This window comes from Paracoccus sp. NFXS7 (assembly GCF_040148865.1).
Classification (GTDB): domain Bacteria; phylum Pseudomonadota; class Alphaproteobacteria; order Rhodobacterales; family Rhodobacteraceae; genus Paracoccus; species Paracoccus marcusii.
This window is the reverse complement of the sequence record NZ_JAKEKV010000005.1, coordinates 168592-226262: the sequence shown is the minus strand read 5'-3', so window position 1 is coordinate 226262 and position 57671 is coordinate 168592. Positions and strand designations below refer to the sequence as shown.

The following is a 57671-nucleotide window of genomic DNA, read 5'->3' as shown; positions in this document are numbered from 1 at the left end:
CCATGAATGGATGGCCAAACCCAACAAAACCTCCGCCCCCTAAGAACGGACCCTTGCCGGTGAAGCCCTTCCGCGCCTATTTCCCGATCCTGTCCTGGGCCCGCAGCTATGACCGGCGGACCCTGTCGGATGACCTGCTGGCCGCCGTGATCGTGACGATCATGCTGATCCCGCAATCGCTGGCCTATGCGCTGCTGGCGGGGCTGCCGCCCGAGGCGGGGCTCTATGCCTCGATCGCGCCGATCATCCTCTACGCGGTGTTCGGAACCAGCCGGGCGCTGGCGGTGGGGCCGGTGGCGGTGGTGTCGCTGATGACGGCGGCGGCGATCGGCGCCATCGCCGAACAGGGCACGATGGGCTATGCGGCGGCGGCGCTGACGCTGGCCGGGCTGTCGGGGGCGATCCTGGTGGTGATGGGGGTGCTAAAGCTGGGGTTCCTGGCGAACTTCCTGTCGCATCCGGTGATCGCGGGGTTCATCACCGCATCCGGCATCCTGATCGCGACCAGTCAGCTGGGCCATGTCCTGGGCATCGGTGCCGGGGGCCATACCCTACCGGAAATGGTCGTGTCGCTGGTCCGCGGCCTGCCACAGGTCAACCCGGTCACGGTCTGCATCGGCGTGACGGCCACGGCCTTCCTGTTCTGGGTCCGCCGCGGGCTGCGGCCGCTGCTGCGCCGCATGGGCCTGGGCGCGCGCGCCGCGGACATCGCGACCAAGGCCGGGCCGGTGCTGGCCGTGGTGGTCAGCACGCTGGCCGTCCGGTGGCTGGGCCTGGACCAGATGGGCGTGCGCATCGTGGGCACGGTGCCGCAGGGCCTGCCGCCGCTGACAATACCGCCGCTGTCGGCCGATCTGATCGGCATGCTGCTGGTTCCGGCGGCGCTGATCTCGGTCATCGGGTTCGTGGAATCGGTGTCGGTCGCGCAGACCCTGGCCGCCAAGCGCCGCCAGCGCATCGACCCCGACCAGGAGCTGATCGGCCTGGGGGCGGCGAACCTGGGCGCGGCCTTCACGGGCGGCATGCCGGTCACGGGCGGGTTCGCGCGGTCCGTCGTGAACTTCGACGCGGGCGCGGCGACCGCGGCGGCGGGGGCCTTCACCGCGGTGGGCCTGGCGGTCGCCGCCGTCGCGCTGACGCCGCTGATCTATCACCTGCCCATCGCAACGCTGGCTGCGACGATCATCGTGGCGGTGCTGTCGCTGGTCGATCTTGCGATCCTGCGCCGGGCCTGGGCCTATTCCCGCGCCGACTTCATCGCGGTGGCGGCGACGATCGTGGTGACGCTTGGCGTGGGGGTCGAGGCGGGCGTGTCGGCGGGCGTCATCCTGTCCATCGTGCTGCACCTGTACAAATCCTCGCGCCCGCATGTGGCCGAGGTCGGGCTGGTCCCCGGCACCCAGCATTTCCGCAACATCCTGCGCCACGACGTGCTGACCGATCCGGCCCTGGTCACCCTGCGCATCGACGAAAGCCTGTATTTCGCCAATGCCCGCTTCCTGGAGGATTACGTCGCCGACCGCGTGACCCCCGATTGCGAGGTCAAGCACGTGGTGCTGATGTGTTCGGCCATCAGCGACATCGACCTGAGCGCGCTGGAAAGCCTGGAGGCCATCGCCCACCGCCTGGCGACGATGGGCGTCACGCTGCACCTGTCCGAGGTCAAGGGTCCGGTCATGGACCGCCTGAAGACCTGCGATTTCCTGCAGCAGCTGACGGGCCGGGTCTTCCTGTCGCAATACGACGCCTGGACCGCACTGCACACAGGGGCCGAACCGGCCCGCCGGGTGATCAGAACCGGTTGACCGGAACCTTGAGGTAATGGTGGCCGTCATCCTCTGCCGGGGGCAGGCGGCCGCCGCGCAGGTTGATCTGCAGCGCCGCCATGATCCGGTCGGGCAGGGGCAGCGTCGCGTCGCGGGCGTCGCGCAGGGCGATCCAGTCCTCGCGCCGGGTGCCGTCGCGGACATGGCGGTTTACGGCCCGGTGGCGGGCCACGGTCGCCTCCCATTGCGGCACGTCGCGGTCCTTGGTGCCATAGTCGTGGCCCACGAACAGGCGCGTGTCGCCCGGCAGAGACAGGATCTCCTGGATCGACGCCCACAGCTGACCGCTGTCGCCGCCCGGGAAATCCGCGCGCGAGGTGCCGGCATCGGGCTGCATCAGCGTGTCATGGGTAAAGGCCGCATCGCCGCAGACATAGGTGACCGAGCCGAGCGTGTGCCCCGGCGACAGCATGACCCGGATGGACAGATCGCCCAGGGCGATCGTCTCTCCGGGTGCCAGCAGGCGGTCAAAGTCGCGGGCCGGATCAAAGGCCTGGGGCAGATTGTACAGCCCCGCCCAGATGCGGGCGATGTCGCCGACCCGGTCGCCGATGGCTGTGGGCGCCCCCGTCCGCCGCCCCAGCTGCGCCGAGGCCATGACGTGGTCGGCATGCGGATGCGTGTCCAGCACCCAGGCCACCGTCAGACCCTGTTCGGCCACCAGCGCCAGCACCTGGTCCATGCTGCCGGTCGAAAAGCGGTAATGCTTGGGGTCCAGGTTCCAGACCACGTCGATCAGCGCGGCCTGTTTTGTGGCCGGGTCGGCGCAGACATACTGGATCGACCCGGTATCGGGTTCGTAGATGCCCCAGACATCCGGGCTGTTGGCGCCGGTGGATGGGGAATGGCGGACGACGCGGTCTTTCAGCAGGCTCATGCGGGTGCCCTCAGGACGGGTGCGGATTTCAGGCGGGCGCCGATCCAGAGCCCCAGGATCATCGCCGGAACGAAGGCCAGGGTGCCCGGCGCCAGCAGCGGCAGGGCGGTCAGGGCGGGGCCGGGGCAGAACCCGCCGATCCCCCAGCCCGCGCCGAACAGCGCCGCGCCGGTCAGCAGCGGGCGGTCGATCCGGCGGTTGGTCGGCACGTCGAAGGTCGGGTTCAGGACCGGCGCCGCGCGCCGCCAGACCAGCCGATAGCCGATGAAGGCGGTCACGGTCGCGCCGCCCATCACGAACGCCAGGCTGGGGTCCCACGCCCCGGCCAGGTCCAGAAAGTTCTGCACCTTGGCCGGATCGGCCATGCCCGACACGATCAGCCCCAGGCCAAAGACCAGCCCGGCCAGAAATCCCCACAACGCGCGCATCACAGCCCCCCGATCACATGGCGCAGCACGAACACGGTGACGAACCCCGCCGCCATGAAGGTCGCGACCGCCGCCAGAGAGCGTCCCGACAGCCGCGCCAGCCCGCAGACCCCGTGCCCCGAGGTGCAGCCCGACCCAAGCGCGGTCCCCGCCCCGACCAGCAGTCCCGCGACGATCATCAGCCCCAGGTTCGCAGGCACCGTCTGCATGACCGTCCCGCCCAGGGCCAGGATCGCCAGCGGCGCGGCCATCAGCCCCAGCACGAAGGCGATCCGCCAGTCGCGGTCGCGCGCGGCGCCTGGCAGGGCCAGCGCGCCTTGGGTAATGCCTGCGATGCCGGCGATCTTTCCGAACAGGCCCATCACCATCACGGCGCTGATCCCGATCAGGATGCCGCCGCCAAGCGAGGCCCAGGGGGTGAAGGTCGTTTCGGTCAGCATGTCGGCCTGTCCTGTCAGCGGGGATTGCGCCGGTGGGCGCGTCTGCTAAGCTGTATATTCGATTTCTCTAAATAAGTCAAAGCTAATATATTGGACGACCTCCCCGATCCCTCCGTCGTGGCGCTGCAGGACATGGCCGACCACGTCGCGGCGCGGCTGGCGCTGGTCGCCAATGCGAAACGCCTGCTGATCCTGTGCGAACTGGCCAAGGGCGAACGCCCGGTCGGCGCGCTGCAGGCGGCGGTGGGCCTGGGCCAGTCCGCGCTGAGCCAGCATCTGGCCCGCCTGCGCGAGGCCGGGATGGTCGCCACCCGCCGCGAGGGACAGACCATCCACTACCGCATCAGCGACCCCGACCTGGACGTGCTGATGCAGGCCCTCTATGCCGCCTTCTGCCAGCCGCGTCAGGACGCGCCCGCCCGGTCCGATCAGGAATAGGCGCCTGCCGAATAGGTCAGCTCATAGCTGTGGCTGTAGAGTTCGAACACGTTGCCGAACGGGTCCTCGACATAGACCATCCGATAGGGTTTTTCGCCGGGGAAATATTCGCGCACCGGCATCCGCTGCCTGCCGCCCGCGGCGATGATGCGGGCCAGAAGCCCCTCCAGGTCGGGGTCCTGGATCGCGAAATGGAACGTGCCGTGGCGGCGAAAGTCGAAATTGTCGGCAGCGGCGTGGTTGCCCGCGAACTCGAACAGCTCGATCCCGATCCCGTCGCCGGTGGACAGATGCGCGATGCGCAGACGATCCCAACCGGGGCCGAAGACGTCGGTGCACATCACGCCGATGGCGCTGTCATCCTCGGTCACGGTGCTGGGCTGCATCAGCACATAGAATCCAAGGACGCCGGAATAGAACGCGACGGCCGCGTCCAGGTCGGGGACGGACAGGCCGATATGGGAAAAGGTGCGGGGGGTGGGGGTCATGGCAGTCTCCTGTGTCTGGTCCATCCGACCTAGACAGGCGATGCCCGCTTGTGAAATTATCATTCCTCATGATGATCCATACGAAACGTTATCTACGATGCTGAACGCCACCTGGATCGAGACCTTCACCGTCCTGGCCGAGGAGGGGCATTTCACCCGCGCGGCGCAGCGGTTGAACATGACGCAGCCGGGGGTGTCCCAGCATCTGCGCAAGCTGGAACAGCAGCTGGGCCAGCCGCTGATCGTGCAGTCGGGCAAGGGGTTCACGCTGACCGCCGCCGGGGCGGGCCTGCGCGATCTGGGGTTGGCGCGCCGGGCCCAGGAACGCGCCCTGCGCGAGGCGATCGCCCCGGACCGGCCGGATGCCGGGCTGGTGCGCGTCGCCTGTTCGGGCAGCTTTGCGATGCTGTTCTATCCGCATGCCATCTCGCTGATGCAATCCGCTCCGCACCTGTCCATCCATGTCGAGGCCGCGCCGCAGGCACGCGTCCTGGAGGGGGTGCTGGACGGGCGGTTCGATTTGGGGGTCACCGACCGCGACCCGCGCCATCCCCGCATCGCAGCCGACCGCATCGGGCAGGAGGAGCTGTGCCTGGTGCTGCCCGCGGGACATGCGGTGCCCTCGGGCATGGCCGACCTGCAGGCGCTTGGGCTGATCGATCACCCGGATTGCCACCGTTATGCCGATGATCTGTTCGCGCTGAACTTTCCCGACGAATTCGACGGCGCCGACAGGCTGCGCGTGCGCAGCCGCGTGAACCAGATCGGCCAGATCCCGGCGCCGGTGGCGCAGGGCGTCGGCTATACGCTGCTGCCGCGCAGCGGGCTTGCGGCCTTTTCTCAGGCGGACCGCCTGCGCATCGCGGTCCTGCCGCAACGCCGCCACCACGAATTGTGGACGATCATCCCCCGCGGCCATCCGCCAAGCGCCCGTCTGGACCGGGTGCTGGCGGTGATCCGGGCCCTGGCCGCCGATCTGGCCTGAGCGGCGGCCAGGGACGCGCGCCTCAGGCGGTGCGGACCCGCCCGGACACCAGCCGCCCCTTGTGGAACGTCGCGTGGCGGGCCGAGCATCGGGCCACCGTCTCGGCCGAACAGCTGGCCGCGGTCAGAACGAACCCTGCGGCGTCGCCGACGGCGGGCCAGACCCGTTCGCCATGCGCGTCCAGCGGCAGGACGTCGCCCGTGGCGATCCACAGGGACCGCGACAGGCTTTCCTCGTCGCTGCCCGCGTAAAGCTGGGCATAGAGGTTGGCCTTGTCGACCATGTCTCCGGTGCCGAAGGGCGACCAGTGGTCGATGACGCTGTCGGTGCCCGCCATGATCGCCACCCCCTTGTCGCGCAGGACCTGCAGCGGCATCACCGATTTCCCGATCGGCACGCTGGTGGCGACGCTGATCCCCTGCGCGGCCATGCGGCCCGCCAGTTCGTCCAGCGCGCCTTCGTCCATTTTAGCCAACGCAAAGGCGTGGCTGAAGGTCACCCGGTCGCGCAGCGCGGCATTCGCCTCGACCGTGTCGACCATGTAATGCAGCGCGGCGATGCCGGCCGGGGTCGATTCATGGATGTGGATGTCCACGCCCTTGTCGTGGTCCAGCGCGATCTGGAACATCGCGTCCAGCGATGCCTCCATCGCGCCGTCGACATTGGTCGGGTCAAGCCCCCCGACATGCGTCACGCCCAGGTCCATCGAGTCCCGCATCAGCCCGTCGACATCCGAATTCAGCAGGCCGTGCTGGGGAAAGGCGACGATGTCGCAGTCGAAATCGTCCCTGCGCGCGGCAAGGGCCAGGTTCAGGTGCTCCAGGCTTTTCAGGCCGCTGACCGGGTCGATGTTGCAATGGCTGCGCGCCGTCGTCGTGCCGTGCGACAACAGCAGCTGGATCAGCTGGTCGGCACGCTCCTGCGAGGTCGGCAGCAGCTGCGGCAGCAGCACCTCCTCGCGCGCGATCATGTCCATGATGGTCTTGCCCTTGCGCGGCAGCGGGGCCTGCCAGGGGCCGCCATAGAAGGTCTTGTCCAGGTGGATGTGCATGTCGCGCATGGGTGGCAGCGCCAGCATGCCCTGGGCGCTGTAGCGGGGCAGGGTGCCGGTCGGCGCGTCATGGATCGCGGCGATGCAGCCGCCCCTGATCTCCAGCGTATGGGTCCGGGTCCGAGTTCCGACCACCGTGTCGCCGTCGCGCTCAACGCCCGTCTCCAGCAGCACGTCGGTCAGCAGGTAGTGATCATGCGGGATGTCCGACACGCCGGTCTGGTCCGGCGCGGCGGCATGGACGGGGGCAAGCCCAAGCGTGGCGCCCGCCGTCATGATGCCGCCGGTGCGGCACAGGAATTGTCTGCGGTTCGTCATCGTCTTTCCCCTTTGCTGGCGGTTCGGGAAAATCTAGACCGGCACAGGCGTATCAAGAAATTAAATGTTCAAATAGGATTCATGCATGAATCGGATGATCGATCCCCGCCTGCTGCGTGCCCTTGTGGGCGTGATCGACCATGGCAGCTTCACCCGCGCCGCCGAACAGCTGAACATGTCGCAATCGACCATCAGCCAGCAGATATCGCGGCTGGAGGATCAGCTGGGCCAGCCGCTGCTGGACCGCGACGCCCGCCCCGTTCGCATGACCGCGGCCGGAGAGCGGCTGACCGGGTACGCGCGCCGCATTCTGGCGCTGCAGGATGAGGCGACGCTGGCGCTTGGCGATCCGTCGGGCAGCGTGTCGCTGCGCATCGGGCTGGCCGAGGATATCATGACCCCCGACATGGCCCGGCTGTTCGCCGATTTCTCCGCAACGCACCGCCGGGTGCGGCTGGACGTGACCGCGGGCCTCAGCCTTGCCCTGACGCGCGGCTATCGCGACGGCGATTTCGACATCATCGTGATCAAAGAGACCGCGCCCGAACCCGACTGCCGCGCCAGCGTCCCCGAACCCATCGGCTGGTTCCAGGGGCCGGGCGCCCCCGACGCACCCGATCCGCTGCCCTTCGTAACCTTTCCGCCGGGGGGCCTCTATCGCGACCAGATGTTCCGCCGGGCCGAGGACCTTGGACGGCGCTGGTACGTGGCCTTTTCGGGCAGCAGCCTGTCGAACGTCGTGACCGCGGTCGAGGCCGGTCTGGGCATCTCTCTGCTGCCGGTGCGGGCGGTGGTCGGACGCGATCTGCGGCGCAACACGCTCTTTGGGGCGGAACCCGCGATGGTCGCATCGCTTTACGCATGGGAGACGGGCGGCATCGCGGCCCCGCTGGTCGCCGCGATGCGCGACATGCTGGCACGACGCTGAGGATTTTGGCGGATCAGGCGGTCGTCCGACGGACGATGGCGGGGCCGACAGGGACCGATCGGAACGAAGGCCTGGAAACGACAAAGGAACATGCGGTGTCGAATGACGAAAAGATCAGCCCCCCTCTGACAGAGCTGAACATCAACACCACCACCGGGGGGTTCTACAACGGATTCTCGATCGCGGTGACGGTGCCGGCCAAGATCATCATCTCGGTCATCGTTGTCTGGGCCATCTTCTGGCCGATCCAGTCGGGCGCGATCCTGACCGGGCTGAACGGTTTCATCCTGCAGAACTTTGCGGCCTGGTACACCTGGGTCGTGGCGTTCTTCATCGTCGTCTGCCTGGCGCTGGCGGCATGGCCGGCGGCCGGGCGGCTGAACCTGGGGCTGGACGACGACCAGCCGGAATTCACCCGGTTCTCGTGGTTCTCGATGATGTTCGGGGCGGGGATCGGCGTGGGCATGCTGACCTGGGCCGTGGCCGAACCGGTCACGCATCTGGGCACGACCCCGGAATCGATCATGGGCCTGACCACCCCCGGCGGCGCCGACAACGTGGCGATGGCGTTCAAGTGGTCGTTCCTGCACTGGGGGTTCAGCGCGTGGGCATGCTATGCGGTCTGCGGCCTGTCGCTGGCCTATTTCAGCTATCGCCGTGGCCTGCCGCTGACCATCCGGTCGGGGCTGACCCCGCTGTTCGGTCAGCGCCTGTCGGGGCCGCTTGGCCATGTCATCGACATCGTGGCCGTGGTCGCGACCATCCTGGGCGTCGCGCAGACGCTTGGCTTCGGCGTCGATCAGCTGGTCGCGGGGCTGGGCCGGATCGGCATCGGCGGGCTGGCGGATGCGGACGGGGCCGCGACCACCACCGGCATCGTCGTCGCGCTGCTGGTCATCATGGGGCTGTCGACGCTGTCGGCGCTGTCGGGCGTGGGGAAGGGCATCAAGTGGCTGTCCAACATCAACATGGTGCTGTCCATCATCCTGCTGGGCTTCCTGATCATCTTCGGGGCGACCTGGTTCGGCTTCAACGCGATGTTCACGGGGCTGTGGCACTATGTCGTCGCCCTGCCGCAGATGAGCGTGAACGTCTTCCGATCCGACGGCGTCGAAGGGTCAGAGGCGTTCCTGCTGGCCCAGTGGCAGGGTTGGTGGCCGGTGTTCTACTGGGCGTGGTGGATCGCCTTCGCGCCGTTCGTGGGGCTGTTCCTGGCGCGGATCTCGCGCGGGCGGACGGTGCGGGAATTCGTGCTGGGCGCGCTGATCGTCCCGGCGCTGATGTGCTTCGTCTGGTTTTCCTGGGCGGGTGGAACGGCCATCGACCTGGAAATGAACGGCGGCGCCAACGGCGTGATCTTCGATGCCGCGAACGGCGACAAAATCTTTGCGATGACCGAGTTCATGCTGGCCCCGATCGGGGACTGGCTGGCCTGGGGCATGGCGGTGCTGATCGTCGTGCTGCTGCTGACCTTTCTGGTCACCTCTGCGGATTCGGCCGTGCTGATCGTGAACACCATCAACGCCGCAGGCGACGAGGGGCCGAAATCCCGGCCGCATGTCCTGTTCTGGGGCGTGGCGCTGGCGATGGTCGTGGCCGGGCTGCTGATCTCCGGGGGGACGACGGCGATCCAGACGGCGATGGTGATCGGCGCCCTGCCGTTTTCGGTCGTCATGGCGCTGATGGCGGTCGCTTTGCTCAAGGCGATCTACAACGACACGCGCCGCGAGAGGGCGGGCGTGCCCTCCACCCATGACAAGATCGAGGGCGCGACGGGCAACGATGCGCCCGCAGGCCTGTCGGCATCGTCCAACTGATCGACGTGACACGTCTGGACGCCGCAGTCGGGGCGTCCAGACGTGTCAATGGTACTGGCTTGCGTCAGAATGTGGCGGATTAGGCGGGTCGAGAACGCCGAGGTTGTTGTCATAAGCGTCTGTTGGTGCATACGATTGTGCGTCCAAGTCCAACCGTTCATCAAATGCTTTGCGTCCAGTAGCCTCGCGGTCGGTGAGCATGGATACTGTCGGTCAAACCGTTGGGAATGAATTTTGATAAGGCGAAGCTCCGTCACGAGCCTGATCCGCACCCGGGTTCTGCTGCCTCCCGTCACGTATTGCGGCAACGTGGCTGGCCGCGCACGTCATTCGTCGAGCTCGACGCGGGCCGCTGTCCTGACGATGCAAGCCTGTTCGATGAAGGCCGTTTCGACCGGCAGCTTGGACGGCACGATCGGGCAAAGCACCGATATGATGGCGAGCTAGAACGACAGCATCGCAGGCAATTTCCGGCATCCAGTCCAAGCATGCGAACAGTCGAATGCGCACTGACAGCGAAAAACACTGGCCCTCCCCGCGGGCGGCATCGCCTTGCCGAAAGCGGCACCGGTTCAGCGCATCGTCAACGGACGCTGTGGCATTAGGTCAGGCGGCCCCGGCGGCGACGGGGGAGGGGAAGACCGGGTTGCCGGTCTCGCGCTCGATCCGCGCGGCTTCGGCCAGCAGGCGTTCACGGACCGCGCAGGCGACCTCCCACGAGGTGTTCGGGTCGCGGCACGGGATGCTGAACCAGACCAGGATCCCGAAGATGTCCTGATCGGCGACGGTGACGCTGGAATCGTCCAGATCGCCCAGGTTCTGGCCGATCTCCAGCGTGGCGACGTGGTTCAGAACCTCTTTGAACGTCCGGCGCAGCATGTCGATATCCGCCCGCGGGTCCAGCTTCAGCTTGAGCACGCGCAGCATCGCCGGGTCCTGCAGGGTCCAGTTCGAAAACGTCTCGGACGCAAATTCCTCGACCGGGACGATCAGGCGGGTGCTGTCCCAGTTGCGCAGCTGGACAAAGGTCATGTTGATGCGTTCGACATGGCACAGCTCTCCCTTGTAGACGACGCGGTCGCCCACGCGCGCGGACTGGTTCAACGCGATCTGCAGCGAGGCCATGATGTTGCCCAGCACGTTGCGCGCGGCAAAGCCCAGGACGATGGTCAGCGCCCCCGCCGATGTCAGCAGCGACAGCCCCAGATTGGCCGCCAAGTCGGCAGAGGAGAGGACGACGCCGGCCCCGATCAGGAACACCACCACCACAAGCACCCGGCGCGCGGCGTTCAGGCGGGTCGCGAGGATGCGGGCCTCGGCCTGTTCGGCGGCGGTCAGGTCCACGTCCTCTCCGGGGGCGACCAGGCCGTTCAGCAGGGCCTCGACGCTGCCGACGATGAACAGCAGCAGCGCCGTGACCACGCCCGTCGCGATGGCCGGCGTGACGAAGACGTCGATGCGGCCCGAAAAGACGAAGATGTTGCCCGTGACCCACCAGACCAGCGCGGTGACGCTGGCGATGATCAGCGGCTTGGACGATGCCGCCAGGATCCCGGTGGCGATCTGCCCGCGGGCGTGATGGCGCAGCACCTTGAGCGTGCGGTGCACGATCCAGCTGAGCAGCACCGCGGCCGCGATCAGGATGGGCAGGCCGATCCACTCCCATCGCATCAGGCCGCCAAGCGTCTTTTCGCGCATGTTTGGCGGCAGGGACAGTTCGAACCGGGACGGGCCGTAATCGGCATGCAGGGCAGGGACGTCGCGGACGGTTTCGGCGGGAAAGACCCAAAGGGGCTGGTCGGCTCCGTCGGGCTGGACGCGGTTCAGGCGGATCTCGGCCGGGACGGGGTCCATGGGCAGGTCGCGCAGCAGCAGCGACCGGCGCGGCGATCCGGCCATCGCCTCGGTGTCGCCGCCCTGGCTTTGCAGGGCGTCGGGGCGGTCCAGCAGGGTCGACCAGTCCAGGACGACCTTGCGGTCGATCACGTCGTACAGCTGATGGGCCAGGCGCGGCCCAAGCTCGGCCTGCCGATCGACCGGCAGTCCGCCCAGATCCAGCAGATGCGCCGCCGCCTCCCAGTCCTCGTCCTCGGCCGCGCGCAGGAAGCTGGCCATGGTGGCGCGGGGCGTCTCGCGGTTGATCCGGTCCGGCGGCGTGCCAAGGCCGAAGTTCAGGACGGACGTCTCGAACGTCGCGTCCTGCGCGGCCGCGGGACCAAGGGACATCGCGACCAAAAACACCAGCGCAAGAGATCGCAGAAGCGGAAGCATGGGCATCGTCCATTCCGTGGAACAGGTGACCCCGAATGCCGGGGCAGGGGTGGCATCGGACAGGGCCTTCGGGAAACGACTGTCCCCGGATCGGGGCGCCCGGGCAAGGGGCACGACGATCCGGGGACGCGGGTCCGGTCCGGCAATGCCTGCCGGCGGCCGCAAAGGGCGTCAGGTCTTGAGCACGACCTTGGTCCAGTCGTTCTGGTTCCAGCGGAACCCCTCATAGCCCTTGGCGGCCTCCTCCAGCGGCAGGCGGTGAGAGATCATGAAGGTCGTGTCCAGCTCTCCCTCCTGGATGCGGCGCAGCAGGTCCTGGGTATAGGCCTGCACATGGGTCTGTCCGGTGCGCAGCTGCAGCCCCTTCTGCATCAGCGCGCCAAGCGGGAACTTGTCCATGAAGCCGCCATAGACGCCGGGGATCGACACGCGCCCGCCCTTGCGTACCGCCATCAGCGCCTCGCGCAGGGCGTGGCCGCTGTCCGCACCGACGCCCACGGCCTGCTTGAGGTTGTCCATCACCGTGTCCAGGGCAAAGCCATGCGCCTCCATTCCGACCGCGTCGATGACCGCGTCCGCACCGATGCCGCCGGTCATCTCCATGACCGCCTCCAGCACCGAGGTCTGCTTGAAGTCGATCACCTCGGCCCCCATCCGGCGGGCCAGGGCCAGGCGGTTGGGATAGTGGTCGATGGCGATGACGCGGGCCGCGCCCATCAGCCGGGCAGCCTGGATCGCGAACAGCCCAACCGGGCCGCAACCCCAGACCACGACGGTGTCGTCGGCTTCGATGTCGGCATTGTCCGCGGCCATCCAGCCGGTGGGCAGGATGTCGGACAGGAACAGGACGTCGTCATCGTCCATGCCTTCGGGAATGACGATCGGGCCCACGTCGGAAAACGGCACGCGGACATATTCCGCCTGTCCGCCCGGATAGCCGCCCGTCAGATGGCTGTAGCCGAACAGGCCCGCTGCCGCATGGCCGAACATGGTTTCGGTCAGGTCCTGCTTGTCGGCGGGGTTCGAGTTGTCGCAGGCCGAGAACTGCGCCCGCTGGCAGAAGAAGCACGACCCGCAGGAAATGGTGAAGGGCACCACGACCCGCTGACCGACCTTCAGCGTGCTGCCGGGGCCGACATCGACGACCCGGCCCATGAATTCATGGCCCAGGATGTCGCCGGCCTGCATGCCGGGGATCACCCCGTCGAACAGGTGCAGGTCGGACCCGCAGATCGCGGTCGAGGTGACCTGGATGATTGCGTCACGGGGGTTGACGATCTGGGGGTCGGGCATCGTCTCGACGCGGACGTCGTGCTTGCCGTGCCATGTCAGTGCGCGCATGGATCAGGCCTCCTGTCTGCGGTTGAGGGGGGTGGCGATCTCGCCGGTCTCGATGAACATCTTCAGGCGCTTCAGGTCGCGGCGCCCCTGGATCGCGGGGTCCGCCTGGAACAGCTTGGCCACGACGCGGCCAAGCGCGCCCATCGGCGGCACATAGGCGATCAGCGCGGTGACCTCGGTGCCGCGATTGCCCGGCGCATCGCGAAACAGCACCCGGCCGGTGGTCTCGATGTCCGAGCCGTCGGTCGAGGCCCATGCGATGACATCGCCGGGGCGATCCTCGGTGATGCGGGTGCGCAGGGTGATGTCGCTGCCCGGGCCGCGCAGGGTCCAGCGGGTGACGTCGCCCTCGGTCGAGACGGCGTGGACGTTCTCCATCACGCCGGCCAGGTTCCCGAACTGGCGCCAGAAGGCATAGATCTCGTCGCGGGGGCGGGCGATGGTGACGGTGCGGCCGGTCAGCGCAAAGCGGCCCGACGGCCCGTGCTTGGCAGCGCGCCGGGGGGCGTTGTCGGCGGGACGACGTTCGGGCTGGCGGGTCAGCAGATAGCCGGTTCCGGCGGCGGCCAGGAAGATGCCCAGCACCGCGCCCAGACCGATGCCGGATGCGGGCGGCCGGGGCGTGTGGCGGATGTGGTCGAGATGATCATGATGGGGCATGACGGTCCTTTCCCAAAGCTGTGCGGCACCGATGGTCCGGCGCCGCGATCATGGTGTTCGGTCAGATGGCCCGCATGGGCGGCGTCTGGTTGCGGGGGCGTTGGTTCCGGCGATCCAGCAGGCTGCGTGGTGGCTGGACGCCGTCGGGGGCAGCGTTTGCGGCGGCGTAACGGCGCATCAGGCGCGGTTCCGCGACCTGCGCGCGGTGCCGGGAACCAGGGGTGGCGTGTCGGGACGACGATGCATGGGCGGGCCTTTCCTTGTGTTCTGGGCCCGTTATCGAGCAGGGGTCCAACAAGGGGATGGCGCGAATGTTCCAGCCCTTTGCCTCATCGCCCCGACGGCAGGTCACGTCACCCACGGCCCGGCAGCGGCACCCCCCTGTCGTGACAGCAGTCGGGGACAGGCCGGGCAGACACAGGTCACCCGTTTCTGTCCGATCGTCGGCGGCGGCGGAACGGTGCGACAGGGCAACGGTCGGGCAGGGCATCGATTGCGCAAGGAACCCCGGTCGCGGTGATCGCCTTACGTCTGCACAGATGACAGATTCGTGAGCTTGCGGACCTGCTTACCCTGCCCATTACAGCGCTGGAGAACCACGTGCCCCGTACCAAGACGACCCTTTCGACAGACCAGAAGGGGACAGCCTCTCCGACACGATTTTCAATGGCGGAATGGAAGCAGATCCTTGTTCGCGTGAAGAACGAGATCGCCAGCGACCACATTTCGGTCGTGTCGGCGGGCATCGCGTTCTATGCGCTGCTGTCGGTGTTCCCGGCCCTTGCCGCTCTGATCTCGATCGCGGGTCTGGTGCTGGACCCCGCCGACATCGCCAGCCAGCTGGACACGGTCATGGCCCTGATCCCGGAAAGCGCCGGGGCGGTGCTTCAGGAACAGGTCCTGAAGGTCACCAGCGGCGATGAGACGGCGACCGGCTTGGTCGCGGCCTTTGGTCTGGCCATCGCGATCTATGGCGCCATGAAGGGCGTCATGACCCTGATGGAGGGGCTGAACATCGCCTATGACGAGGAGGAGGGCCGCGGCTTCATCAAGCTCTATCTCAGCGCGCTTCTGATCACGGTATGCGCCATCCTGGGCCTGGCGGTCGCGATCGCGCTGCTGATCGTGCTGCCGTCGGTCATCGCCTTCCTGCCGCTGTCACCGACGCTGGAGACCGCCGCCGAATGGCTGAAATGGCCGCTGATGGCGGTGCTGACCATGATCGGGCTGGCGGCGATCTATCGCTTTGGTCCGTCGCGCGCCGATCCCAAGTGGCGGTGGGTCAGCGTCGGTGCCGTGGCGGCCACGGTCCTTTGGATTCTGGGCACCGCGGCGTTCTCGCTCTATGTCCAGAACTTCGACGACTATACCGAGACGTACGGGACGTTGGGCGGGGTCATCATGCTGCTGACCTGGATGTGGCTGTCGGCCTTCATCGTGCTGGCCGGAGCCGAGCTGAACGCCGAGATCGAACAGCAGACCTCCGAGGACACGACCACGGGTGCCCCCGAACCGATGGGCCAGCGCGATGCCGTCAAGGCCGACACCCCGCCGCCCGGTCACGGGACGCCCGCCACGTCGTCGGGCCAGAAGGCCATCGGCGTGTCCGGAACGGGTCGTGACGCAACGGATGCGCCGACGCCCAAATCGGATGCCATCATGGCGATCATCGTGCTGGGCGCCAGCCTGTGGCGGCTGCGCAAGGCGAACGCCCGCGACTGAGCCGCGGGCGTTCGGCCGGGGACGGGGCGACCCTTCACCTGGCCGGGGCGTCGGCCTCGTCGGTGGCGGGGGGGGCGAACTCGCTCAGCGCGGGACGCTTGCCGATCGTGATGTGGTCGATCTCCTCTGCGGCGAACCCGCGGATCAGGGCCGGGATCATCATCGAGACCAGCAGGAAGATCGGCAGCCCGACGACCGTGATCACCTCCTGCAGGGCCGTCAGCCCGGCCTCTCCTGCCAGCAGGATCAGCGTTCCGGCGATGGCGCCTTCGGCCAGGCCCCAGAAGACGCGCTGGCGGACGGGTCCGGGTTCCGCCGTTCCCGTGCACAGCATGTCCACGACCAGCGACGCCGAATCCGACGAGGTGGCAAAGAAGATCGCCACGACCAGCACGGCCAGCCCCTGCATCAGCGGTGCCCAGGGCAGTTCCGCAAAGAAGGCGAACATCGCCAGCGGGACAGATTCGCTAACGGCGTTGCTGATGCTGCCCGCGGCGGGGCCCATCGCGGCACGCGCCGCCTCTCCCAGGCCATCGATGGCCATCGCCTGCCAGCCGAAGATCGCGAACCAGATGACGGTGAACAGCGACGGCGCCAGCAGGACGCCAAAGACGAATTCGCGGACCGTGCGCCCGCGGGAGATCCGCGCCACGAACAGGCCGATGAAGGGCGACCAGGTGACCGTCCAGGCCCAGTAGAACACCGTCCAGTCGCCCTGCCAGCCCCATTCGCCGGTATCCATCCCGCCGCCGTGCAGCATGTCGTTCCAGAAGGCCAGGCGCGGCAGGTTGGACAGGTACAGACCGATCGTCTCGACGACGCCGCGCAGAAGAAACAGGGTCGATCCGGTCACCAACACGAACAGCATCAGGCCCACGGCCATGCCGATGTTGACGTTCGACAGCAGCTTCACCCCTTTGTCCAAGCCGGCGACGATCGAGATCGTGGCGACGATCGTCAGGCTGCCCAGGATCGCAAGGCGCAACCCGGTGTCGTTCGACCAGCCGAACAGCGCCGACAGTCCCGCCGCGACCTGCGACGAGCCGAGGCCGAGCGAGACCGCGACCCCGAACAGCGTGCCCAGGATGGAGACGATGTCGATCGTCTTGCCCACGGGGCCATAGATCCCCTCGCGCAGCAGCGGGTAGAAGACGGAACTGACCCTGACGGGCAGGTCATAGCGGTTGATGAAATAGGCGAAGGCCAGCCCGGGCAGGGCAAAGATCGTCCAGGTGTGCAGCGCAAGGTGATAGAGCGATATCGCGATGGCATCCTGGGCTGCGGCCAGGGTGAAGGGTTCGACCCCCGGCAAGGGCGGCGACTGATAATGGCTGATCGGCTCTGCCACGCCCCAGAACATCAGGACCGTGCCGATGCCGCCCGCGAACAGCATCGTGAACCACGAGAGGTTGGAGTATTCGGGCCGAGAGTTGCGCGGCCCAAGACGGATATGCCCGTGGCGCGACATCGCCGCATAGATCAGAAAGCCCAGCCAGACGTTCACCGCAAGAATGAAGAACCAGCCCAGGTTGGTCACGATCCAGGCCCGGCTGACGGAAAACGCGGCCCCGATGGGACCGGGCATCGCCACCAGCAGAACGACGAAGATCAGGCTCAGGCCTGCCGATATGAAGAAGATCATGGGATCGACCCGCAGGCCCAGATGCTGTGCCAGTCTTTTCATGCTTTGCCCTCTTGGTCTTGAAATACTGGGGTCAAGCGTTACGCGGGCGCATCGTTCCTGAGAAATCTGCACAGGCGCATGGTGCGCGGCGCGGAATTCCCCGGGGATTTCCCGGATCGAGTAAGATTTGCTCATCGCCTGTGCGGCAACTTTGGGCGGCGATTCTTGAAGGAGTCCGTTGCCTCAGGGTGGAGCGCGACATGCGGTAACACCTTGCGCATGACGGGGCTGACAGGGTTGCCTTGCGGTCTCTCGGTGCGGATCGAAGGTGTTGTCGTCGTGATGCAGATCGGTTGCGTCTGAAGCGGACAGAGCGCCCGATCTAGTGCATGACCACCATTTTCGTCCTGGCGTCATCCCGCGACGCGCACGGCATGAGCCTGACCAAGTTCGAAAGCACGCAGTCCAACGGATGGCGCCCGTCACCCTCAGGTTCACACAAGGACCGCACGGCACACGGCATCGCCGGAATGTCGCATTGCAACAAGGACATGTACCGGACAGGGCGTACAGGATGGCGACGATCAGCTTGCACATCGGGCGCTGCTGAAAAAACCGGCGACATGTGCCAACCCCTTAAAATTATCTTTACAGACTGAAATCACCACGGCATCGTCGGTTTATAAACCAGTTTACTAAACCGCTTTATAAGCTTTAGGGGACTCGCTTGGCCAATCTTCAGGATGTTGCGACAGCGGCTGGCGTCTCCAAGGCGACGGTGTCGCGCTATCTGAACGGCTCGCTGGAACTGCCCGAACGGACCGCATCCCTGATCGATGCGGCGATCCGCACGCTGAACTATACGCCCAATCCCCATGCGCGGCGCCTGAGCCTCGGGCGATCGGACACGATCGCCCTGATCGTTCCCGACATCTCCAGCCCGTTCTTTGCCGCGCTGGTCGGCGCCGTCGAGGCCGAGGCAAGCGACATGGGGTTGGCACTGGCGCTTTACGCGACGCTGAACTCTCCGGAACGCGAACTCTCCTATCTTGACCTGGTGCGCACCGGCCATGCCGACGGGCTGATCTTCGTCACCAACCATGCCGGCACCGACAGGCTGGCCCAGAAGATCAACCATCTTCCGCGCTGCGTGGTCGTGGACGAGGATGTCGTGGGCACGACCGCCCCCAAGATCTTCTGCGACAACCGTCGCGGCGGCTGGCTGGCCGGGCGTCATCTGGCGCAACAGGGCCATCGGCACGTGCTGTTCGTCGGCGGCGTCGACGAGATGGTCAGCGGCGCCCGCCGCTTCGAGGGCTTTTCTGCCGGGATCGCGGAGGTGTCGGGGCCGGATCATGCGATCGACCGGATCAGCGGGCTTTACACCGTCTCTGCCGGACGCGCGGCTGGCCAGGCCTTCGTCGCGCGGGACCCGGCGTCCCGTCCGACGGCCATCTTTGCCACGTCCGACGAACTGCTGATCGGCCTGTACGAGGTTCTGGCAGAGGCCGGCATTCCCATTCCGCAGGAGGTCTCGGTCGTCGGGTTCGACGACGTGGGGCCGCTGCATCTTTTCGCACCCGCCGTGACCGCGGTGCGTCAGCCTGTCCGCGACCTGGGCCAGCACGCGCTGAAGCTGCTGCTGGCGACGGACAATGCCGATCCGGCCAATCACCCGTCAGAGGTGCTGCTGGATGTCACGCTGATCGAGCGGAACTCTGTTGCGCCGCCGATCCGCCCCTTCCACCGCAACCCCAACAGCGAGGAATGACCATGACGACCCTGACCCGCCGCACCCTGGGTGCGATGATGACGACCGGCCTGATCGCTGCGGCCCTGCCCGTGCTGGCGCAGGACGGCAAGACCTTTGCGCTGGTCCAGATCAACCAGCAGGCGCTGTTCTTCAACGACATGAACCGCGGCGCGCAGGAGGCCGCCGATGCCGCGGGCGCCGAACTGCTGATCTTCAACGCGAACAACGATCCCGCGGCGCAGAACAGCGCGATCGAGACGTATATCCAGGAGGGCGTGGACGGCATCGCCGTCGTGGCCATCGACGTGAACGGCATCATGCCCGCGGTCCAGCAGGCCGTCGATGCCGGTATCCCGGTCGTGGCCATCGACGCCATCCTGCCCGAAGGGCCGCAATCGGCCCAGATCGGCGTGGACAACGCCCAGGCCGGCGCCGACCTGGCGGCCGTGGTCAACGACGCGCTGCCCGAAGGGTCCACACTGGGCATCGTGGGCGCGCTGAACTCGTTCATCCAGAACGTGCGCATGGACGGGTTCACGGGTGCCCTGGACAGCGCCAAGGTCAGCATCGCGGGCACGGTGGACGGCCAGAACGTGCAGGACACCGCCCTGGGGGCGGCCGAGAACCTGATGACCGCCAACCCGGACCTGACCGCCATCTATGCGACGGGAGAGCCCGCACTGCTTGGCGCGGTGGCGGCCGTGGAAAGCCAGGGACGGCAGGCCGACATCGCCGTCTATGGCTGGGACCTGACCGCACAGGCGATTGCCGGGATCGATGCGGGCTATGTCAAGGCGGTGATCCAGCAGGACCCGGCAGGCATGGGCGCGGCGGCCGTGACCGCGCTTGGCACGCTGGCGGATGGCGGCACGGTCGAGCCGGTGATCTCGGTCCCCGTCACCATCGTCACGCAGGAGAACGTCGAACCCTATCGGGCCGCGTTCCAGTGATCGCAGCGGTCCATCAGTTCAGGCAGGGGGATCATCCCCCTGCAGGTCACCCCGCGATCCTGTCCCTGCAGGGCATCACCAAGACATTCGGGTCGCACCAGGCGCTGCGCGGGGTGGACCTGGACATCCGCGCCGGCGAATGCCTTGGGCTGATCGGCGACAATGCCGCCGGCAAGTCCACGCTGTCCAAGGTGATGTCGGGCACCTATGTCCCGGATGGCGGGCAGATCCTGCTGGACGGCAGGCCCGTGCGCTTTTCCACGCCGTCCGAGGCGCGCGCGCAGAAGATCGAGATGGTCTATCAGGACCTGTCGCTGTGCGATCACGTCGATGTCGTCGGAAACCTGTTCCTGGGCCGCGAGCTGAAGCGTGGCCCGTTCCTGGACCAGCCGCGCATGCTGGCCGAGGCCGAACGCATGCTGGCGGCGCTGGAGATCCGCATCCCGCGCCTGACCGCCAAGGTGGAGAAGCTGTCGGGCGGTCAGCGCCAGGCCATCGCCATCGCACGCGCCGCCAGCTTCGACCCCAAGGTGCTGATCATGGACGAGCCGACCTCGGCCCTGGCCGTGGCCGAGGTCGAGGCCGTGCTGGCCCTGATCAACCGGGTCAAGGCGCGCGGCGTCGCGGTGGTGCTGGTCACGCACCGCATGCAGGACCTGTTCCGCGTCTGCGACCGCATCGCCGTCATGTACGAGGGCACAAAGGTCGCCGAACGCCTGACCCCCGACACGAACCTTCAGGAACTGGTCGACCTGATCGTCGGCAAGGGAGGCCATTGATGGCTGTCTATACCGAACGCAAGGCCGGGTCACCCCTGGCCGATTTCGTGGGCGAACATGCGCAGGTCCTGTCCATCGCGATGTTCTTCCTGCTGTGCATGGCCATCTTCGGGATGGCCAGTTCGACCTTTCTCAGCGCGGGCAACCTGCTGAACATCCTTCGTCAGGCGGCGCCGATCCTGATCGTGGCGGTCGCCATGACCATGGTCATCACCACCGCCGGGATCGACCTGTCGGTCGGATCGCAGGTCGCACTGGTCAACGCGGTCTGCGCCATCGCCATCGGCGCGGGCCTGCCCTGGCCGGTCGTCGTGCTGCTGATGCTGGCCTTGGGCGCGGGGGTCGGCGCGGTGCAGGGTTGGTTCATCTCGTACCAGGGCATCCCGGCCTTCATCGTGACGCTGGCGGGCCTGTCGATCCTGCGCGGCTTTGCGCTGTACCTGACCGAGGGCTATTCGATCCCCATCACCGACGTGCCGGGTTTCTTCTGGCTGGGGCGCGGCACGCTGGCGGGCTTTCCGGTGCCTGCGCTGATCGCCTTGCTGATCGCGGGCCTGGGCTTTGTCGTGATGCTGCGCACGCAATATGGGCGGCAGGTTATCGCGGTCGGGTCCAACATGGAGGCCGCGCGCCGCGTGGGCATGCCCGCCAAACGCGTGCTGGCCTCGGTCTATGTGGTGGCGGGGCTGGCCTCGGCGGTGGCGGGGATGCTGATCGCGGCGCGGCTCGGCTCCGGGTCGTCGAACGCCGCGCAGGGGTTCGAGCTGCAGGTCATCGCGGCGGTGGTTCTGGGCGGGACGTCGCTGATGGGCGGCAAGGCCTCGATGCTGGGCACCGTCCTGGGCACCATGACCATCGCGGTGATCGGCAACGGGCTGATCCTGCTGCACATCTCTCCGTTCTTCACGCAGATCGTGACGGGCGCGATCATCCTGGTCGCCATCTGGCTGAACACCAAGCTGTTCGACCGGGGCTTCCGCTTCGGGAGGGCGCGCGGATGAGCGACCTGTCCCCCTGCCATGTCCGGTCGGGCCAGGTGATGACCGTCACCGGCCCGATCCCCTCGGCCAATCTGGGCCACACGCTGATGCACGAGCATCTGCAGAACGACTGTCGCTGCTGGTGGAACGCGCCCACGGACCCGGCGCGGCAATATCTGGCCGACAGCCCTGTCGGCATCGAGATCCTGTCCGAACTGCGTCAGGACCCCTTCGTGAACCGCCACAACATCGCGCTGGACGACCCCGACCTGGCGATCGCGGAGCTGCGCGCCTTCACCGCCGCGGGCGGGCGCAGCGTGGTGGACCCGACCTGCCGCGGCATCGGGCGCGACCCCGCGACCCTGCGCCGGATCGCGGCGGAGACCGGGCTGAACATCGTGATGGGCGCGGGCTATTACTTGGCCAGCTCCATGCCCGACACGGTGGCGCGCCTGTCCATCGATGACATCGCGGATCAGATCGTGGCCGAGGCACTGACCGGCACCGACGGCACGGATGCCCGCATCGGCCTGATCGGAGAGATCGGCGTATCGTCCGATTTCACCCCCGAGGAGGAGAAATCGCTGCGCGGCGCGGCCCGCGCACAGGCGCGCACCGGCCTGCCGCTGATGGTGCATCTGCCGGGCTGGTTCCGCCTTGGGCATCGGGTGCTGGACGTGGTGGAATCCGAGGGCGCCGACCTGCACCACACGGTGCTGTGCCATATGAACCCTTCGCACGCCGATCCGGTCTATCAGGCGACGCTGGCGCAGCGGGGCGCGTTCATCGAATTCGACATGATCGGCATGGATTTCTTCTATGCCGATCAGGGGGTGCAATGCCCATCCGATGATCAGGTCGCCCGCGCCATCCTGGGCCTGGCCGAACAGGGGTTTCTGGACCGCATCCTGCTGTCGCAGGACGTGTTCATCAAGATGATGCTGACCCGCTATGGCGGCAACGGATACGCCTTTGTCACCCGCCATTTCCTGCCGCGCCTGATGCGGCACGGCCTGTCCGCCACGGACTGCGACCGGCTGATGGTCACGAACCCGCGCCGCGTCTTTGACGCCACCTTCTGACATTCGCGAAAGGAACGACCCATGACAACCCGCGTGCTTTTGGTGGGCGAAAGCTGGACCACATCGGAAACGCATTACAAGGGCTTTGACCAGTTCGGATCGGTCCGGTTCCATACGGGCGCGACGCCCCTGCTGAACGCCATGAAGGACAGCGATTTCCGGATCGACTACATGACCGCGCATGATGCCGCCGAAGGGTTCCCCTTCGAGATCGGCGGTCTGGCGGATTATGACATCGTGATCCTGTCCGATATCGGCGCGAACACCTTCCTGCTGCCGCCCGATGTGTGGCTGCGGTCGAAAGCCGTGCCGAACCGGCTGCGGATGCTGCGCGATTGGGTGGCGCAGGGGGGCAACCTGCTGATGATCGGGGGCTACTTCTCGTTTCAGGGGATCGACGGGCGCGCGCGCTGGCGGGGCACCGCGGTCGAGGACACGCTGCCCGTCACCTGCCACCCCTGGGACGACCGGGTCGAGATCCCCGAAGGCGCGCAGGCCGACATCCTTCTGCCCGACCATCCGGTCATGGCCGGCATGCCCGCCGCATGGCCGCCGATCCTGGGCGTGAACGAGGTGCTGGTCCGCGACGGCGCCACCATCGTCGCGCGCCTGCCCGAGGATCAGGGCGGCCACCCGCTGCTGGTGCTGGGCCAGCACGGGCAGGGGCGGACGGCGGCCTGGACGTCTGATGTGGGGCCGCACTGGCTGTCGCCCGAATTCTGCGATTGGCCGGGCTATGGCACGTTGTGGAAGAACCTGTTCGGTTGGCTGGTCGCGCGGTGACCCGATCAGTCGCCCGCCAGGATCGCGCGCATCGCGCCCGTGTCGGGAAAGGCGCTGACGGTGCCCGCGCGTCCCACCGTCCAGGCCGCCGCGATGGCCGCATGGCGCAGCGCGCGCGCGTCCAGGGGTGCGCCCCGCAGCGCGGCCGAGGCCAGCGCCACCGCCATGAAGCAGTCGCCAGCCCCGGTGGTGTCCACGACCACGCAGGGGGATGCCGGCGCGTCGATCCGTGCGCCGGGACGGACCAGGGCCGCGCCGCGCGCCCCAAGCGTCAGGACGACCTCGGCAACGCCCTGCGCCAGCAGCGCCGCGTCACCCCCCAGCATCGCGGCCTCGTCCTCGTTGACGAAGGCGCAATCGACCAGAGGCCACAGTTCGGCCACGTAATCCTGCATGGGCGAGGGGTTCAGCGCGGTGCGCATCCCGCGCGCCCGGGCCGCGCGCAATGCCGCGCCGGTCGTCGCCGCACCCAGATTGCCCTGCAGGACCAGCAGATCGCCCGGTGCGGCCTTTTCCAATGCGGCGATGGCGTGGTCCGGGGTCATGGCACCTGCCGCGGCACGCGTGGTGATCACGGCATTTTCACCATGACCGGCCATCAGGATGATCGAATTGTCGGTCGCCACGCCGGGCAGGGCGATCAGCTGCGCCATCACCGGCTCGGCCGCCAGGCGCGCCGCGATCTCGCGCCCGCGGGCGTCTTGGCCCACCGCGGCGATCAGGTGACATGCCAGCCCGGTCCGGGCCATTGCAACCGCCTGATTGACCCCCTTGCCGCCCAGATCCTGCGACAGCGCCTGCCCGAAGATCGAGGCACCCGGTCTCGGAAAGTCGTCGACCGATACGGTCTCGTCCAGCGCCGCGTTCCCGATCACGAATGCCTTCATCACCACTCTCCGCTTTCTTGAAAGGTCAACCCATGACACTGATTTCCGACCGACCCGCAGGGGCCATCCGCGACATCTTCGGACGAGACAAGGCCTTGATCGGAATGATTCATTGCCCTGCCTTTCCCGGTGCGCCGCGGTATCGCGGTGCGTCGATGGACGACATCTACGATACCTGCATGCGCGATGCGGAACGTCTGGTGCAAGGGGGAATGCACGGGTTGATCGTCGAAAATCACGGCGACATTCCCTTTTCCAAGCCCGACGACATCGGCCCCGAGACCCCGGCCTTCCTGTCCGTCGTGACCGACCGCATCAAGCGCGCCTTCGGCCTGCCCATCGGCATTAACGTGCTGGCGAACGCCCCGCTTCCGGCGCTGGCAACCGCCGTGGCAGGGGGCGCCGATTTCATCCGCGTGAACCAATGGGCCAACGCCTATGTCGCGAACGAGGGCTTCATGGAGGGGCGCGCGGCAGAGGCGCTGCGCTACAGGTCGCTGCTGCGCGCCGAACATGTCCGCATCTTCACCGACGCGCATGTAAAGCACGGCAGCCACGCCATCGTGGCGGACCGGTCCATCCCCGAACTGACGCGCGACCTGGGCTTTTTCGACAGCGACTGCATCATCGCCACCGGCCAGCGCACCGGCGACAGCGCCAGCATGGACGAGATCGACGAGATCGGCGGCGCGACGCATCTGCCGCTGCTGGTCGGCTCGGGCGTGACCGAGGACAATATCGTGGCCATCCTCGGCCGGACCAATGGCGTGATCGTGGCGTCGTCGCTGAAGGAGGGCGGTGTCTGGTGGAATCCCGTCGAGCCGGAACGTGTCCGCCGCTTCGTCGCCGCCGCCGAGGCCGGGCTGTGACCCTGTCCGAGCGGATGCTGACCGAGGAGGTCGCGGCGTTCGACGCGATGGTCGCCCATCCCTTCGTCCGCGATCTTGCGGCAGACACCCTGCCGGACGCGGCCTTCGACCGTTATCTGCTGATCGAGGGGGCGTTCGTCGAAACCGCCATCGCGATCTTCGGTTATGCGGTCGCCAAGGCCAGCGACCTGCAGGACCGACGCAAGCTAATTGCGTCGCTGGATGCACTGGCCCATGGGCAGATGGACTATTTCCGCGACGCCTATGCGCGCCGTGGACTTGCTCCGGATCCGGCCCTGCAGGCCGACCCGCGTGTGGCGGGGTTCCGCGACGGCATGCTGGCCATCGCCCGCGATGGCGACTTCGCCGACATCATCACCGCGATGTTCGCCGCCGAGTGGATGTACTGGACATGGTGCACTGCGCATCGAGACGCCGCGCTGACCGACCCCATGCGTCAGGACTGGATCGCCCTTCATGCGGCACCGGAGTTTCGCGCCCAAGCACAGTGGCTGAAGGAAAAGGTGGATGCCTTTGGGCGTGATCTTCCGGAAGCCCGCTCCGCCGAACTGGTGGCCCTGTTCGGCAAGGTCCAGCGGCTTGAGGTCGCGTTTCACACTGCGGCTTACGATATTGAGGATCAGTGAGTAGGGCGAACGGCATCAGGCGTCACGGCGCGATACGGCTCGACAATGGCAGGCGGGTGTACCGCCAAGCTGTCGGCATTGCCTGTGCCGAATGTGTGGGATCAGACGGTGCGGGGGCGATCCTCGGTAGGATTGCCGCGCGGGAATTGAGAACCGTGATGACCTAGGTAATTGAGAGGTAACTGTCGTTTCCACGCGTCACGCATCCCAACCAATTTTCGTTCGGCACCTTGATGCCGATCAGTTCAAAATGTGACATAAGTCAGATTATCAGAGGTGATGGCCTAACTCTCATGGCAGCGACCGGCAAGCGGATCCTGACGCATGATGCCGAGCCACTGCGCCAAGCGACGCTGAGCGATAGCGTCAAACCAACCCCGCCCTGTCCCATACCGGGGGTCTACGGTCGGCACTGGACGGCACGGCAGTGGCTGCTCGGGTGGTGCACCCCCGCACAGCGCAGGTCGAAGACCGGCACGGCAACTGGGCCAAGCTGGCTGCACGGTTCTTAGTCCATGTCGATCCAGGCGCTGCATCTGCCCATGTCATTCGTACCGTGATGGGACTGATCTTTTTGTACACGCGAGCCAGGGGCGAGAGGATTACTTCGACGTGAAGACCAGGTGCGATTATCATCCGGCAGCCGTTAGGTTGGTCGGATACCCGGCCCCCTGCCCTAATACGATGAAATCATGCTCTCGGGCCCCTTTTCCCCGTTGGCAAGACCAGCCTGACGTACCAGATCGCCGCCGCCAGCATCCACGTTTTCGGCGCGCCTTGAACGAACTGTCGTAACCGTTAGAACGGTATGGCAAGTCCGGTCAGCAGCGACGTCTGCGGATCACAGCGGTTTTGCACGATCATCTGTGCCGGTCATCGGCGCAAGGTATCCGGACCAATTCGACTGTCTCGGCAGTATGCCTGCCTTCATGCCATCTCAGGCGCTGTGTCGGATGACCAGTTCGCCGGTGAACTTGCGGTCCAGGTTCCTCGAATCCGCGCTTTCCAGGACGTCGACAAGGTAACCGGCCATCTCGGCAAGCGGCTGACGGTATGTGGTCAACTGATAGTGCGGGCTGGCGGCCTGCGGTACGTCGTCGAAGCCGACGACCGCGATGTCCTGGGGAACGCGCAGTCCCAGCCTGTAGCGGATCGTGTCGATGGCACCCAAGGCCAGGGCATCGTTCTCGCAGACGATCACGTCGGGCAGATCAGCGCCCTTGCGGCCGTGCAATGTCCGGAACGCGATCTCGGCCGACAGGATGGGATCGTAGCGCGGCACCGAAACCGTCTCGGGCACGTGGCCGAACCGGTCCTGCCAGACCAGGGCGAAGGTCTCCTTGCGCAACAGATGCGCCGACGCCGTGTTGGGCCCGGCGACATACAGCGGGCGGCGATATCCTTTGGCAATCACGTAATGCGCAATTTCCTTGGTCGCGATCTCGTCGTCCACGGCGATGGAGATCGTGTCGGGGTTGCGGGAGGTCCGGGCAAAGATGATCAGCTTCTTGAAGCGATGCGCCCGATGGGCCGCGGCCAGCACGTCGTCGTCGAACTGGATGCCAATCAGGATCGTGGCGTCCACCCGCCGCTGGCTGGCATTGATCAGCGCCGGGGTCGTGTCCTCGCGGTCAAGCGTGTTGACCAGCAGCGTGTCCAGGCCCCGTCCCCGCAGCGCCCGGGTCAGGCAATCCATCATCACCAGCTTGTGCGGGTTGGCAAAGTCATCGACCAGCAGCGCCACAAGGTTCGACCGCGTCGATGCCAGGGCCGACGCGCTGAGATCGGGGATATAGCCAAGCGCCTGCGCGGCGGACATCACCTTCTCTCGGCTTTTGGCCGAGATCGAGGCGTCCTTCTTGAAGGCGCGGTTGACCGTCCAACGCGACACGCCGGCGGCGATCGCGACATCGTCCGCGGTCACGCTGTCGAACCGGTCGGGCTTGCTCATGGCTGGCTCCTGTCATGATCGGTGGCCTGTCCTGTCGATAGCTATACGGCAGCCAAAAGGCCACCACAGCAAGAAAAGCACGCGCGTGCAAAAAATGCTTGCACGCGCGTGCAATCAGTGTACCCATGATGACGCAGCGGCAGGGAGAGGCCGCGAACGCGATGGGGGGATTCGGATGCTGAAGGTTGGTTTGCTAGGTGCCGGCAGGATCGGACAGGTTCACGCGGTGAACATTGCGGGCCATCCCCGCTCCACTCTGGTGGCGGTGTCGGACATCCACGCAGAGGCCGCCAACACCCTTGCCGCCGCGCATGGCGCCGAGGCCCGCAGCTCCGACGCGATCCTGAACGATCCCGGGATCGACGCCGTGCTGATCGCGACCTCGACTGACACGCATTCGGATTTGATCGAGGCTGCGGCCCGGTCGGGCAAGGCCGTGCTGTGCGAAAAGCCCGTGGATCTGTCGCTGGACCGGGCGCAGCGTTGTCTGGAGGCCGTGGCGGACCGGGCGGCAACCGTGATGATTGGTTTCAACCGCCGATTTGACCCGAATTTCGCGGCGCTCAAGGCGTCGCTGCTGAAGGGCGATATCGGCAAGCCGGAGCTGCTGTCGATCACCTCCTTCGATCCGGCGCCGCCGCCGGTCGATTACATCAAGGTGTCCGGCGGGCTGTTCCGCGACATGATGATCCATGACTTCGACATGGCCAATTTCCTGATGGGCGATGCGCCCGTGTCCGTCAGCGCAGTGGGCAGCAGCATCGTCGACCCCCGCATCGGCGCGGCGGGCGACGTGGACACCGCGGTCGTGACGCTGCGCTATGGCGACGGGCGCATCGCGGTCATCAAGAACAGCCGCCGGGCCGTCTATGGATACGACCAGCGGGTCGAACTGCTGGGCGCGAAGGGTCTGCTGCAGGCCGGGAACATGCTGGAGAACACGGTCGTCCGTTCGACGGTGGACGGGGTGGTGTCGGGAAAGCCCACCTATTTCTTCCTGGAACGCTACATGCCCGCCTATGCCGCGGAATGGGACGCCTTCGTCGGCGCGGTCCTGGACGGACGGCCGCAATCGGTGACGCTTGCCGACGGTATCGCCGCGCTGGCCCTGGCCGAGGCTGCCACCCGCGCCGCCCGGACCGGAGAGACCGTCCCCCTTCAGGGCTGACAGTTCCGGGCCCGCCGCGACCGCGAGGACGGCGCGACGGGCCTTCAAGCGATCCGGCAGGGGAGATGCCGGGAATGACGGGGGGTCGCCTGCGTCCCTTCGAACGATCAACAGGGAGGAAAGACATGACCAAACTGACAGCCTCGGCCGCCGTGGCGGCGCTGCTGACCCTTGCCGCGCCCGCGATGGCGCAGAACATCATCGTGGTGGCCCATGGCCAGGCCAACGACCCCTTCTGGTCGGTCGTCAAGAACGGTGCCGCCAAGGCGGGCGAACATACCGGTGCGACGGTCGATTTCCGGTCGCCCGAGGTCTTTGACATGGTCGCCATGGGCCAGCTGATCGATGCCGCCGTGAACCAGCAGCCCGACGGGCTGGTCGTGTCGATCCCCGATGCCGATGCGCTTGGGCCCTCGATCCAGCGCGCGGTCGAGGCGGGCATCCCGGTGATCTCGATGAACTCCGGCTCGGACGTGGCAGCCGATCTGGGCGCGCTGCTGCATGTGGGACAGTCTGAATACGACGCCGGCGTGGCCGCGGGGCAGCGGCTGGCCGAAATGGGCGGGACCAAGGGCATCTGCGTCAACCAGGAGGTCGGCAACGTCAGTCTGGACCAGCGTTGCGACGGCTTTGCCGAGGGCTTCGGCCATCCGGTGACGGTCGTGCCCACGGCCAACGACCCGACCGAGGTGCAGTCCAAGGTCCGCGCCGCGCTGGAATCCGACCCCGAGGTCGACACGGTCCTGGGCCTGGGCGCCAGCCTGGTCGGAGAGCCCGCCGTCGCCGCCGCCGAGGCGCTTGGCCGCGACGACGTGATGATCGCCAGCTTCGATCTGTCGGCGGGCTTCCTGCAGGCGGTGGCCGACGGCAAGGCCGCCTTCGCCATCGACCAGCAGCAGTTCCTGCAGGGTTACCTGCCGGTCGCCTTCCTGGCGCTGAATGCCCAGTACGGCCTGATGCCGGGCGGTGACGTGCCCTCGGGGCCGAACCTGGTGACCCAGGACAGCGCCGCCCAGGTGATCGAGCTGTCCGCCCAGGGCATCCGCTAAGCCTATCGGCGGGCGCGCCATCCGCGCCCGCCCCGCTTTGCCAGCAGGGGGACCCCCGATGACCGAGATCGCATCGCAAGACGAACGGATCGCCACGGAATCCATGATGACGCGCCTGATGAAGCGCCCCGAACTGGGGGCCATCGGCGGCCTGATCCTGGTGACGATCTTCTTTCTGACCACCGCCAGCCCGTCGATGTTTACGCTGGCGGGCATCATGAACTTCCTGACGCCCGCGGCCCAGCTGGGCATCCTGGGCATCGCCGCCGCCCTGCTGATGATCGGGGGCGAATTCGACCTGTCGATCGGCTCGATGGTGGCCTTCGCGGGGATGATCTTCGGCGTGCTGGTCGTCAATCTGGGCCTGCCGCTGATCCTTGCGATCCCGCTGACGATGGCCTTCGCGGCCGCGACCGGCGCGGTGAACGGGGCCATCGTTCTGCGCACCGGGCTGCCCAGCTTCATCGTGACGCTGGCCTTCCTGTTCATCCTGCGCGGCGCGTCGCTGGTAGGACTGAAGCTCTTCACCAACGGCTCGACCCAGCTGCGCGGCGTGCGCGAGGCGGTGGCGGGCGACTGGCTGACGCCGATCTTCTCGGGCGACGCCTTTCCGGGCCTGTTCCGCTGGCTGGGCGATCGGGGGATCATCGCGACGCTGAACAACGGCGCACCCTCGGTCCCCGGCATCCCGGTCGAGATCCTGTGGTTCCTGGGCGTGGCGGGGCTGGCGACCTTCGTACTGCTGCGCACGGCGGCGGGGAACTGGATCTTCGCCACCGGCGGTGACAAGACCGCGGCCTCCAATTCCGGCGTGCCGGTGCGCCGGGTCAAGATCACGCTGTTCATCCTGACCGCCCTGGCCGCGACGCTGGTCGCCATCATCACCGTGATCGACACCGGCTCGACCGACGCGCGCCGCGGCTTCATGAAGGAATTCGAGGCGATCATCGCCGCCGTCATCGGGGGCTGCCTGCTGACGGGGGGCTATGGCTCTGCCATCGGGGCGTTCTTCGGGGCGATCATCTTCGGCATGGTCACCATCGGTCTGACCTATACCGGGTTCGACCAGGACTGGTTCCAGGTCTTCCTGGGGGCGATGCTGCTGTTGGCCGTCGTCTTCAACAACGCCATCCGCAAGCGCGTGACGGGGGAACGCTGATGTCCGATCCGATCATCCACATGCAGGGCATCAAGAAGCGCTTCGGCAACGTGATCGCCCTGAACGGCGTCACCTTCGACGTGCGGCCCGGCGAATGCCACTGCCTTCTGGGCGACAACGGCGCGGGGAAATCGACCTTCATCAAGACCATGTCGGGTGTCCACAAGCCGACCGAGGGCACGATCACCTTCGAAGGCCGTCCGATGCAGTTCGACAGCCCCCGCGACGCAATGGAGGCGGGCATCGCCACCGTCTTCCAGGACCTGGCCATGATCCCGCTGATGAGCGTGACGCGCAACTTCTTCATGGGGCGCGAACCCACGAAGGGCCGCTTCATCAAGCGGTTCGACCTGGAGACCGCGAACCGCATCACGATGGAGAAGATGCGCCAGATGGGCATCAACCTGCGTGCGCCCGATCAGGCCGTGGGCACCCTGTCGGGCGGGGAACGCCAGACGGTCGCCATCGCGCGGGCCGTCCATTTCGGCGCCAAGGTGCTGATCCTGGACGAACCGACCAGCGCCTTGGGCGTGCGCCAGACCTCGAACGTGCTGGCGACCATTGCGCGGGTCCGGGCGCAGGGGGTGGGCGTGGTCTTCATCAGCCACAACGTGCGCCACGCGCTGGCGGTGGGCGACCGCTTCACGGTGCTGAACCGGGGCCAGACCCTGGGGACCGCCGACAAGGGCCAGATCGACGCCGCCGAACTGCAGGACCTGATGGCCGGCGGGCAGGAGCTGGCCAAGCTGGAAGGCAGCCTGGGGGGGACGGTCTGATGACGCTTGGCGTGGCCCTGATCGGCACCGGCTTCATGGGCAAGTGCCATGCGATGGCCTGGCGCAACGTGGCGACCGCCTTCGGCGGCACGCCCCCCCGGCTGCAGGTTCTAGCCGATGCGGCGGCGCCCGACGATCTGGCCCGGGCCTGGGGCTTTGCCCGCGCCACGGCCGATTGGCAGGCCGCGATCGCCGACCCGGGCGTCGATGTGGTCAGCATCACCACGCCCAACGGTCTGCACCGCGCGATGGCGGAAGCGGCACTGCGCGCGGGCAAGCATGTCTGGCTGGAAAAGCCCATGGCCCTGACGCTGCAGGACGCACAGGCCATGGCCGATCTGGCCGCCGCGCATCCGGGTCAGGTGACGCTGCTGGGCTACAACTATCTGCGCAGCCCGGCCTTTCAGGCGGCGCGCGCGTTGGTGGCGGATGGGGTAATCGGGCAGCCCCTGGCCTTTCGCGGGGTCTATGACGAAGATTATTCGGCCAACCCCACCCTGCCTTGGTCCTGGCGCATGACGCATCAGGGGGGCGGTCTGGGCGCGCTTGGCGATCTGGGCTGCCATCTGGTCAGCGTCATGGTCGCACTGATGGGTCCGGTGGCGGAACTGACCGCCATGACCCAGATCGCCGTGCCGACGCGCCCATCCCCCGAAGGCCCCCGCGCGGTCGAGAACGAGGACAGCGCCCTGGCGCTGATCCGCTTTGCCAGCGGCGCGCAGGGGTCGTTCGCCACGTCCCGCGTGGCGCGTGGCCGCAAATGCCGCCTGCAATGGGAGATCCACGGATCAAACGGCACGCTGGTCTTCGATCAGGAGAACATGAACGAACTGTGGGTCCACCGGGCCGGCGACGCGGGCTTCACCCGCCATCTGACCGGCCCGGACCAGCCTGATTTCGCGGCCTTCTGCCCCGCGCCGGGCCATGGGTTCGGCTTCAACGAACAGAAGGTCGTGGAATGCCGCGACCTGATCCGCGCGATCGGCGGCGGCGCGCCCTGCGGGCCCGACTTTGCGGCGGGTCTGACCATCGAACGCATCATACACGCCATGGCGACCAGCAACGGTCGCCCGGTGACGCTGGAGACTGCGCATGAAGACGCTTGACGTGATCACCATCGGCCGGTCCTCGGTCGATCTCTATGGCCAGCAGGTCGGAGGGCGGCTGGAGGACATGGGGTCCTTTGCCAAGTATATCGGCGGCTCGCCCACCAACATCGCCTGCGGGACGGCGCGGTTGGGGCTGCGGTCGGCGGTCATCACGCGCGTGGGCGACGAACATATGGGCCGTTTCATCCGCGAACAGCTGATCCGCGAGGGGGTCGATGTGCGCGGCGTGGCGACCGACCCCGCGCGGCTGACCGCTCTGGTGATCCTGGGCATCCGCGACGAGGACAGCTTTCCGCTGATCTTCTATCGCGAAAACTGCGCCGACATGGCGCTGTCCGAGGATGACATCGACGAGGACCTCATCGCCCAGGCCCGCTGCGTGCTGGCGACCGGAACCCACCTGTCGAACCCCAGGACCGAGGCCGCGGTGATGCGCGCGCTGGACATGGCGCGGGCCCATGGCGCAAGGACCGCGCTAGACATCGACTATCGCCCGAACCTGTGGGGCGTGGCGGGGCACGGCGAGGGCGAGAGCCGCTTTGTCGAAAGCGCCGCCGTGACGGCCAGGCTGGCGGCGACGCTGCACCTGTTCGACCTGATCGTCGGCACCGAGGAGGAGTTCCACATCGCTGGCGGCACGACCGACACGGTTGCGGCGCTGCGCGCGGTCCGCGCGGTGTCGGACGCGACGCTGGTCTGCAAGCGCGGCGCCAAGGGGGCGGTGGCCTTCACCGGCGAGGTCCCCGACAGTCTGGATGACGGAGAGGCGGGACCGGGCTTTCCGATCGAGGTCTTCAACGTGCTGGGCGCGGGCGACGGGTTCTTTTCGGGCCTGCTGAAGGGATGGCTGGACGGCGAAAGCTGGCCCCGCGCGTTGGAATACGCCAATGCCTGCGGCGCCTTCGCGGTCAGCCGCCACGGCTGCACCCCCGCCTATCCCAGCCTGGAGGAGCTGCGATTTTTCCTTCAGCGCGGCGTGACGCGGCCCGATCTGCGGAACGACGCGGCACTGGAACAGATCCACTGGGCCACGAACCGCCAGGGGCGGATGGGCGGCGACTGGTCCACGATGCGCGTGTTTGCCTTTGACCACCGGATGCAGCTGGAGGAGATGGACGGATACACCCCCGCCGGGGGCGGCGCCTTCAAGCGGCTGTGCCTTGACGCGGCGCTGCAGGTGCAGGACGGCCAAGGCGGCTATGGCATCCTGTGCGACGGTCGCATCGGGCGCGCGGCGCTGCATGCGGCCAGCGGCACGGGGCTGTGGATCGGGCGGCCCGCCGAATGGCCGGGCTCGCGCCCGCTGACGCTGGAGCCGGAACTGGGCCCGGATTGCGGGGGCCTGGGCGAATGGGCGGGCGAGAACGTCGTCAAGGTGCTGTGCTTCTGCCATCCCGATGACGATGCCGCCTTGCGGGCCGAGCAGGAGGCGACGGTCGGTCGGCTGTACGCCGCGGCGCGTCGCAACGGGCTGGAGTTCCTGCTGGAAATCATTCCGTCGAAGGTCGGGCCGGTCGATGACGCGACGACCGCGACGCTGATTGCACAATTCTATGCGGCGGGTATCTATCCCGATTGGTGGAAGCTGGAACCCCTGACCAGCCAAGCGGCCTGGGCCAAGGCCATCGACGCCATCGAGGCGCATGACCGCCACACCCGCGGCATCGTGGTCCTGGGCCTGGACGCGCCCGAGACCGAGCTGGCGGCAAGCTTCACGATCGCGGCGGGCTTTGACCTGGTGCGCGGATTTGCGGTCGGGCGGACGATCTTTGGCCAGGTGGCGCGTGACTGGTTCGCGGGGCGCATCGATGACGCGGCGGCCGTCACAGAGATGGCCGCCCGCTATCGGCGGCTGTGCGAGGTCTGGGACCACGCCCGCGCCGCCGCGCAGGTGGCGGCATGAGCGTGCGGGACGCGGCGGCGTTGGACAACAAGGAAGGCAAGGGCGGGCGGATGCAGCAGACGGTTCGATTGACGGCGGCGCAGGCGTTGGTGCGCTGGCTTTCGGTGCAGATGACCGAGGACGGAGAGCGGTTCATCGACGGTGTCTGGGCGATCTTCGGGCATGGCAACGTGGCCGGCTTGGGTGAGGCGCTGCACGGGATCGGCGACGATCTTCCGACCTGGCGCGGCCAGAACGAACAGACCATGGCCCATGCCGCCATCGCCTTTGCCAAGGGCCATGCCCGCCGGCGGGCGCAGGCGGTGACGGCCTCGATCGGGCCGGGGGCCACGAACATGGTGACCGCTGCGGCCCTGGCGCATGTGAACCGCCTGCCGCTGCTGCTGATCCCGGGTGACGTCTATGCTTCGCGCCGCCCCGACCCGGTGCTGCAGCAGGTCGAGGATTTCGGCGACGGCACGATCAGCGCGAATGACTGCTTTCGCCCGGTCGTGCGCTATTTCGACCGCATCACCCGGCCCGAGCACCTGCTGACCGCCCTGCCCCGCGCGTTGCAGGTGATGACCGATCCGGTCGACTGCGGACCGGTCTGCCTGGCCTTCTGCCAGGACGTGCAGGCCGAGGCCCATGACTGGCCCGAGGCGTTCTTTGCGCCCCGCGTGTGGCGCATCCGGCGCCCCGCGCCCGACACGGCCGAGCTTGCCGATGCGGCGGCGATGATCCGGATAGCCAAGGCACCGGTGGTGATCTGCGGCGGGGGCGTGATCTATTCCGGCGCCGAGGATGCGCTGGACGCCTTTGCCACCCGGTTCAACATCCCGGTGGTCGAGACGCAGGCCGGCAAGTCGGCCCTGGCGCAGGATCATCCGATGAATTTCGGCGCCGCCGGGGTCGACGGTTCGGCCGCGGCGAATGCGGCCCTCCGCGCCGCGGACCTGGTCGTCGCGGTGGGCACTCGGCTGCAGGATTTCACCACGGGTTCGCGCACCCTGTTCCCGCAGGCGCGGCTGCTGGGGATCAACGTCGCGGCCCATGACGCGGCCAAGCAGGGCGGGGTCGGTCTGGTGGCCGATGCGCGCGTGGCGCTGCAGGCGCTGTCCGCCGAGCTGGGCGATCTGCGCTTTGATTCCGCCGATCCGCAGGCGCGTGCCGGCTGGCTGGCGGCGGTCGATGCCCATTGCAGCAGGCCGGCCGACGGGCTGCCGACCGACGCGCAGGTGATCGGCGCCGTGCAGGCGGCCGCGCCCGACGGCATCGCCATGTGCGCCGCCGGCACCATGCCCGGCGCGCTGAAGCTGCTGTGGCAGGCCAGCCGCCACGGGTATCACATGGAATACGGCTATTCCTGCATGGGCTACGAGATCGCCGGGGCGATGGGCCTCAAGCTGGCCCGCCCCGCACGCGAGGTGCTGTGTTTCGTCGGCGACGGCAGCTACATGATGGCCAACAGCGAGCTGGCCACGGCCGTCATGCGGCGCGTGCCCTTCACGGTGATCCTGACCGACAACCGCGGCTATGGCTGCATCAACCGCCTGCAGGCGCATACGGGCGGGGCGGCGTTCAACAACCTGTACGCCGATTGCCGGGTCGAGGCGCAGCCGCAGATCGACTATGTCGCACACGCGGCCAGCATGGGGGCCCATGCGGTCAGGGCGCGCGATCTGGCCGATCTGCAGGATCAGATCGCGGCGGCGCGCGGTCGCGACATTCCCACCGTCATCGTCATCGAGACCACCGCCCGGCCCGGCCCTGGCGACGGGCTGGAGGGCGCGGGCCAGTTCTGGGACGTGGCGGTCCCGGCGGTCGGGGGCACGGAGACGCTGAAACAGGCCTATGCGCGCTATCTGGAACAGATCGCACATCAGGCCACGATCAACTGAAGGCAGGACCATGATCCTCTATGGCACCAACCCCATTGCCTGGGCGAATGACGACGACACGTCCATCGGCGCCCATATCCCGACCGAGCAGATCCTTCGCCAGGCGGGCCCCGAGATCGGCTTTGACGGGATCGAGAACGGTCACCGCTGGCCGGACGATCCGCAGGCGCTGAAATCGCTGTTGGCGGAATACGGGCTGCGCTTCATCTCGGGGTGGTATTCGACCGAACTGCTGACCCGCAGCGTCGAGGCCGAGATCGCCGCCGTCCAGCCGCATCTGGCCAAGCTGAAGGCGAACGGCTGCCGCGTCTGCATCGTCTGCGAATGCTCGAACACGGTGCATGGACGCGCCGATGTCGCGGTGAACGACCGCCCCCGACTGAGTGCCGAGGAGATGGCGGCGTTCGGCGCACGGATCGAGGTTTTTGCCGCCTATTTGGCCGGCGAGGGCGTCACGCTGGCCTATCACCATCACATGGGCACCGTTGTCGAGAGCCCTGAGGAGATCGACGCCTTCATGGCCGCGACCGGTCCCGCGACGCACCTTTTGTTCGATGCCGGCCACTGCACCTTCGGCGGTGGCGACCCCGAGGCGGTGCTGCGCCGTCACGCCGCCCGCGTCGCGCATTTCCATGCCAAGAACATCCGCCGCCCGGTGACCGAGCGCGTGCGGGCGGAAGGGCTGTCCTTTCTGCAGGCGGTGATGGCGGGGGCCTTCACCGTGCCGGGCGACCCCGAGGGGGCGATCGACTTCGTGCCGTTGCTGCGCATCCTGGCCGAGGCGGATTACGATGGCTGGCTGGTGATCGAGGCGGAGCAGGACCCCGTCCAGCGCGACCCGCTGCACTATCAGGCGATGGGGCTGAGGGCGCTGCGGGCGGCAGCGGCGGAGGCCGGGCTGGACCGGGGCGACAGCGCCGCGGGGCGCGGCTGAGGGGGCCAGCCCCCATCCCGTTCCGGGATTCCCCCGGGGTTTTTGGACAAAGAAGAAGCGGATGCGGACGCAGAAGGAGGCAAAGATGGCGGACCTGTTGAGGCGGCCGTTCGGGACGCATGGCGAGGTGCATCGCATCACGCCGGAGAGCGCCGGGTGGCGCTATGTCGGCTTTGCCCTGCACCGTCTGCGTGCCGGAGAGCGCGTAGCGGAGGCGACGCAGGCGCGCGAGGTGATCGTGGTGATGGTCGAGGGCCGCGCGTCCGTTCGGGCTGCGGGGCAGGACTGGGGCGTCCTGGGCGACCGGATGGATGTCTTCGAGAGGACGCCGCCGCATTGCCTTTATGTCCCGAACGGACAGGACTGGGCGGCCGAGGCGGTGACCGACTGCATCATCGCGGTCTGTTCCGCGCCCGGTCATGGCGGACACGCGGCACGGCGGATCGGGCCGGACGGCATCACGCTGACGCAGCGGGGCGAGGGCAGCAACACCCGCTGGATCAACAACATCGCCATGGAGGCCGAGGACTGGTGCGACAGCCTGCTGGTCACCGAGGTCTTCACCCCCGCCGGCAACTGGTCGTCCTATCCCAGCCACCGTCACGACGAGGACGATTTCCCCCGCATCACCTATCTGGAGGAGACCTATTACCACCGCCTGAAGCCCGCCCAGGGCTGGGCGGTGCAGCGGGTCTATACCGACGACGGCAGCCTGGACGAGGTGATGGCGGTGCGCGACCATGACGTCGTCCTGGTCCCCCGCGGCCACCATCCCTGCGGCGCCCCCCACGGGTTCGAGCTGTATTACCTGAATGTCATGGCCGGGCCCCGCCGCAACTGGCGTTTCGTTCCTGCCCCCGAAATGGAGCAGGTCGGATGACCGCCCCCCGCAGCGTTGATCCGCGCCCCCGCCCCTTTCAGCTGGCTGCCTGTGCCGAGATGCTGTGGCCGGACCGGCCCATCGAATGGCGCGCCGCACGCCTGACAGAGATGGGGCTGGGCGTCGGTCTGTGGAACTGGGACAGCCATGACCTGGACAAGCTGGCCGGGGTCGGGGCGCGCTATACCATCATGAACGGCTATCTGCGCGGCCGTCTTGCGGATGCCGAAGGGGCGGCGATGCTGCTGGCATCGGCCGGGGAGGCGATAGAGGTCGGCAAGCGGCTTGGCGTGGCGCGGCTGAACCTGCACGGGACGGGCTTGGGCGATCACGGCATCCCCCTGTCCCGGCACGAGGTCGTCAGCGGCGCGATGTGGCTGCAGGCGCGCGACACGCTGAACCGCATCTGCGATCTGGCAGAACGGGAGGGCGTCGTCTTCACGCTGGAGAACCTGAACCAGCGCGACCATCCGGGCTGCCCGTTCGCATCGACGGGCGACGTGCTTGCGCTGGTCTCGTCCATCGACCGGCCCCAGCTGCGCATCAACGTAGACCTGTATCACACCCAGATCGGAGAGGGCGACCTGATCCGCTGGTGCGAACGCTGCCTGCCCTGGATCGGAGAGATCCAGGTCGCCGACAATCCGGGCCGCTTTGAACCCGGCACCGGAGAGATCGGCTTTGCCGCCATTGCGACCGCGCTGGTGCGGATGGGCTATGACGGGCCCGTCGGGATGGAGGCGTTCGCGCAAGGCGACAGCGACGCAGCCGTCGCGGCCTTTGTCAGCGCGTTCACGCCCGCACCCGCCGTATCCCTGGCCTGACGATCGTCGGGATCGAACCTGGTTGGGGACGCGCCGGCTTGCCCTTAGGCCGGCGGTCTGCACCTCCTCGTCTAGCGAAGCCAGCGGACCGTGACGTCCGATCCGATCGGCGTGATTAGCGGACTTGGGGCCACGCACAGGTCCTTGAGCGATAGCACGCCAATTCGCTTGGACAGCGCCCTGCCCTTGGCGCCGGTTGGCAAGGCCCGCAGGCGCGGGCCCCGTGGATGGACGACAGCGCGTCCGGGTCGGATCAGCGCGACAGGTCGATCAGGATCTTCAGCTGCGTGCCGGCCGGGTCCAGAAGCCGGTCGAACCCTTCGGTGATCGCCTCGTCCAGGCCGATCCGCCGTGTCACCACCTTGGCAGCGGGAAGCGCGCCGGACGCGATCATGCCCGCCACGCGCGGCCAGTAATGTGTGGGATAGGCCCAGCTGCCCCGCAGGTCGACATCCTTGAAGGTTACCGCGAACCAGTCCAGCGGGTTGTCATGCGGATGCAGGCCGGTCTGCACGACCACCCCCTGCTTGCGCACCGCGTCCAGGCAGGCCTTCAGTGCATGTTCGTTGCCCACGCATTCGATCGCAACGTCACAGCCCACGCCGCCCTCGGTCGCCGCGCGGACCGCGTCGCCGACCGACGCCTTGGTCGGGTTCAGCGTGACCACGTCGGGCAGCAGGTCGCGCACCAGCGCGAGCCGCGTCTCGTTCGGATCGGACACGAAAAGCCGCACGGCGCCCGCCGCCCGCGCGGCCATCAGCGTCAGCACACCGATGGGCCCCGCCCCCGTCACCAGAACGGAAGACCCGGCAAAGACCCCGCCCCGGTCGCAGGCATAGACCGCGACGGCCGCGGGCTCGATCAGGGCCACGGCCTCGTCGGACAGATCGTCGGGGATCCTGACGACGTTGTAGTCGTTCAGCAGCGCCCGTTCCGCCATGCCGCCCGAATGCCAGGACAGACCCGCCAGGGCCAGCTGGTCGGACAGGTGGAACAGCCCACGATCGGCATAGTAATCGCCCGACCGGGGCATGATCAGCGGCTGGACGGACACGCGGTCGCCGGGGGCCACGTGGGTGACGCCCGCACCCACGGCCTCGACCACGCCGCCGAATTCGTGGCCCAGGACCTGCGGGCCGTGGGCGCCGGTGAAGGCATGCGGCTCTTTAGGGACGAAGATCGGGCCATAGGCGTATTCGTGCAGGTCGGTGCCGCAGATGCCGCAGAAGGTGTTGCGGATCAGGACCTGACCCGCGGCGGGGTCGGCGGGGGCGTCGATCTCCTCGATGCGCAGGTCGCGGGCGGCGTGGAAACGCAGGGCTTTCATGGGATGCTCCGTTGAGAAAGGGGATCAGCGATAGACCAGGCCGCCATCCATGATGACGCATTGGCCGGTCATGTAGTCGCTGTCGGGGATGGCCAGATAGGATACCAGGCGGGCCACGTCCTCGGCGGTCTGCGACCGGCCCAGGGCGATGCCGCCCACGAAGGCGTCGAAGGTCTCGCCGACCTTGGCGCCGGTGACCTCGGCAAAGCGGGCGTCGATCTGGGTCCACATGTCGGTGCCCACGACGCCGGGGCAATAGGCGTTCACGGTGATGCCCTGGGCCGCGAACTCCTTGGCCGCCACCTGGGTCAGGGCACGGACCGCGAACTTGGTCCCGCAATAGGCGCCCAGCATGGCATAGCCCTCGTGCGCCGCGATGGAGGCGGCCGAGACGATCTTGCCCGTCCGCCCCTTGGCCTTGAACTGCGCGGCCGCGGCCTGGATGCCCCACAGGACGCCCTTGACGTTGACGGCGTGGATGCGGTCCATCTCGGCCTCGGTGATGTCGGCGATGGGCTGGACCTGCGCGATGCCCGCATTGTTGATCATCACGTCGAACCCGCCCAGATCGGCCTCGGTGCGGGCGACGGCGTCGATGACGGCGGCGCGGTCGGTGACATCCAGTCGGATCGTCGCCACGGGGCCGTCGATGGTGGCTGCGGCACGGTCCAGCGCGTCCTGGTCCAGATCGGCCAGCGCCACGGCCAACCCGTCGCGCGACAGGCGCTGTGCGATGGCCAGCCCGATCCCTCTGGCGGCGCCGGTGACCAGCGCCACCCTGTTGTCGGTGGTCATGATGTCTCTCCTTGGGAAAAGGCGGCCCGGCGAGGTGCCGGGCCGGCGCCGGTCAGGACAGGTGATGCACCGGCTGCAGCCCGTGGACGGGGGTCTCGATCCCCTCGGCCCGCGCCTTCAGCTGCAGCGCCAGGTACAGCGAGTAATGCCGCGACTGGTGCAGGTTGCCGCCATGGAACCACAGGCCGGGCTGCTGGGTCGGCTTCCACATGTTGCGCTGTTCGCCCTCCCACGGGCCGGGGTCCTTGGTGGTGCCCGATCCCAGGCCCCAGACCTTGCCCACCTTGTCGGCCACGTCCTGGCCGATCAGGTCCGCGGCCCATCCGTTCATCGACCCGTATCCGGTCGCATAGACGATCAGGTCGGCGGGCAGCTCCTCTCCGGTGTCCAGCAGGACGCCGTTCTCGGTGATCTCGACCAATTGGCCATGGGCCAGCTTGATCTTGCCATCGATGATCAGCTGGCTGGCGCCCACGTCGATGTAGTATCCCGATCCACGGCGCAGGTACTTCATGAACAGGCCGCTGTCATCGTCGCCGAAGTCCAGCTTGAACCCCGCCTTTTCCAGCCCCGCATAGAAATCGGCGTCGCGTTCGCGGATCTGGTTGTACAGCGGGATCTGCCACTGGTGCATGATCCTGTAGGGCAGCGAGGCAAAGATCAGGTCGGCCTTTTCGGTCGTCATGCCGCCCGCGACGGCCTCCTCGGAATAAAGCGCGCCCAGACCGATCTCCATCAGGCTGTCGGATTTCACGATATGGGTCGAGGATCGCTGGATCATCGTGACATCGGCGTCATGTTCCCAAAGCGCCGCGGCGATGTCATGGGCCGAATTGTTCGACCCCACGATCACGACCTTCTTGCCGGCATAGGCGTCGGGGCCGGGATGCTTGGATGAATGGTGCTGTTCGCCCTTGAAGCGGTCCATGCCGGGGAAGTTCGGGACGTTCGCCTTGCCCGACATGCCGGTGGCCAGGACCAGCTCCTTCGGGTGCAGGGTGACCTGCTCCCCGTCGCGGTCCACCACCACCGTCCATTCGCCCTTGGCCTCGTCGTAGCGGGCCGACTTGCAGGTGCTGCGGGTCCAGTAGTTCAGCTCCATCACCCGCGTGTACATCTCCAGCCAGTCGCCGATCTTGTCCTTGGGGGCAAAGACGGGCCAGGTGTCGGGGAACTTCAGATAGGGCAGATGGTCGTACCAGACCGGGTCGTGCAGGCACAGCGATTTATAGCGGCGCCGCCAGCTGTCGCCGGGCCGGTCGTTGGTGTCGATGATGATCGCGGGCACACCCAGATGCCGCAGCCGCGCACCAAGTGCGATGCCCCCCTGCCCGCCGCCGATGATCAGCGTGTGGGGCTGGCGCGAATATCCCAGCTCGGCCGCCTCGGCCTCACGCTCCTCGCGCCAGCTGGGGCGGTTCTTGCCGGCGCCGTGCTTGGCGCCCATCGGGCGGGACGGGCCCTTGGCCTCCTCATGGCCCTTCAGCTCCTGCAAGGCGGTCAGCAGCGTCCAGATGCGCCCGTCGCGCAGGCGGACCAGGCCATAGCCGCGCCCGACCTTGGTTTCGAAATTGAACCACGCGGTGACGACACCGTCGTCATCAGACACGGGTTCGGCCGGGTCCACCCGCCAGCCGGTCGGTGCGATGTGGCCCAGTTGCGCCCGCAGCATGTCGGCCACCTGGTCCGGCCCCTCCAGCGTGCGGATGTTCCAGGTAAAGCTGACCAGGTCGCGCCAGTGGCAATCGGTTGCGAACAGCGCCTTGGCGTGGTCGATGTCGCCCGACTCCAGCGCCTGGCCCAGATCGTCCAGCACCGCCTGCGCGCGCTGTTCGGCTGTGGTGTCCAGCATGATGGTTCCTCCCTCAAATCGGTCTCCCGAAGCGGAGGGTGCAGGCCGTTACCCGGTCGCGCACAGCAAAATCGACCGCCGCGGCGCGGCAATCGCATGCCGCGGCGCAACACCGTTGCACGCGCAACGCGCGCGCAACATCACCCCAGGGCGCGCAACCGGCGCAGGACCGTGGACCGGTTGACGCCCAGCCTGCGTGCCGCCAGCGCCATGTTCCCCCCGCAGGCCGCCAGCACCTGCTGCAGGTCATCCTTCGGCACCCCGGCGGGTGCCGCGGCCTCCAGCAGCGGCGGCGGCAGATCGTGGCTGTCGATCACCCGCCCCCCGGCCAGCAGGGCCGCGGCCTGAAGGGTGGACGCCAGCTCGCGCAGGTTGCCGGGCCAGCGCCGCGCCTTGAGGTCGGCCCGCGCCCGCGCCGACAGCCGCAGCCCGTCGGCGGATGCCGCGCGCAGCAGGCGGTCCAGCACCCAGTCCAGATCCTGGCGCAGATGCAGCGGCGGCAGGTCCAGCGCGGCCCCCGCGATGCGGAAGAACAGGTCCGCCCGGAACCGCCCGTCGCGCACGTGCTGCCCCAGATCGCAGCGCGTCGTGGCGATCACGCGCAGCTTGCACCCGGCCAGCGACCGCAGCAGCACCGCCTGCGCGGCCGTGTCCAGATCCTCGACCCCCTTTAGGAACAGCGTGCCCTGCCCGTCCGCGGGCAGCGGCGCCTGCCCCTGTCCGCACCCCGCGCAGTCGAAGACGTGAAAGGGCGCGGCATCCGTTCGGCACATGTGGATGGCGCGGGCCAGCCGCTCCTTGCCTGTGCCGGTCTCGCCGCGGATCAGCAGCGGCACCGCGCTGTCCGCCAGGCGCGCGGCACGTTCCAGCAGCGCCTGCATCGCGGGGTCGGGACCGGCAAGGCTGGACAGCCCGCCGGGCAGCAGCGGCTGGCTGCGCGGCTTGCGGGCGGCCTGGGGCGCAATGGCATGACCGAACAGCGCCCGGCCGTCGCGCAGGCGGATCACCCGATCCTCGGTCGGGCGGCCCCGCATCAGGTCGGGCAAGTCGTCCACCGACAGGTCGGTCACCTGGTCCAGCCGCTGGCCCAGCAGCGCGGTTCCCGGCGACAGCGCGGCCTGGGCCGCATGGGTCAGGCCGATGATCCGCCCCGCCCCGTCCAGCGCTATCGCGGCCTCGGGGTCCACCTCCAGGAACTCCGGGCTGGAGGACAGGCGCAGCACCCAATCGCTGCGCGTCATCGCCATCAGGTTCGCCATCTCGATCCGCCGGGCCGAGGTGCGCACCAGGTTCATCGCCAGGTTCTGGCTGGCCTTGGGCTGGGGCGACCGCAGCAGCGACACGTCCAGCACCGCCGCCAGCTGACCCGAGGTATCGAAGATCGGCGCCGCCGTGCAGGACAGCGGCGTGTGATGCAGGTCGAAATGGTCGCTTTGATGGATCGTCACCGCCTCTCCGGTATAAAGGCAGGCCCCGACGCCGCAGGTCCCGGCCAGATGCTCGGACCAGTCCGACCCCAGATACAGGCCCGCCGCGCGCAAATCGTCCTGGAACCGCGTGTCGCCGAAGAAGTCCACCGTCACGCCCTTGGCATCCGCCAGCAGCAGGACATAGTTCTGCCCCGCCACCTGCCGGAACAGCGCGCCCAGTCCCGACCGTGCGATGGCGATCAGGCGTTCGGACTGTTCGCGATGGCTGCGCAGCTCCGTCTCGGTGACGATATGCGCCGGAGAGGGCTTGGACGGGTCCAGGCCGTAACGCTCGATGCAGCGTCGCCAGCTGGCCTGCACGACGCTGTCGCGCCCGGTCGCCTGTCCCTGCAGCACGCGGTCGATCTCGTCGACATGGTCGATGTCGCGCATGGCCCTCCCTCGCCTTGCGGCAGCCCTCCCGATCAACGCACAGCAGGGCCGCGCTGTCCATACGACCTAAGACAGGCTCGCGACTGCCGCCGGACGATCCTGCCCTCGGCTGCGGTTGCGGTCGAACCGACTGCCTAACCTCCGACGGATGCATCTGTGTGGAATTTTAGTCCAATCAAGACCCTCGTGAGACAAGTCAAGTGTCCCTCCAGGCCCTGCCCGGCGTCCTGATCGAGACCGTCAATTTAACCGCAGCCATTACGCTGCTTCCGGCGTAGGCGGCCTCACGCTTCGTGATGGCGGTCACGGGGATCCCGGCGACGGCGACCCCGAACATCCTCGCCATCTTCAAGGATGCGATTATGGCCCAGTTGATCATCTGTGCGCTGCTGCTCGTGGACTGCTTCAAGGACACTGAACCGGCGATCCTGATCCTTACCCCATCCTACAGTTCACCGCACAGAAGGTCAGCCAAGACGCCTCGGACCTCAGCATAATCGTGATATTCAATTATGACATGTCCACGGCTATGACATGTCCACGGCCACCAAATCGGCCTGCTTGTCGAAGCCAGCGTGGTTTGCGTCTAGGGTGACACTGCCGTTCACGCACGTGTGCTGTCGCGTCTCCTGCCTTAACGGTGCTGGCGCTGGTCAACTATCTGCCTAGGTGCCCGTCTTCCAAAGCGACAATGGTGCTGCCGCCCCAACCCAGGACCTGACTGACCGATCACCCGCAGGGTGACCGATGACCGGCTGCACCAACTCGACCGCCAGCCTCCTTAGGCATCCTGCTGCGCGGCGAAGTCCAAGACATAGCACGTGCCCGGCTGCGCGTCCCGCCATTCGGACCGGCCGCGCAGCTGGCGCGCCATTCCCGCGATCAGCGTCATGCCCAGGCTGCTGGCCTCGGCCGCGTCGAAACCGGCCGGCAGGCCCCGGCCCCGGTCGCAGACCGTCAGCCGCAGCTGGCCCGGATCAATGACGCGGATGGTGACCTGAACGGACCCACCAGCCTTGGAATAGGCATATTTGAACGCGTTCGTCACCAGCTCGTTCGCCAGCAGGGCCAACGGGATCGCCTGGTCGGTCACCAGCTTGACCGGCGCAAAGTCGCATTCCAGGGACAGCCCCGGCCCGGCCGCCTCGCGCAGCTGAGTGCACAGCGCGCCCATGAACGGGGCAAGGTCGACCATGTGGACCTCGTTCGCGCGCCACAGCTGGTCGTGAACCTGCGCGATGGTCATGACGCGCCCCTGGGCGTCGTCCAGAACCCGCGCCAGCCCCGGGTCCGAGATCGCGTGACGCTGCATGCCAAGCAGGCCCGCGACCATCGCAAGGCTGTTCTTGACGCGGTGGCTGATCTCTCGGGTCAGGATCTCCTGATGGGTCAGGGCGTCCTGAAGCCGGGCTTCGCTGGCACGCAGCGCCTCCTCGACCCGGTGCCGTTCCAGCGCCACCCCGATCAGGTTGGCGAAACCCTGAAGGAAGGCCAGGTCGGCCGGGCTGAACCACCCCTCGTTCGGGCTGTCCACCTCCAGAACGCCGTACCGGTCGCCGTCGCCCTGGATCAGCACGTTGATCGCGCGCAGGATGCCGTGTTCCGCCAGCAGGCTGGGCGTGCGGAACCGCGTTTCCTTGGACAGGTGGTTCGAGATGACCGGCTCTCCGGTCTGGAAGGCATAGCCCGTCGGGCTTTCCGCGTCGGCACCGACGCGGGCATGCCCCACGACCCCGTCCCTCCAGCCGACGCCGGACTTGACCAGAAAGCGGCCCTCGGCAGGCAGGTATTCCATCACCTTGCAGAACTGGCTGTTCAGGCCAAGCGCGCAGACGCGCGACGCCTCCTGCAGCATGTCGGTCACGTCGCGGGCGCGCAGCGCGTATTCCCCGAAGGCGGCCGTCAGCTTCTGCTGGCGCAGGCGATAGGCCAACTCCTCGGCGACATCGCCGCATTTGGCAGGCGCGGCGGCCCGGGAGATCCGGTGGTCCTCGTCCATGGCGTTCCCTCTCTCTGTTCAGGCCCGATCTGCTGAACGGTCCGGCAGCGCATGCGGTGAACAGGGCGGTCATGCGGGCTGATGGCCCTGCCCCGCCGGTGCAACGCATCAAGGCATAACACCCTCCCGCCCAAATGGCTGCATCCGATCGTCCCCGGCCCGGTCGCTGGACGCCTCAGGACCCCGGTGCGTCCTGTCCGGTCAGGACCTCTGCCAGCAGCGGGTTGGGAAAGCGGCGCTGCAGCGTCACGGCATAGAACGTCTCGCTGATGCCTCCCAGCTGCGCGGCCTCGATCAAGGTGCCGGCCTGCAATTCGTCCCGCACGACGATGGGCGGGATCACGGCCAGACCGGCACCGTCGCGCGCCAGAAGACGCAGCATCGCCATGTCGTCCGCTTCGGCAGCGATCAGCGGCACGATGCCCGACCGGGCCATCAGCGCATCGAAATCGGCACGCAGGGCGGTTTCCGGCACCGGCAGGACCAGCGGTTCCGACCGCAGCAATTCGTCCGGCGACCGGCCGCTGCCCACCAGGCGGGGCAGTCCGATCAGGCCGACGGGCTGGTCGGCAAGCCGGTGCACCAGCCACAGGCTGGCCGCATCGCGCGCCGGGGCATGGTTCGTCAGCACCACGTCCAGCGACAGGCCCTCCAAGCCGCGCAGCAGCTCGGCCTGCATCCCCGACCGCAGCACCACCTCGACATCCGGGCGCCCGATCAGCGGGCGCAGGAACTGCATCTGGAAATTCCGCGACAGCGTCGCAAGCGCCCCGATCCGCAGCGCGCGGCGCCCGCGCCCCGTCTCGCGCAGGGTGGCGGACAGGTCGTCCGCGGTCCGAAAGATCGCCTCGGCATGATCCAGCGCGATGCGGCCGGCCTCGGTCAGGACCAAGCCGCGGCCGCGCCGTTCGAACAGGTCGTGGCCCAGGGCCGCCTCCAGCACGCGCACCTGCGATGACAGGGCGGATTGCGACAGGTTCAGCCGCCGCGCGGCGCCCGTCAGCGTGCCGTCCAGCGCGACGGCCCGGAACAAGCGCAGGTGATGAAGGTTCAGCATCGTTCGACCTGACAGAACGTTTCAGCGCAGAATATGTAATTTTCAGAAGCATGGCCAGAGGCTATCCGACAGGGACCCTTCCATCGGAGCCCGCGCCATGATCCTGCCGCTGACATTCTTCGGACCCCTCCTGCTTGTTGCCGCCGCGGTGCCGACCCGCGCCCGATCCGTTCCGCGCCTGGCCGAGGCCGCGGGCCTTGCCGCCCTGGCGCTGGCGCTGATCGGCACGGTGCAGCTTCTGCTGACCGGGCCGCAATCGCTGACGCTGGCGCCGGGCATCCGCCTTGGGCTGGACGCGGTCGGTGCGACAATTTCCGTGCTGGTCGCCTTCGTGGGCTGGATCGTCCTGCGCTATTGCCGCAGCTATCTGGTGGGCGAGGCACGCGCCGCACGGGCTCAGGGCGGCATCCTGGTGGCGCTGGCCGCGGTGCTTGTCCTGGCGCTGGCGGGCGATCTGATCCTGATCGCGCTGTGCCTTGGCGTCATCGGCATCGCGATGCGCGACCTGCTGCTGTTCTATCCGGACCGTCCGGCCGCACGCCGCGCCGCGGCCAAGTTCACCTGGGTGTGGTGCGCGGGCGATGCGATGCTGGTCGTGGGGGTGGTCCTGACCTGGGTGGCGTTCGGCACGACCGATCTGGCATCGATCAATGCGGCCGCGACGGCCGGCCCGCTGCCCCTGGCCGCGAAGGGCGCGGTGGCCGCCCTGGTCCTGGTCGCGCTGCTCAAGACGGCGGCCTTTCCCGTGCAGGGCTGGCTGACCGAGGTGATGGAGGCGCCGACCCCCGTCTCGGCGCTGCTGCACGCGGGGATCATCAACGCGGGTGGTCTGCTGCTGATCCGCACCGCCGATCTGGTGCAGGCGGTCCCCGGCGCCATGGCGGCGCTGGTCCTGCTGGGCGGCCTGTCGGCGCTGTTGGGCGCGATGGTCATGCTGACGCAAAGCGCGGTCAAGACGGCGCTGGCCTGGTCCACCGTCGCCCAGATGGGGTTCCTGCTGCTGCAATGCGGGCTGGGCCTGTGGACGCTGGCGCTGCTGCATGTCGTGGCCCATTCGCTGTACAAGGCCCATGCCTTCCTGGCGGCGGGACAGGCGGTCCGGGCGGTGGCTGCGGCCCGGCGGCCCGGCCCGGTCGCGGTGCCCGGCGCGGGTGCGGTGGCACGCGCCTTCGGGATGGCGCTGGTCCTCTACGCGGTCGTCGCGCTGGTCTTCTGGGCGATCGGCGGGACCAAGTCGGCGCAGGCGCTGGCCCTTGGGGCGATCCTGATCTTCGGCACGGCCTATCTGGTGGCCCAGGGCCTGGCCGATGCCGCACCCCGCGCGCTGACGCAGCGCACGGCGGTGGCCTCGCTTGCGACGGCCACGGGATATTTCGGCTTTCACCTGCTGGCGGACAGGCTGTGGGGGTCGTCGCTGCCGCTGCCGCCGGTCCCCGGCGCGCTGGAATGGGCGCTGATCGCGCTGGTGCTGGTCTCGTTCGGGCTGATCGCGGTCGCACAGGCCCTGTTTCCGCTGTGGATGCATCATCCGGCGACGGCCGCCCTGCGCGTCCACCTGGCCAACGGGCTGTACATCAACGCCCTCTTCGACCGGATGATCGGCGGTTTCCGCATCGCCCGGCCCCACTGATCCCCGACATCGTCCCCTGCGGAGGCTTTCATGTTCCTTGACCGTTCCAACCTGATGACCGATCACGCCGCCGGCCTGCTGGGCGCCGCGACGGCCGCCGCGGCCGCGATCCCGCCGGCCTTTCCCCTGGCGGCAACCGTGGCCGTCAGCCCGTTCCTGGGCCAGACCGACGACGACCTGCCCCGAGCCGCCGCCCGGCTGACCCGCGTCGCGGGCCTGTCGCCGATCCGTCCGCGCGAAGACATTCGCGCCCTCGTCGGAGCCGGTCGCATCAGCGACGATGACCTGGCGGCGGCGCTGATCGCCTGCACCTCGCCGCTGAAGCCGGTGGATCTGGCCACGCTGAAGCTGCGCTTGAACGCGCCGGCCCCCGCGCCCAGGGCGCTGCCGACGCTGGCCGATCTGGCCGCACGCCGCCACGGCATCGACTGGCCCCAGATCATCGCCCGCAGCATCGGGCTGTGGGCCGCGGGCCGGTTCGATCAGGGGCAGGCGCTGTGGACGCCTGCCCCCGGCCTGGGCGCCTTTGCGGCGTGGCGGGAATGGGCGGTCAACGACCTGACCCCCGAAATCGCCGGATTGCGGGGGTTCTGCGCGCATGTCGCCGCCGCGCCCGACACGCCCGACCGGGCCATCCTGCGCGCCGCGGCCAGCCTGGGCCTGACGCCCGATGCCGCCCCGACGGCGTTTCACCGGCTGCTGGTCGATCTGGGGGGCTGGGCGCAGCATGCGCGCTGGCTGTCCTGGCAGGCCGAACAGGCGGGCGGCACCGACACCACGCTGACCGACCTGCTGGCGATCCGCCTGATCTGGGAAGAGGCGCTGCTGGCCCATGCCCCCGACCTGGCCGAGGGCTGGGCAGGCATCGTCCGGGACCATGCCCGGCCCCTGGAGCCGTCGCCCGACCAGGTGGTCGACGCGATCCTGCAGGAGGCATCCGAACGCGCCTATCAGCGCGGGCTGATCGCGCAATTGTCCGCACCGCGCCCGGCTGCCGCACGTCCGGCGCTGCAGGCGGTGTTCTGCATCGACGTGCGGTCCGAGGTGTTCCGGCGCGCGCTGGAACGGGTCGCCCCCGATGCCGAAACCTTGGGCTTTGCCGGGTTTTTCGGCCTGCCGCTGGCCTATCGCCCGCAGGGCAGCGACCTGGCCGAGGCGCATCTGCCCGTGCTGCTGGCCCCGTCGCTGTCGGCCCGCGACCGCACCACCGACGACGCCGAGGCGCATGCCCGCATCGTGGCCCGCACCGCCCGGGCCTGGGGCCGGTTCCGGCAGGCGGCCGTGTCCTCCTTTGCCTTCGTCGAGGCAGCCGGCCCGCTATACGGGGTCAAGCTGTTGCAGGGCGCGCTTGGCCGGGCCAGGATGCCAACCGCCACCGCGACACCGCACCTGTCCGCGCCGATGGACCCCGCCGAAAAGGGGGCAATCGCGGCCGGCGTGCTGCGCGCGATGGGGTTGGTGGGGGGGCAGGCGCGGGTCGTCCTGCTGGTCGGGCATGGTGCGTCGGTGACGAACAATCCCCATGAAAGCGCCTATCACTGCGGCGCCTGCGGCGGGCGCAGTGGAGAGGTCTCGGCCCGTGTGCTGGCGGGTCTGCTGAACGATCCCGACACCCGTGCCGCCCTGCCCGCCCACGGCATCGCGCTGCCCGACGACACGCTGTTCGTGGCCGCCCTGCACGACACAACGACCGACCGCGTGACGCTTTTTGCCGACGACGCCCCGGCCGGCCACGCGCCAGACCTGGCCCGCACGACGGACTGGCTGGCCGCCGCAGGCGCCCTGACCCGGGCCGAGCGGGCAGAGCGCCTGCCCGGCGCGACGCCCGCGACCATCGCCGCCCGCGCGACCGATTGGGCCGAGACGCGCCCCGAATGGGGGCTTGCTGGCTGCGCGGCCTTCATCGCCGCACCGCGCGCCACCACGCGCGGCCTGGACCTTGGCGGGCGCGTCTTCCTGCACAGCTATGACCGGGCGCTGGACCCCGACTTCAGGGTACTGGAGCTGGTCCTGACGGCCCCGGTCGTCGTCGCCAGCTGGATCAGCCTGCAATATTACGGCTCGACCGTGGCGGCCCCGCTGTTCGGCGGCGGCAACAAGCTGATCCACAACGTGACCGGCGGCATCGGCGTCGTCGAGGGCAATGGCGGGCGGCTGCGCGCGGGTCTGCCATGGCAGGCGGTCCATGACGGCACCCGCCCCGCGCACGATCCCCTGCGGCTGACTGTGATGCTGGATGCGCCGACATCGGCCGTCGATGCGGTCCTGTCCCGCCATCCGCAGGTCGCCGCGCTGTTCGACAACGGCTGGCTGCATCTTCTGACGCTGGACGCCGGGCGCATCGACGCGCGCTATCACCCCCGGAACGGTTGGCGCAGGGAGGGCGCATGACGGTCCCCTCGGCCGCGGACGGAAACCAGCGCGGCGCGTAACGCTGTTCCCCCCGGCCGCAGCGATGATCACCGCGGTCAGCGTGCCGCACCGGCGATGGCGGACGTTCCACGTTCGATCCATGGACTACGGGCCGCCGTTTGATCATGCAGCGGCCTGTCCTGCCCTGTTGCCATCAGCTTCGGTGCGCATTGCCGGTGGCGGGAATGATCGGCGCGCGAATGACCCTTTCGGGCGTCAGTTCAAAAAGACTCAGCGACGCACCATCGGGTCGAGTGCAGGTCTGCGCTCCGGTTCGTCCGACAGCCCGTGCCGCTACGCGCGGGCGGACGGCGGCCGCGGGGGACAAGGGTCGGGGCATTCCGACGGACCTTTGCGTTTCCCTGTACCGGACCTTGGTACGATCCGCAGGGATCGCGGATATGGTTTCATGCAGGGGTGTTCAACGGCCGCAAGACGGCCCCCGTTGCGGAGAGATACGATGATCCCCACCATTCACATGACGAACCGCCCCTTTCGGATGCGGCTGGCGGTGCTGCTGCTGGCGGGCGCGGCGATTGCCGCCCCCGTATCAGTCCGGCTGGACCCGGATGCGGGCCTGCGGCTGACATCCGCGATGGCCTTCGCCAAGGACGGCAACCGGGGCGGTGACGACAGTGGCGGGCGCGGTGGCGATGATCGCGGCGGTGACGACCACGGTGGTCGCGGTGGTGACGATCACGGTGGTCGCGGCGGCGACGACCATGGCGGGCGCGGGGGCGACGATCGCGGCGGCGATGACCACGGTGGGCGCGGCGGCGATGATCGTGGGGGTGACGACCACGGCGGCCGGGGGCGGGGTCGCGATGACGGGCATTCGGACGATCACGGCGGGCATGGCCGTGGCCGCGACGACCGTCCGTCAGGCACGCCGGGTGGCGGCACGGTCGGCGGGGGTGCCGCGGGGTCGCGCCCGACCGAGATCGAACGATCTGCCCGCGGGATCGAGGTCTCCTATGCCGACGGCTGGCGCGAGGAGCTGGAGAACGGGCGATACGAGCTGAAGGACGCCCAGGGCCGCACCGTCGTCGAACGGCGCGCCACGACCGAGGACATGCAGCGTCTGTCCGAGTTCAGCCGCTGATCCCGGCCACCCCACCGAATGGCGCAACGCTAGCCGTTGCGCCATTCCTTTTGCGCCAGAAGCGCGGCCTCGGTCCGGTTGCGCAGGTGCAGCTTCTGCAGGATCTGCGTCATGTGGTGTTTGACCGTGCGTTCCTGCACGTCGGTGCGCCGCGCGATCTCCTTGTTGGACAGGCCTTCGGACACCAGCCGCAGGACCTCCTCCTCTCGCGGGGTCAGCAGGTCCAGGCCATCGCGGGACGAGGGCACGGGGCTGCGCATCCGCGCCAGCATCCGCGCCGCCAGCGACGGGGCGACGTGGCTTTCGCCCTGCATCAACCGTTCCAGCGTGGCGACCAGTTCGGCCCCGCCGATGCCCTTCAGCAGATAGCCCCGCGCGCCCCCCTCCAGGGCGGCAAAGACCGCGTCGCCGTCCTCGGACACGGTCAGCAAGACCATCACCGGCGCGGGCTGCAGCAGGGCGATGCGTTCCAGCGCCCAAAGCCCGCCCTGCGGCATCGACAGGTCCAGCAGCACCAGGTCCGGCGCATGGCTGCGCGCCGCCTCGACCGCCTCGGCGCCCGAGGCGGCGGTGGCCACGACGGCAAAGCGGCCGCTTTCCTGCAGCGTGCGCGCGACGCCTTCGCGGAACAGCGGATGATCGTCCGCCACCACAACCCGATGCCCGCTCATGTCTCGACCTCCATCCACAATTCCGTGCGCCCGGAGCGCCGCTCCAGTCCAAAGCGGCCGCCAAGCGATTCGACCCTGTCGCGCAATCCCTGCAGGCCCAATCCCGGCGCGTGGTCCGCGGCAGGACCCGCACCCGCATCCGCAACCGTCAGGCGCAGCATCCCCGCCCCGCCCTGCAGGCGCACCGCGACATCCGCGCCGCCGGCATGGCGGGCGGCGTTGTTCAGCCCCTCCTGGACAAAGCGATAAAGGCAGATGCGCAGGCCCGGCGTCAGGGGCGGCGCGTCGTCCGTCTCAAGCTGCACCGCGACCGGGGCCGGAACGCGCGCCTGATGCGCCTCGACCGCCAAGCGCACGATCGCCTCGGCGGGTAGATGCGCCAGTTCCGGCAGGACCAGGCCCTTGGAGATCTGGCGGATCTCGGCCATCGCGCGGTCCAGCGCCTGCTGGATCGCGGCCATCTCGTCCGGCGCCGGGGTGGGGGTGCGCGCAAGCGCGTCCAGCCGCAACCGGGCATAGGCCAGGTCCTGAGCCGGCCCGTCATGCAGATCGGCGCCGATCCGGCGCAGGCCGCCCTCGGTCGTGGCGGCGGCACGCCCGGCGGCCTCTTGGACCTGCAGGCGCAGCAGGTCGTTGCGCTCGGACAGGCGGCGCATGTCGGCCAGCCGGCGGTCCAGGTCGCGGCGCTGGCGGTCGATGGTCCGGCTGCCCTGGCGCACGATTGCATAAAGCACCAGCCCCAGGGACAGCCCGCCCCCGCCCACGCCCGCAAGCGCCGTCAGACGCGCGGCCTGCAGGTCCGCCTTGAGCGCGGGATCGGCGACGTAAAGTTCGGCGACCGCGATGATCTCTCCGGTCCAGTCGGCGCGGATGGGGCTGTAGATCTCCAGCAGCGGCATCCCGAGCGCGTGTTCGGCGCGGTCCTCCTCCTCGGCGTCATCCTCGAAGATGGCGGCGATGCGTCCCGCCCAGGCCTGGGACAGCTCCTCGGACAGGGGAAACGTGCGGCCGATCAGGTCGGGGTCGGATGCCGCGATGATCACCCCGCCCTGCGTCCAGACCTTGTAGGACAGGATGCGGCCGCCCATCTCGGTCGCCGGCAGAACCTCGGACAGGGCGCGTCGCATGGCGGGGGACGGGGCGGTTCCGGCGACGTGATACTCGACCAGCGGGTGCAGGAAACTGTCCATGTAAAGCGCCGCCGCCGTCGCCGTATTGCGGACCACCACCTGCCGGATCCGGTCCGTCAGAAGCCACGCGGCCAGCGCCATGAACACCGCCAGGACCAGCCCGCCCACGACGGCAAAGCGCGTGGCCAGGCTGGCCTTGGTCCAGAATGCAGGGGTCGCGTCGCGAATGGTCATGCCGGACCATCGCCGGTTTGCCGCGCCGTGACTACTGGACGCAGGTACAGGTCGGATGGCGGAGCGGCATCGGATCGTCGGGCATGGCAGGACGGCAACACCCGTGGTCCGCAACCCCGTCAGGCCGCCACCTTCGACGCCGGGTCACCCTGTCCCGGCACGATCCGCAGGGCGCGCAGGGCGTTCAGGATCACGGCCACGTCGATCACCTCCTGCAGGATCGCGCCTTGCACCGGTGACAGATGGCCCAAGGCGGCAGCGGCCATGCCCAGGCCCGACAGCCCGATCCCCGCCACGACGCTTTGCAGCGCGATGCGGCGCGCGCGTTGCGCGATCTCGATGCCGGGCAGCAGCGGATCCAGCCGATCGACCAGCAGGACGACATCCGCCGCCTCCGCCGAGGCGGCGGCCCCGCGTGCGCCCATCGCCACGCCGATATCGGCGGCGGCCAGCGCGGGCGCGTCGTTCACCCCATCGCCCACCATCATCACCGGGCCCGATCCGCGTGCGGACAGCACCAGCCGGACCTTGTCGTCCGGGCTTAGCCCGGCCTGCACATCGTCCAGTCCAAGCCCGCGCGTGACCGCCATCGCGACCGCGCGTCGGTCGCCCGTGGCCAGCAGGATGCGCCCGATCCCGCGGCGGCGCAGCCCGGCCAGCAACGCGGGCATGCCCGGCCGCAACGCGTCCGCCAGGACCAGGTGCCCCGCCAGGACGCCATCGACGCCCAGGGACACGACCACCGCGCCTTCCTCGCGCAGGGGCGCGTTCGTGGGCGCAAGGCCCAGCTGCGCCAAGACGAAATCGGTGCCGCCCACGACGACCGCATGACCGTCCACGATGCCCGCCACGCCTTCGCCCGGGGTTTCCACCACCGCCGCAGGCACCGGCAACGGTGCCCCCGCCGCGGCCGCGACGATGGCCCGCGCGATCGGATGGCCCGAGGCCTGGTCCAGCGCCGCGGCAAGGCGGATCATCTGGTCGGGCGACAGGTTGCCCGTCGGCTGCACAGACACGATCCGGGGGCGCCCCTGGGTCAGGGTGCCGGTCTTGTCCAGGATCAGCGTGCGGATGCCGGCCAGCGCCTCCAGCGGCTTTGCGCCCTTGATCAGCACGCCGAAATGCGCCGCCCGCGACAGCCCCGCGACCAGGGCCACCGGCACGGCCAGGATCAGTGGACAGGGCGTTGCCACGACCAGGACCGCCACCGCCCGGATCGGATCGCCCGTGACCCACCACGCGGCGGTCGCCAAGGTCACCGTGACCGCCAGGAACAGCATCGCGTATCGGTCGGCCAGACGCGCCATCGGCGCCTTGGACGCCTGCGCGGTCTCCACCAGGCGGACGATGCCGGCATAGGTGCTGTCGGCGGCGCGACGGGTGGCGCGGAGGTCGAACGCATCGCCCAGATTGGTCGACCCGCTCATCACCTCCTGGCCCTGCGTCCGGCGCAGGGGCATGGATTCGCCGGTCAGCGCCGACTGGTCCAGCAGCGCGCCCGGACCCGCCACCGTCCCGTCCACCGGGGCGACCGCGCCCTGCCGGATCAGCAACAGGTCGCCGGGCCCGATTCGATCCAGCGCGACCTCGACCAGGCTGTCGCCCCGATGCAGGGTGGCCGTACGGGGGACGCGGGACAGCAGGTCGGTCATCTCGCGCCGGGCGCGGCCTGCGGCAAAACCCTCAAGGAACGTGCCGCCGGAATACATCAGCGCGACCACCGCGGCCGCCAGCGTCTCTCCGAAGATCAGCGCGGCGGACATGGACAGCGCGGCCACGATGTCCAGCCCGACCTCTCGGCGCGCCAGGCTGTGCAGGATCTGGGCCAGCAGGGCCGCCAGAACGGGGATCACCCCCGCGCCGAAGGCAAGCGCCGCCGCATCGGGCCGCCCCGCCGCCAGCAGGCCTAGCCCGGACAGCAGGCCCAGCACCGCAACCGCCAGCAGGGCGACGTCGGCGCGGTCCGCAAGCATGGCCTTCATCATCGACACGCCCCGTTGATCGCGCCCCTGCCCCGGATGCT

General features: G+C 68.3%; 48 protein-coding genes (1 of these 48 running past the window's edge). 28 read left to right on the top strand and 20 right to left on the bottom strand.

The features are described from left to right. Nucleotides 1–43 carry the end of a bifunctional protein tyrosine phosphatase family protein/NAD(P)/FAD-dependent oxidoreductase gene (locus LZ686_RS10965; protein ID WP_349547802.1) on the top strand. Its footprint begins 1631 nt before the window's first position, so only the last 43 of its 1674 coding nucleotides appear in the window; the start codon falls outside the window, past its left edge; the stop codon is at nt 41–43. Nucleotides 44–59: 16 nt separating this feature from the next. Beyond that, nucleotides 60–1805 (top strand): SulP family inorganic anion transporter, encoded by a 1746-nt coding sequence (locus LZ686_RS10960; RefSeq protein ID WP_349547801.1) that lies wholly within the window; start codon nt 60–62, stop codon nt 1803–1805. Here LZ686_RS10960 and LZ686_RS10955 read toward each other — a convergent pair. The 3 genes from LZ686_RS10955 to LZ686_RS10945 are packed head-to-tail and all read right to left on the bottom strand — an operon-like array spanning nt 1792 to nt 3571. Further along, a complete protein-coding gene (locus LZ686_RS10955; protein ID WP_349547800.1) occupies nt 1792–2703 on the bottom strand; it encodes an MBL fold metallo-hydrolase in 912 nt (303 codons plus the stop codon). The two genes, LZ686_RS10960 and LZ686_RS10955, sit on opposite strands and share 14 nt — an antisense overlap. Beyond that, the gene (locus LZ686_RS10950; protein WP_046001586.1) at nt 2700–3131 is read right to left on the bottom strand and encodes a DUF6691 family protein; all 432 of its coding nucleotides are present in this window, start codon (nt 3129–3131) and stop codon (nt 2700–2702) included. Before LZ686_RS10950 ends, LZ686_RS10955 begins: the two co-directional genes overlap by 4 nt. Further along, nucleotides 3131–3571, bottom strand: coding sequence for a YeeE/YedE family protein (locus LZ686_RS10945; protein WP_349547799.1), 441 nt, complete (start codon nt 3569–3571; stop codon nt 3131–3133). Before LZ686_RS10945 ends, LZ686_RS10950 begins: the two co-directional genes overlap by 1 nt. A 90-nt stretch (nt 3572–3661) precedes the next feature. On the opposite strand from LZ686_RS10945, the gene LZ686_RS10940 reads away from it, so the two are divergent. Continuing rightward, entirely contained in the window at nt 3662–4009 is a 348-nt protein-coding gene (locus tag LZ686_RS10940; protein ID WP_239441355.1) for an ArsR/SmtB family transcription factor, read from the top strand. Here the strand turns inward: LZ686_RS10940 and LZ686_RS10935 are convergent. Next, nucleotides 4000–4497, bottom strand: a complete 498-nt coding sequence (locus LZ686_RS10935) for a lactoylglutathione lyase family protein (RefSeq protein WP_349547798.1) — start codon at nt 4495–4497, stop codon at nt 4000–4002. The two genes, LZ686_RS10940 and LZ686_RS10935, sit on opposite strands and share 10 nt — an antisense overlap. A gap of 97 nt (nt 4498–4594) precedes the next feature. Between LZ686_RS10935 and LZ686_RS10930 the strand changes: the two genes are divergently transcribed. Then, nucleotides 4595–5482, top strand: coding sequence for a LysR family transcriptional regulator (locus tag LZ686_RS10930; RefSeq protein WP_349547797.1), 888 nt, complete (start codon nt 4595–4597; stop codon nt 5480–5482). Nucleotides 5483–5504: 22 nt separating this feature from the next. Here the strand turns inward: LZ686_RS10930 and LZ686_RS10925 are convergent, their stop codons facing one another. Next, a complete protein-coding gene (locus LZ686_RS10925) occupies nt 5505–6851 on the bottom strand; it encodes an amidohydrolase (protein WP_349547796.1) in 1347 nt (448 codons plus the stop codon). A gap of 85 nt (nt 6852–6936) precedes the next feature. Here LZ686_RS10925 and LZ686_RS10920 point away from each other — a divergent pair, with 85 nt between their 5' ends. After that, nucleotides 6937–7779 carry a LysR family transcriptional regulator gene (locus LZ686_RS10920; protein ID WP_349547795.1) on the top strand — a complete coding sequence of 281 codons (843 nt, stop codon included), beginning with the start codon at nt 6937–6939 and terminating at the stop codon, nt 7777–7779. Nucleotides 7780–7874: 95 nt separating this feature from the next. Further along, nucleotides 7875–9596, top strand: coding sequence for a BCCT family transporter (locus LZ686_RS10915; protein ID WP_349547794.1), 1722 nt, complete (start codon nt 7875–7877; stop codon nt 9594–9596). A gap of 606 nt (nt 9597–10202) precedes the next feature. Here LZ686_RS10915 and LZ686_RS10910 read toward each other — a convergent pair. The 3 genes from LZ686_RS10910 to LZ686_RS10900 form a co-directional block, all read right to left on the bottom strand. After that, nucleotides 10203–11867, bottom strand: coding sequence for a mechanosensitive ion channel family protein (locus LZ686_RS10910; RefSeq protein ID WP_349547793.1), 1665 nt, complete (start codon nt 11865–11867; stop codon nt 10203–10205). A gap of 171 nt (nt 11868–12038) precedes the next feature. Beyond that, complete coding sequence (locus LZ686_RS10905) at nt 12039–13208, bottom strand: zinc-dependent alcohol dehydrogenase (protein WP_349547792.1); 1170 nt, start codon at nt 13206–13208, stop codon at nt 12039–12041. A gap of 3 nt (nt 13209–13211) precedes the next feature. Next, nucleotides 13212–13868 carry an SRPBCC family protein gene (locus tag LZ686_RS10900; protein WP_349547791.1) on the bottom strand — a complete coding sequence of 219 codons (657 nt, stop codon included), beginning with the start codon at nt 13866–13868 and terminating at the stop codon, nt 13212–13214. Nucleotides 13869–14534: 666 nt separating this feature from the next. Between LZ686_RS10900 and LZ686_RS10895 the strand changes: the two genes are divergently transcribed. Further along, on the top strand, nt 14535–15590 hold the full coding sequence (locus LZ686_RS10895) for a YihY/virulence factor BrkB family protein (RefSeq protein ID WP_347919693.1): 1056 nt from the start codon (nt 14535–14537) through the stop codon (nt 15588–15590). A gap of 34 nt (nt 15591–15624) precedes the next feature. Here the strand turns inward: LZ686_RS10895 and LZ686_RS10890 are convergent, their stop codons facing one another. Then, entirely contained in the window at nt 15625–17274 is a 1650-nt protein-coding gene (locus tag LZ686_RS10890; protein ID WP_349547790.1) for a BCCT family transporter, read from the bottom strand. A 667-nt stretch (nt 17275–17941) separates the two neighbouring features. Here LZ686_RS10890 and LZ686_RS10885 point away from each other — a divergent pair. From LZ686_RS10885 to LZ686_RS10860, 6 genes are read left to right on the top strand one after another with little or no spacing between them, the layout of a single operon-like run. After that, nucleotides 17942–18985, top strand: a complete 1044-nt coding sequence (locus tag LZ686_RS10885) for a LacI family DNA-binding transcriptional regulator (RefSeq protein ID WP_046001577.1) — start codon at nt 17942–17944, stop codon at nt 18983–18985. A 2-nt stretch (nt 18986–18987) separates the two neighbouring features. Then, nucleotides 18988–19917, top strand: coding sequence for a substrate-binding domain-containing protein (locus tag LZ686_RS10880; protein ID WP_349547789.1), 930 nt, complete (start codon nt 18988–18990; stop codon nt 19915–19917). Beyond that, nucleotides 19914–20696 (top strand): ATP-binding cassette domain-containing protein, encoded by a 783-nt coding sequence (locus tag LZ686_RS10875; RefSeq protein WP_239441407.1) that lies wholly within the window; start codon nt 19914–19916, stop codon nt 20694–20696. The genes LZ686_RS10880 and LZ686_RS10875 overlap by 4 nt, the downstream gene beginning before the upstream one ends. Beyond that, nucleotides 20696–21697: an ABC transporter permease gene (locus LZ686_RS10870; protein WP_148911488.1), complete on the top strand. Its 1002-nt coding sequence runs from the start codon at nt 20696–20698 to the stop codon at nt 21695–21697. Before LZ686_RS10875 ends, LZ686_RS10870 begins: the two co-directional genes overlap by 1 nt. Then, on the top strand, nt 21694–22758 hold the full coding sequence (locus LZ686_RS10865; RefSeq protein ID WP_349547788.1) for a phosphotriesterase family protein: 1065 nt from the start codon (nt 21694–21696) through the stop codon (nt 22756–22758). Before LZ686_RS10870 ends, LZ686_RS10865 begins: the two co-directional genes overlap by 4 nt. Nucleotides 22759–22779: 21 nt before the next feature. Continuing rightward, nucleotides 22780–23541: a glutamine amidotransferase gene (locus LZ686_RS10860; RefSeq protein ID WP_349547787.1), complete on the top strand. Its 762-nt coding sequence runs from the start codon at nt 22780–22782 to the stop codon at nt 23539–23541. A gap of 5 nt (nt 23542–23546) precedes the next feature. Here LZ686_RS10860 and LZ686_RS10855 read toward each other — a convergent pair whose 3' ends face one another. Then, nucleotides 23547–24428 (bottom strand): PfkB family carbohydrate kinase, encoded by an 882-nt coding sequence (locus tag LZ686_RS10855; RefSeq protein WP_252929817.1) that lies wholly within the window; start codon nt 24426–24428, stop codon nt 23547–23549. 32 nt (nt 24429–24460) lie between these two features. Here LZ686_RS10855 and LZ686_RS10850 point away from each other — a divergent pair, with 32 nt between their 5' ends. Then, a complete protein-coding gene (locus tag LZ686_RS10850) occupies nt 24461–25297 on the top strand; it encodes a BtpA/SgcQ family protein (protein WP_045983811.1) in 837 nt (278 codons plus the stop codon). Further along, nucleotides 25294–25944 (top strand): TenA family protein, encoded by a 651-nt coding sequence (locus tag LZ686_RS10845; RefSeq protein WP_349547786.1) that lies wholly within the window; start codon nt 25294–25296, stop codon nt 25942–25944. The genes LZ686_RS10850 and LZ686_RS10845 overlap by 4 nt, the downstream gene beginning before the upstream one ends. Before the next feature lie 937 nt (nt 25945–26881). Here LZ686_RS10845 and LZ686_RS10840 read toward each other — a convergent pair. Further along, a complete protein-coding gene (locus tag LZ686_RS10840; protein WP_046001570.1) occupies nt 26882–27895 on the bottom strand; it encodes a LacI family DNA-binding transcriptional regulator in 1014 nt (337 codons plus the stop codon). A gap of 175 nt (nt 27896–28070) precedes the next feature. Between LZ686_RS10840 and iolG the strand changes: the two genes are divergently transcribed. From iolG to LZ686_RS10790, 10 genes are all read left to right on the top strand, one after another. Then, a complete protein-coding gene (gene iolG, locus LZ686_RS10835; RefSeq protein WP_349547785.1) occupies nt 28071–29063 on the top strand; it encodes an inositol 2-dehydrogenase in 993 nt (330 codons plus the stop codon). Between the two features lie 125 nt (nt 29064–29188). Continuing rightward, entirely contained in the window at nt 29189–30112 is a 924-nt protein-coding gene (locus LZ686_RS10830; RefSeq protein ID WP_148911640.1) for a sugar ABC transporter substrate-binding protein, read from the top strand. 58 nt (nt 30113–30170) lie between these two features. Beyond that, nucleotides 30171–31271, top strand: a complete 1101-nt coding sequence (locus LZ686_RS10825) for an ABC transporter permease (protein WP_295170275.1) — start codon at nt 30171–30173, stop codon at nt 31269–31271. Then, nucleotides 31271–32047, top strand: a complete 777-nt coding sequence (locus LZ686_RS10820) for an ATP-binding cassette domain-containing protein (RefSeq protein WP_139597910.1) — start codon at nt 31271–31273, stop codon at nt 32045–32047. The genes LZ686_RS10825 and LZ686_RS10820 overlap by 1 nt, the downstream gene beginning before the upstream one ends. Beyond that, entirely contained in the window at nt 32047–33153 is a 1107-nt protein-coding gene (locus LZ686_RS10815; protein WP_349547783.1) for a Gfo/Idh/MocA family protein, read from the top strand. Before LZ686_RS10820 ends, LZ686_RS10815 begins: the two co-directional genes overlap by 1 nt. Continuing rightward, nucleotides 33140–35059: a bifunctional 5-dehydro-2-deoxygluconokinase/5-dehydro-2-deoxyphosphogluconate aldolase gene (locus LZ686_RS10810; RefSeq protein ID WP_349547782.1), complete on the top strand. Its 1920-nt coding sequence runs from the start codon at nt 33140–33142 to the stop codon at nt 35057–35059. The genes LZ686_RS10815 and LZ686_RS10810 overlap by 14 nt, the downstream gene beginning before the upstream one ends. 50 nt (nt 35060–35109) lie before the next feature. Beyond that, on the top strand, nt 35110–36939 hold the full coding sequence (iolD, locus tag LZ686_RS10805; RefSeq protein WP_349547825.1) for a 3D-(3,5/4)-trihydroxycyclohexane-1,2-dione acylhydrolase (decyclizing): 1830 nt from the start codon (nt 35110–35112) through the stop codon (nt 36937–36939). Nucleotides 36940–36949: 10 nt separating this feature from the next. Then, nucleotides 36950–37873 (top strand): myo-inosose-2 dehydratase, encoded by a 924-nt coding sequence (gene iolE / locus LZ686_RS10800; RefSeq protein WP_349547781.1) that lies wholly within the window; start codon nt 36950–36952, stop codon nt 37871–37873. 85 nt (nt 37874–37958) lie between these two features. Continuing rightward, on the top strand, nt 37959–38753 hold the full coding sequence (gene iolB, locus LZ686_RS10795) for a 5-deoxy-glucuronate isomerase (RefSeq protein WP_349547780.1): 795 nt from the start codon (nt 37959–37961) through the stop codon (nt 38751–38753). Beyond that, entirely contained in the window at nt 38750–39577 is an 828-nt protein-coding gene (locus tag LZ686_RS10790) for a TIM barrel protein (RefSeq protein ID WP_349547779.1), read from the top strand. The genes iolB and LZ686_RS10790 overlap by 4 nt, the downstream gene beginning before the upstream one ends. A 253-nt stretch (nt 39578–39830) precedes the next feature. On the opposite strand, the gene LZ686_RS10785 is transcribed toward LZ686_RS10790, so the two are convergent. The 6 genes from LZ686_RS10785 to LZ686_RS10760 all read right to left on the bottom strand — a co-directional run bounded on the left by LZ686_RS10785 (nt 39831) and on the right by LZ686_RS10760 (nt 48469). Next, the gene (locus LZ686_RS10785) at nt 39831–40904 is read right to left on the bottom strand and encodes a 2,3-butanediol dehydrogenase (RefSeq protein ID WP_349547778.1); all 1074 of its coding nucleotides are present in this window, start codon (nt 40902–40904) and stop codon (nt 39831–39833) included. Between the two features lie 24 nt (nt 40905–40928). Then, complete coding sequence (locus tag LZ686_RS10780) at nt 40929–41699, bottom strand: acetoin reductase (protein ID WP_349547777.1); 771 nt, start codon at nt 41697–41699, stop codon at nt 40929–40931. 52 nt (nt 41700–41751) lie between these two features. Beyond that, nucleotides 41752–43551 carry an NAD(P)-binding domain-containing protein gene (locus LZ686_RS10775; RefSeq protein WP_349547776.1) on the bottom strand — a complete coding sequence of 600 codons (1800 nt, stop codon included), beginning with the start codon at nt 43549–43551 and terminating at the stop codon, nt 41752–41754. 140 nt (nt 43552–43691) lie between these two features. Beyond that, nucleotides 43692–45413 carry a sigma-54-dependent Fis family transcriptional regulator gene (locus LZ686_RS10770; protein WP_349547775.1) on the bottom strand — a complete coding sequence of 574 codons (1722 nt, stop codon included), beginning with the start codon at nt 45411–45413 and terminating at the stop codon, nt 43692–43694. A 781-nt stretch (nt 45414–46194) separates the two neighbouring features. Beyond that, nucleotides 46195–47412: a sensor histidine kinase gene (locus LZ686_RS10765; RefSeq protein ID WP_349547774.1), complete on the bottom strand. Its 1218-nt coding sequence runs from the start codon at nt 47410–47412 to the stop codon at nt 46195–46197. Between the two features lie 175 nt (nt 47413–47587). Next, complete coding sequence (locus LZ686_RS10760; protein WP_139597919.1) at nt 47588–48469, bottom strand: LysR family transcriptional regulator; 882 nt, start codon at nt 48467–48469, stop codon at nt 47588–47590. A gap of 97 nt (nt 48470–48566) precedes the next feature. Between LZ686_RS10760 and LZ686_RS10755 the strand changes: the two genes are divergently transcribed. From LZ686_RS10755 to LZ686_RS10745, 3 genes are all read left to right on the top strand, one after another. Continuing rightward, a complete protein-coding gene (locus tag LZ686_RS10755) occupies nt 48567–50099 on the top strand; it encodes a proton-conducting transporter transmembrane domain-containing protein (protein WP_349547773.1) in 1533 nt (510 codons plus the stop codon). A 54-nt stretch (nt 50100–50153) separates the two neighbouring features. Next, complete coding sequence (locus LZ686_RS10750; RefSeq protein ID WP_502921999.1) at nt 50154–52490, top strand: YbcC family protein; 2337 nt, start codon at nt 50154–50156, stop codon at nt 52488–52490. 481 nt (nt 52491–52971) lie between these two features. Next, a complete protein-coding gene (locus LZ686_RS10745) occupies nt 52972–53613 on the top strand; it encodes a hypothetical protein (protein WP_349547771.1) in 642 nt (213 codons plus the stop codon). A gap of 29 nt (nt 53614–53642) precedes the next feature. Here LZ686_RS10745 and LZ686_RS10740 read toward each other — a convergent pair whose 3' ends face one another. The 3 genes from LZ686_RS10740 to LZ686_RS10730 form a co-directional block, all read right to left on the bottom strand. Then, on the bottom strand, nt 53643–54284 hold the full coding sequence (locus LZ686_RS10740) for a response regulator (protein ID WP_349547770.1): 642 nt from the start codon (nt 54282–54284) through the stop codon (nt 53643–53645). Beyond that, nucleotides 54281–55648 carry a sensor histidine kinase gene (locus tag LZ686_RS10735; RefSeq protein WP_349547769.1) on the bottom strand — a complete coding sequence of 456 codons (1368 nt, stop codon included), beginning with the start codon at nt 55646–55648 and terminating at the stop codon, nt 54281–54283. Before LZ686_RS10735 ends, LZ686_RS10740 begins: the two co-directional genes overlap by 4 nt. A 119-nt stretch (nt 55649–55767) precedes the next feature. Next, on the bottom strand, nt 55768–57630 hold the full coding sequence (locus LZ686_RS10730) for a heavy metal translocating P-type ATPase (protein WP_349547824.1): 1863 nt from the start codon (nt 57628–57630) through the stop codon (nt 55768–55770). Nucleotides 57631–57671: the final 41 nt, after the last annotated feature.

Coding starts and splice junctions, on each gene's coding strand:
- LZ686_RS10955 (WP_349547800.1), bottom strand. CDS start 2,703: ATGAGCCTGCTGAAAGACCGCGTCGTCCGCCATTCCCCATCCACCGGC.
- LZ686_RS10950 (WP_046001586.1), bottom strand. CDS start 3,131: ATGCGCGCGTTGTGGGGATTTCTGGCCGGGCTGGTCTTTGGCCTGGGG.
- LZ686_RS10945 (WP_349547799.1), bottom strand. CDS start 3,571: ATGCTGACCGAAACGACCTTCACCCCCTGGGCCTCGCTTGGCGGCGGC.
- LZ686_RS10935 (WP_349547798.1), bottom strand. CDS start 4,497: ATGACCCCCACCCCCCGCACCTTTTCCCATATCGGCCTGTCCGTCCCC.
- LZ686_RS10930 (WP_349547797.1), top strand. CDS start 4,595: ATGCTGAACGCCACCTGGATCGAGACCTTCACCGTCCTGGCCGAGGAG.
- LZ686_RS10925 (WP_349547796.1), bottom strand. CDS start 6,851: ATGACGAACCGCAGACAATTCCTGTGCCGCACCGGCGGCATCATGACG.
- LZ686_RS10920 (WP_349547795.1), top strand. CDS start 6,937: ATGAATCGGATGATCGATCCCCGCCTGCTGCGTGCCCTTGTGGGCGTG.
- LZ686_RS10910 (WP_349547793.1), bottom strand. CDS start 11,867: ATGCTTCCGCTTCTGCGATCTCTTGCGCTGGTGTTTTTGGTCGCGATG.
- LZ686_RS10905 (WP_349547792.1), bottom strand. CDS start 13,208: ATGCGCGCACTGACATGGCACGGCAAGCACGACGTCCGCGTCGAGACG.
- LZ686_RS10900 (WP_349547791.1), bottom strand. CDS start 13,868: ATGCCCCATCATGATCATCTCGACCACATCCGCCACACGCCCCGGCCG.
- LZ686_RS10895 (WP_347919693.1), top strand. CDS start 14,535: ATGGCGGAATGGAAGCAGATCCTTGTTCGCGTGAAGAACGAGATCGCC.
- LZ686_RS10890 (WP_349547790.1), bottom strand. CDS start 17,274: ATGAAAAGACTGGCACAGCATCTGGGCCTGCGGGTCGATCCCATGATC.
- LZ686_RS10880 (WP_349547789.1), top strand. CDS start 18,988: ATGACGACCCTGACCCGCCGCACCCTGGGTGCGATGATGACGACCGGC.
- LZ686_RS10870 (WP_148911488.1), top strand. CDS start 20,696: ATGGCTGTCTATACCGAACGCAAGGCCGGGTCACCCCTGGCCGATTTC.
- LZ686_RS10865 (WP_349547788.1), top strand. CDS start 21,694: ATGAGCGACCTGTCCCCCTGCCATGTCCGGTCGGGCCAGGTGATGACC.
- LZ686_RS10860 (WP_349547787.1), top strand. CDS start 22,780: ATGACAACCCGCGTGCTTTTGGTGGGCGAAAGCTGGACCACATCGGAA.
- LZ686_RS10855 (WP_252929817.1), bottom strand. CDS start 24,428: ATGAAGGCATTCGTGATCGGGAACGCGGCGCTGGACGAGACCGTATCG.
- LZ686_RS10850 (WP_045983811.1), top strand. CDS start 24,461: ATGACACTGATTTCCGACCGACCCGCAGGGGCCATCCGCGACATCTTC.
- LZ686_RS10840 (WP_046001570.1), bottom strand. CDS start 27,895: ATGAGCAAGCCCGACCGGTTCGACAGCGTGACCGCGGACGATGTCGCG.
- iolG (WP_349547785.1), top strand. CDS start 28,071: ATGCTGAAGGTTGGTTTGCTAGGTGCCGGCAGGATCGGACAGGTTCAC.
- LZ686_RS10830 (WP_148911640.1), top strand. CDS start 29,189: ATGACCAAACTGACAGCCTCGGCCGCCGTGGCGGCGCTGCTGACCCTT.
- LZ686_RS10825 (WP_295170275.1), top strand. CDS start 30,171: ATGACCGAGATCGCATCGCAAGACGAACGGATCGCCACGGAATCCATG.
- LZ686_RS10820 (WP_139597910.1), top strand. CDS start 31,271: ATGTCCGATCCGATCATCCACATGCAGGGCATCAAGAAGCGCTTCGGC.
- LZ686_RS10815 (WP_349547783.1), top strand. CDS start 32,047: ATGACGCTTGGCGTGGCCCTGATCGGCACCGGCTTCATGGGCAAGTGC.
- LZ686_RS10810 (WP_349547782.1), top strand. CDS start 33,140: ATGAAGACGCTTGACGTGATCACCATCGGCCGGTCCTCGGTCGATCTC.
- iolD (WP_349547825.1), top strand. CDS start 35,110: ATGCAGCAGACGGTTCGATTGACGGCGGCGCAGGCGTTGGTGCGCTGG.
- iolE (WP_349547781.1), top strand. CDS start 36,950: ATGATCCTCTATGGCACCAACCCCATTGCCTGGGCGAATGACGACGAC.
- iolB (WP_349547780.1), top strand. CDS start 37,959: ATGGCGGACCTGTTGAGGCGGCCGTTCGGGACGCATGGCGAGGTGCAT.
- LZ686_RS10790 (WP_349547779.1), top strand. CDS start 38,750: ATGACCGCCCCCCGCAGCGTTGATCCGCGCCCCCGCCCCTTTCAGCTG.
- LZ686_RS10785 (WP_349547778.1), bottom strand. CDS start 40,904: ATGAAAGCCCTGCGTTTCCACGCCGCCCGCGACCTGCGCATCGAGGAG.
- LZ686_RS10780 (WP_349547777.1), bottom strand. CDS start 41,699: ATGACCACCGACAACAGGGTGGCGCTGGTCACCGGCGCCGCCAGAGGG.
- LZ686_RS10775 (WP_349547776.1), bottom strand. CDS start 43,551: ATGCTGGACACCACAGCCGAACAGCGCGCGCAGGCGGTGCTGGACGAT.
- LZ686_RS10770 (WP_349547775.1), bottom strand. CDS start 45,413: ATGCGCGACATCGACCATGTCGACGAGATCGACCGCGTGCTGCAGGGA.
- LZ686_RS10765 (WP_349547774.1), bottom strand. CDS start 47,412: ATGGACGAGGACCACCGGATCTCCCGGGCCGCCGCGCCTGCCAAATGC.
- LZ686_RS10760 (WP_139597919.1), bottom strand. CDS start 48,469: ATGCTGAACCTTCATCACCTGCGCTTGTTCCGGGCCGTCGCGCTGGAC.
- LZ686_RS10755 (WP_349547773.1), top strand. CDS start 48,567: ATGATCCTGCCGCTGACATTCTTCGGACCCCTCCTGCTTGTTGCCGCC.
- LZ686_RS10750 (WP_502921999.1), top strand. CDS start 50,154: ATGACCGATCACGCCGCCGGCCTGCTGGGCGCCGCGACGGCCGCCGCG.
- LZ686_RS10745 (WP_349547771.1), top strand. CDS start 52,972: ATGATCCCCACCATTCACATGACGAACCGCCCCTTTCGGATGCGGCTG.
- LZ686_RS10740 (WP_349547770.1), bottom strand. CDS start 54,284: ATGAGCGGGCATCGGGTTGTGGTGGCGGACGATCATCCGCTGTTCCGC.
- LZ686_RS10735 (WP_349547769.1), bottom strand. CDS start 55,648: ATGACCATTCGCGACGCGACCCCTGCATTCTGGACCAAGGCCAGCCTG.
- LZ686_RS10730 (WP_349547824.1), bottom strand. CDS start 57,630: ATGAAGGCCATGCTTGCGGACCGCGCCGACGTCGCCCTGCTGGCGGTT.